At 68.2% G+C, this 57671-nt stretch carries 46 protein-coding genes and 1 pseudogene (1 of these 47 running past the window's edge); 14 read left to right on the top strand and 33 right to left on the bottom strand.

The window, feature by feature from the left end; all coding sequences use genetic code 11:
• Positions 1-275 precede the first annotated feature (275 nt).
• On the bottom strand, positions 276-1007 hold the full coding sequence (locus ASF71_RS05155) for a sugar phosphate isomerase/epimerase (protein WP_056296086.1): 732 nt from the start codon (positions 1005-1007) through the stop codon (positions 276-278).
• Positions 1008-1132: 125 nt separating this feature from the next.
• On the opposite strand from ASF71_RS05155, the gene ASF71_RS05160 reads away from it, so the two are divergent.
• Together ASF71_RS05160 and ASF71_RS05165 are read left to right on the top strand one after the other, a co-directional pair.
• Positions 1133-2182 (top strand): LacI family DNA-binding transcriptional regulator, encoded by a 1050-nt coding sequence (locus ASF71_RS05160; RefSeq protein ID WP_056296089.1) that lies wholly within the window; start codon positions 1133-1135, stop codon positions 2180-2182.
• A gap of 9 nt (positions 2183-2191) precedes the next feature.
• Positions 2192-3292, top strand: coding sequence for a Gfo/Idh/MocA family protein (locus ASF71_RS05165; RefSeq protein WP_056296092.1), 1101 nt, complete (start codon positions 2192-2194; stop codon positions 3290-3292).
• A gap of 9 nt (positions 3293-3301) precedes the next feature.
• Here the strand turns inward: ASF71_RS05165 and ASF71_RS05170 are convergent, their stop codons facing one another.
• The gene (locus ASF71_RS05170; protein WP_056296095.1) at positions 3302-3946 is read right to left on the bottom strand and encodes an SMI1/KNR4 family protein; all 645 of its coding nucleotides are present in this window, start codon (positions 3944-3946) and stop codon (positions 3302-3304) included.
• Positions 3947-3969: 23 nt separating this feature from the next.
• Positions 3970-5991, bottom strand: coding sequence for a bifunctional diguanylate cyclase/phosphodiesterase (locus ASF71_RS05175; RefSeq protein ID WP_056296097.1), 2022 nt, complete (start codon positions 5989-5991; stop codon positions 3970-3972).
• 175 nt (positions 5992-6166) lie between these two features.
• On the opposite strand from ASF71_RS05175, the gene uvrA reads away from it, so the two are divergent.
• Complete coding sequence (uvrA, locus tag ASF71_RS05180; RefSeq protein ID WP_056296101.1) at positions 6167-8677, top strand: excinuclease ABC subunit UvrA; 2511 nt, start codon at positions 6167-6169, stop codon at positions 8675-8677.
• Between the two features lie 45 nt (positions 8678-8722).
• Here uvrA and hpaI read toward each other — a convergent pair whose 3' ends face one another.
• The 7 genes from hpaI to hpaE all read right to left on the bottom strand — a co-directional run bounded on the left by hpaI (position 8723) and on the right by hpaE (position 15730).
• Positions 8723-9553: a 4-hydroxy-2-oxoheptanedioate aldolase gene (hpaI, locus tag ASF71_RS05185; RefSeq protein ID WP_056296104.1), complete on the bottom strand. Its 831-nt coding sequence runs from the start codon at positions 9551-9553 to the stop codon at positions 8723-8725.
• Positions 9550-10356: a 2-oxo-hept-4-ene-1,7-dioate hydratase gene (gene hpaH / locus ASF71_RS05190; RefSeq protein ID WP_056296109.1), complete on the bottom strand. Its 807-nt coding sequence runs from the start codon at positions 10354-10356 to the stop codon at positions 9550-9552. The genes hpaI and hpaH overlap by 4 nt, the downstream gene beginning before the upstream one ends.
• 13 nt (positions 10357-10369) lie before the next feature.
• Positions 10370-10756 (bottom strand): 5-carboxymethyl-2-hydroxymuconate Delta-isomerase, encoded by a 387-nt coding sequence (locus ASF71_RS05195; RefSeq protein ID WP_056296111.1) that lies wholly within the window; start codon positions 10754-10756, stop codon positions 10370-10372.
• 140 nt (positions 10757-10896) lie between these two features.
• Positions 10897-11682 carry a fumarylacetoacetate hydrolase family protein gene (locus tag ASF71_RS05200; protein ID WP_056296116.1) on the bottom strand — a complete coding sequence of 262 codons (786 nt, stop codon included), beginning with the start codon at positions 11680-11682 and terminating at the stop codon, positions 10897-10899.
• 57 nt (positions 11683-11739) lie between these two features.
• Positions 11740-12720, bottom strand: coding sequence for a 3,4-dihydroxyphenylacetate 2,3-dioxygenase (hpaD, locus tag ASF71_RS05205; RefSeq protein ID WP_056296121.1), 981 nt, complete (start codon positions 12718-12720; stop codon positions 11740-11742).
• On the bottom strand, positions 12720-14201 hold the full coding sequence (gene hpaB, locus ASF71_RS05210) for a 4-hydroxyphenylacetate 3-monooxygenase, oxygenase component (protein WP_056296124.1): 1482 nt from the start codon (positions 14199-14201) through the stop codon (positions 12720-12722). The genes hpaD and hpaB overlap by 1 nt, the downstream gene beginning before the upstream one ends.
• Before the next feature lie 2 nt (positions 14202-14203).
• A complete protein-coding gene (gene hpaE / locus ASF71_RS05215; protein WP_056296127.1) occupies positions 14204-15730 on the bottom strand; it encodes a 5-carboxymethyl-2-hydroxymuconate semialdehyde dehydrogenase in 1527 nt (508 codons plus the stop codon).
• Between the two features lie 171 nt (positions 15731-15901).
• On the opposite strand from hpaE, the gene ASF71_RS05220 reads away from it, so the two are divergent.
• Complete coding sequence (locus ASF71_RS05220; protein ID WP_056296130.1) at positions 15902-17116, top strand: CdaR family transcriptional regulator; 1215 nt, start codon at positions 15902-15904, stop codon at positions 17114-17116.
• Between the two features lie 486 nt (positions 17117-17602).
• Here ASF71_RS05220 and ASF71_RS05225 read toward each other — a convergent pair whose 3' ends face one another.
• Positions 17603-18988: a replication initiator protein A gene (locus tag ASF71_RS05225; RefSeq protein WP_056296133.1), complete on the bottom strand. Its 1386-nt coding sequence runs from the start codon at positions 18986-18988 to the stop codon at positions 17603-17605.
• 79 nt (positions 18989-19067) lie between these two features.
• Positions 19068-19691, bottom strand: a complete 624-nt coding sequence (locus ASF71_RS05230; protein ID WP_235514142.1) for a DUF1684 domain-containing protein — start codon at positions 19689-19691, stop codon at positions 19068-19070.
• A gap of 136 nt (positions 19692-19827) precedes the next feature.
• Between ASF71_RS05230 and ASF71_RS25645 the strand changes: the two genes are divergently transcribed.
• From ASF71_RS25645 to ASF71_RS22330, 3 genes are all read left to right on the top strand, one after another.
• On the top strand, positions 19828-21276 hold the full coding sequence (locus ASF71_RS25645; RefSeq protein ID WP_369814957.1) for an AIM24 family protein: 1449 nt from the start codon (positions 19828-19830) through the stop codon (positions 21274-21276).
• 130 nt (positions 21277-21406) lie between these two features.
• Positions 21407-22681, top strand: coding sequence for a thiolase family protein (locus ASF71_RS05240; RefSeq protein ID WP_056296139.1), 1275 nt, complete (start codon positions 21407-21409; stop codon positions 22679-22681).
• The gene (locus ASF71_RS22330; protein WP_082505567.1) at positions 22678-24030 is read left to right on the top strand and encodes a 3-oxoacid CoA-transferase; all 1353 of its coding nucleotides are present in this window, start codon (positions 22678-22680) and stop codon (positions 24028-24030) included. The genes ASF71_RS05240 and ASF71_RS22330 overlap by 4 nt, the downstream gene beginning before the upstream one ends.
• 62 nt (positions 24031-24092) lie before the next feature.
• On the opposite strand, the gene ASF71_RS05255 is transcribed toward ASF71_RS22330, so the two are convergent.
• Positions 24093-25787 (bottom strand): glycoside hydrolase family 26 protein, encoded by a 1695-nt coding sequence (locus ASF71_RS05255; RefSeq protein ID WP_056296144.1) that lies wholly within the window; start codon positions 25785-25787, stop codon positions 24093-24095.
• A 387-nt stretch (positions 25788-26174) separates the two neighbouring features.
• Here ASF71_RS05255 and ASF71_RS05260 point away from each other — a divergent pair, with 387 nt between their 5' ends.
• The 3 genes from ASF71_RS05260 (at position 26175) to ASF71_RS05270 (ending at position 28918) form a co-directional block, all read left to right on the top strand.
• A complete protein-coding gene (locus ASF71_RS05260) occupies positions 26175-26966 on the top strand; it encodes a family 16 glycosylhydrolase (RefSeq protein WP_056296147.1) in 792 nt (263 codons plus the stop codon).
• 62 nt (positions 26967-27028) lie between these two features.
• The gene (locus ASF71_RS05265; protein ID WP_056296150.1) at positions 27029-28057 is read left to right on the top strand and encodes a LacI family DNA-binding transcriptional regulator; all 1029 of its coding nucleotides are present in this window, start codon (positions 27029-27031) and stop codon (positions 28055-28057) included.
• 111 nt (positions 28058-28168) lie between these two features.
• A complete protein-coding gene (locus tag ASF71_RS05270) occupies positions 28169-28918 on the top strand; it encodes a DeoR/GlpR family DNA-binding transcription regulator (RefSeq protein ID WP_056296153.1) in 750 nt (249 codons plus the stop codon).
• Positions 28919-28971: 53 nt separating this feature from the next.
• Here the strand turns inward: ASF71_RS05270 and ASF71_RS05275 are convergent, their stop codons facing one another.
• The 20 genes and pseudogenes from ASF71_RS05275 to ASF71_RS05365 all read right to left on the bottom strand — a co-directional run bounded on the left by ASF71_RS05275 (position 28972) and on the right by ASF71_RS05365 (position 52343).
• Complete coding sequence (locus tag ASF71_RS05275) at positions 28972-29943, bottom strand: ABC transporter permease (RefSeq protein WP_056296156.1); 972 nt, start codon at positions 29941-29943, stop codon at positions 28972-28974.
• Positions 29918-31414 (bottom strand): sugar ABC transporter ATP-binding protein, encoded by a 1497-nt coding sequence (locus ASF71_RS05280; RefSeq protein ID WP_235514143.1) that lies wholly within the window; start codon positions 31412-31414, stop codon positions 29918-29920. The genes ASF71_RS05275 and ASF71_RS05280 overlap by 26 nt, the downstream gene beginning before the upstream one ends.
• Positions 31415-31490: 76 nt before the next feature.
• Positions 31491-32489: a substrate-binding domain-containing protein gene (locus tag ASF71_RS05285; protein ID WP_056296159.1), complete on the bottom strand. Its 999-nt coding sequence runs from the start codon at positions 32487-32489 to the stop codon at positions 31491-31493.
• Between the two features lie 64 nt (positions 32490-32553).
• A complete protein-coding gene (locus ASF71_RS05290; RefSeq protein ID WP_056296162.1) occupies positions 32554-33432 on the bottom strand; it encodes a PfkB family carbohydrate kinase in 879 nt (292 codons plus the stop codon).
• Complete coding sequence (locus ASF71_RS05295; protein ID WP_056296164.1) at positions 33425-34390, bottom strand: sugar phosphate isomerase/epimerase family protein; 966 nt, start codon at positions 34388-34390, stop codon at positions 33425-33427. Before ASF71_RS05295 ends, ASF71_RS05290 begins: the two co-directional genes overlap by 8 nt.
• 329 nt (positions 34391-34719) lie before the next feature.
• Positions 34720-36114, bottom strand: a complete 1395-nt coding sequence (locus ASF71_RS05300; RefSeq protein WP_235514144.1) for an MFS transporter — start codon at positions 36112-36114, stop codon at positions 34720-34722.
• 208 nt (positions 36115-36322) lie between these two features.
• Entirely contained in the window at positions 36323-38092 is a 1770-nt protein-coding gene (locus ASF71_RS25650) for an ATP-binding protein (protein ID WP_369814959.1), read from the bottom strand.
• Positions 38087-38872, bottom strand: a pseudogene (locus ASF71_RS25520) (GAF domain-containing protein); the annotation flags it as partial. The gene ASF71_RS25650 and the pseudogene ASF71_RS25520, both read right to left, overlap by 6 nt.
• Before the next feature lie 335 nt (positions 38873-39207).
• On the bottom strand, positions 39208-40071 hold the full coding sequence (locus tag ASF71_RS05310; protein ID WP_056296170.1) for a ParB/RepB/Spo0J family partition protein: 864 nt from the start codon (positions 40069-40071) through the stop codon (positions 39208-39210).
• Entirely contained in the window at positions 40068-40829 is a 762-nt protein-coding gene (locus tag ASF71_RS05315; protein WP_056296173.1) for a ParA family protein, read from the bottom strand. Before ASF71_RS05315 ends, ASF71_RS05310 begins: the two co-directional genes overlap by 4 nt.
• A gap of 284 nt (positions 40830-41113) precedes the next feature.
• A complete protein-coding gene (locus ASF71_RS05320; protein WP_056296176.1) occupies positions 41114-42616 on the bottom strand; it encodes a sensor domain-containing diguanylate cyclase in 1503 nt (500 codons plus the stop codon).
• Positions 42617-42762: 146 nt separating this feature from the next.
• Positions 42763-43632: an ABC transporter permease gene (locus ASF71_RS05325; protein WP_056296179.1), complete on the bottom strand. Its 870-nt coding sequence runs from the start codon at positions 43630-43632 to the stop codon at positions 42763-42765.
• A complete protein-coding gene (locus ASF71_RS05330) occupies positions 43629-44657 on the bottom strand; it encodes an ABC transporter permease (protein ID WP_369814960.1) in 1029 nt (342 codons plus the stop codon). Before ASF71_RS05330 ends, ASF71_RS05325 begins: the two co-directional genes overlap by 4 nt.
• A gap of 43 nt (positions 44658-44700) precedes the next feature.
• Complete coding sequence (locus ASF71_RS05335) at positions 44701-46317, bottom strand: ABC transporter substrate-binding protein (RefSeq protein ID WP_200939661.1); 1617 nt, start codon at positions 46315-46317, stop codon at positions 44701-44703.
• A 59-nt stretch (positions 46318-46376) separates the two neighbouring features.
• Entirely contained in the window at positions 46377-46775 is a 399-nt protein-coding gene (locus ASF71_RS05340; protein WP_056296184.1) for a cupin domain-containing protein, read from the bottom strand.
• A gap of 34 nt (positions 46776-46809) precedes the next feature.
• Positions 46810-47346, bottom strand: coding sequence for a helix-turn-helix domain-containing protein (locus tag ASF71_RS05345; protein WP_056296186.1), 537 nt, complete (start codon positions 47344-47346; stop codon positions 46810-46812).
• Positions 47347-47707: 361 nt separating this feature from the next.
• Positions 47708-48703 carry an ABC transporter permease gene (locus ASF71_RS05350; RefSeq protein ID WP_082505571.1) on the bottom strand — a complete coding sequence of 332 codons (996 nt, stop codon included), beginning with the start codon at positions 48701-48703 and terminating at the stop codon, positions 47708-47710.
• Positions 48700-49674, bottom strand: coding sequence for an ABC transporter permease (locus tag ASF71_RS05355; protein WP_056296189.1), 975 nt, complete (start codon positions 49672-49674; stop codon positions 48700-48702). Before ASF71_RS05355 ends, ASF71_RS05350 begins: the two co-directional genes overlap by 4 nt.
• On the bottom strand, positions 49655-51235 hold the full coding sequence (locus ASF71_RS05360) for a sugar ABC transporter ATP-binding protein (protein ID WP_056296192.1): 1581 nt from the start codon (positions 51233-51235) through the stop codon (positions 49655-49657). The genes ASF71_RS05355 and ASF71_RS05360 overlap by 20 nt, the downstream gene beginning before the upstream one ends.
• A gap of 139 nt (positions 51236-51374) precedes the next feature.
• Positions 51375-52343: an ABC transporter substrate-binding protein gene (locus ASF71_RS05365; RefSeq protein WP_056296195.1), complete on the bottom strand. Its 969-nt coding sequence runs from the start codon at positions 52341-52343 to the stop codon at positions 51375-51377.
• Between the two features lie 546 nt (positions 52344-52889).
• On the opposite strand from ASF71_RS05365, the gene araB reads away from it, so the two are divergent.
• The 4 genes from araB to ASF71_RS05385 form a co-directional block, all read left to right on the top strand.
• Positions 52890-54617, top strand: a complete 1728-nt coding sequence (araB, locus tag ASF71_RS05370; protein WP_056296197.1) for a ribulokinase — start codon at positions 52890-52892, stop codon at positions 54615-54617.
• Complete coding sequence (locus ASF71_RS05375; RefSeq protein ID WP_056296201.1) at positions 54614-55321, top strand: L-ribulose-5-phosphate 4-epimerase; 708 nt, start codon at positions 54614-54616, stop codon at positions 55319-55321. The genes araB and ASF71_RS05375 overlap by 4 nt, the downstream gene beginning before the upstream one ends.
• On the top strand, positions 55318-56841 hold the full coding sequence (gene araA, locus ASF71_RS05380; protein WP_200939662.1) for an L-arabinose isomerase: 1524 nt from the start codon (positions 55318-55320) through the stop codon (positions 56839-56841). Before ASF71_RS05375 ends, araA begins: the two co-directional genes overlap by 4 nt.
• Positions 56842-56977: 136 nt before the next feature.
• Positions 56978-57671: the 5' portion of a LacI family DNA-binding transcriptional regulator gene (locus ASF71_RS05385; RefSeq protein ID WP_082505573.1), read on the top strand. 344 nt of this gene lie beyond the right edge of the window; the window shows 694 of its 1038 coding nt (coding positions 1-694); its start codon is at positions 56978-56980; the stop codon falls past the right edge of the window.

Below are 57671 nucleotides of genomic sequence, written 5' to 3' on the forward strand. Positions count from 1 at the left end.
GTATCTCAACCGCTTGCTGCACTTCTTCACGAAAAACGCAGAATTTCTCGGCCAGCACGGCTATTCATTGTCCTACGCGAGGTGCAACTTCTGAGTGTGCGCCAAGTGCGCCGCCTGATCCTGAAGCCTCCGGAGGGCCAGTCGCCGTCATCCATGGAGCTACCTTAAAAGGGGTTCGGGATGACAGGCAACAACTGACGTGACCCGACCTTCATCCGGTTCACGGAGAAAGCTCAGCCGGACCGGCAGCCAAGGAGGCCCCGGACCGGCCAAGCTCAGACTCCGGTGCTGGACAGGTAGGCCAGACTCCGCAGAAGGGTGTCGAGAGTGCCTCCCTGGTCCTGCTCGTAGTAGGCCTGGGTGCCCTCCGGCACGGCCGCCAGCACGGCGCGCAGCGGCACCTCACCCTCGCCCAGAGCCACCGTCTGCCAGCCCGCACCGTCGCGCCGCACGTCTTTGAGGTGCACGAGCGGCAGCCGGTCGGCGTAACGCCGGAGATAGGTCACCGGGTCGTGACCGCCCGCATGAATCCAGGCGACGTCAAGTTCGGCCTGGACCGTCGGGGCAGCCTCTAGCAGGAGGTCGAGCACTGGTCGCCCACCAAAGACCTGGGTCAGCTCATGGTCGTGGTTGTGGTAGCTGAGGGTCAGGCCGTGGGGAAGCAGCGCCTGAGCAATGCGTTCTAGGCGAGCGGCCAGGTCCAGCCACTCGGCCTCGGTCTCGGCACGGTGGTAAGGGTAGACAGCGTGACGCACGCCCACCGTCCTAAGAAACTCGACCTGGGTCTCCAGGTCTTCCTCAAAAGGCTCCAATGACAGGTGAGCACTTGGCGCCTCCAGGCCGCGCTCGTCCAGCGCCGAGCGCAGAGCCGGGGCCGACAGACCGCCGTAGTCGCGGGCCAGTTCCACATGCCGCACCCCCGCCTGCGAGAGCGCGTCAAGCGTGCCGAAAAAGTCCTGCGCCACCTGTTCCCGGAGTGTATAGAGCTGAATCCCAGTGTCCTGCATAGGCCGGCCTCCCTGACCGCGACGGCGCGCGGCACTGTATTTGACTTGAGGTATATACCGGTATAATTTACCGGTACAACAAGTCCGTTGACAACCCCTGTTCCCTCGCCGGAGGTTTTGCCGCCATGACGCCCAGCCCGAAATCCGAGTCTGCCGAGACTACGCTCGCTGATGTGGCGCAGGTGGCGCGGGTGTCGAAGATGACGGTCTCCAACGTATTGAACGGCAAGACCAACGTGAAGGCCAGTACCCGGCAGCGTGTCCTGAGCGCCGTTGAGGCGACCGGCTACCGGGCCAATCCGGTGGCACGGGCCCTGGCGGGGCAGCGTCACCGCCTACTGAGCTTGGTGGCGCGGCGCAGCAACTTGCCCTACGTCACCGAGGTCATCCGGGGGGCGAGCGAGGCGGCCGAGGAACTCGACTACGACCTAGTTGTGCTCATGGTCGGCCAGCACCAGACATCCGACCTGTCGCTGTTCCTGCGGCTGTCGCAGGGCACGGCCTTTCTCCATGCCGACGCCGTGGGCCTGGGGGTACCGGCCGGCGACCTGCCGCCCTACTGCGTCAGCGTGGACGGCTCCACGCACGACTCGCTCACGGTGGACAACCCCGGCGGCAGCCGAGCCGCCACACGCCACCTGCTGGAACTCGGACACACCCGAATCGCCTTCGTGAGTGGCTTGCAGACAGTTCCCCAGGATGCGCCGGGCCGGCGCAGCGACGCGGCCGAGCGTCTGCGCGGGTATCAGGAGGCCCTACATGCGGCGGGCGTGAGGGTCCCGGAGGCGTACCTCCAGCACGGTGACTACAGCCCCGGGAGCGGCGCACAGGCGGCCCGGATGCTACTGGCCCTGCCCGATCCACCCACGGCCATCTTCGCGGCAGGCGACGCGATGGCGGTCGCGGTCATCCACGCGGCGCAGGACCTGGGCTGGCGCGTGCCCGAGGACCTTTCGGTAGTCGGGTTCGACGACCTGCCCTTCTTCCGGGGGGTCCGGCCCGCCCTCACGACCGTGCGGCAGCCGCTCGACGCCCTCGGACAGGCGGCGGTGCGGCGGCTCGTCCGGCTGGCCCAGGGAGAGGAGGCGCCGCTGCCCCCCCCACTCGCTACAGCGCTGGTCGTGCGCGAGTCCAGCGCGCCGCCTGCCCCCCACCGCCCCTTCCAGACCCTCTAAGGAGCTTCCATGCACCGTATCGGCATCATCGGCACCGGCGACATCAGCGCCGCCTACCTTCAGATCGCGCGCGATCTCCGGCTGTTCGAGGTGGCCGGGATCGCCGACCTCGACACGGCCCGTGCGGAGGCCAGAGGCACCGAATTCGGCGTCCCGGCGCTGCGGCCCGACAACCTGCTGGCCCTGCCAGACCTCGCGGCGGTGGTCAATCTGACCCCGCCCGCCGCACACGCCGCCGTGAGCCTCCAGATTCTGGGCTCCGGACACCATGTCTACAGCGAAAAACCCCTGGCCGTCCGGCTGGAGGACGGCGCCGAGATCCTGCGGGAGGCCGCGCGGCGAGGACTGCGGGTGGGCTGTGCGCCCGACACCTTTTTAGGGGCAGGCCACCAGACGGCGCGTGAACTGGTGGACGCCGGAGCCATCGGCCGGCCGGTCGCCGCCACGGCCTTCATGATGAGCGGCGGCCCCGAGGGCTGGCACCCCAATCCCCACTTCTTCTACCAGCCGGGGGCCGGTCCGCTGTTCGACATGGGACCGTACTACCTGACGGCCCTGGTGAATCTGCTGGGGCCGGTGCGGCAGGTCGGTGGACAGGCCACCCGCGCCGTGACCGAGCGCGTGGCCGGGCACGAGAGCCGCCGGGGCGAACGCATCCCGGTCCAGACCTCCACGCACGTCACGGCGCAGCTGGGGTTCGGGGGAGACGTGGCCGCCACCTTCATCGCCAGTTTCGACGCGCCGGGCAGCGATCTGCCGCGCATGGAGCTCTATGGCACGGAAGGCACGCTCAGTCTGCCCGACCCCAACACCTTCGGCGGCCCCCTGCGTCTCAAGCGCCGGGGCGAGACGGCGTGGGAGGAAATCACGCTGACCCGGCCTTTTCAGGAGAACGCACGCGGCGCCGGGCTGGCCGACCTGCTGGACGCCGCCGCGCAGGGCCGGCCGCACCGCGCCAGCGGCGACCTCGCCTATCACGTGCTGGAGACCATGTACCGTACGCTGGAATCCGCCGAGGCGGGCCGCACCCTGAGTATCGAGAGTGCCCCCGCTCGACCCGCCCCACTGGAGACGCGGCCGACCTGGCTTGAAGAGGCCGCCGGGCGCTGACCCTGGCGCTCAGGGCCGGGGTTGCCGCGCCAGCCAGGTCGCGTAGTCGTCCTCAGTGTATTCCGGGTGATCCGGGGCCAGGAGGTTGCGCGCCGTGAGCCACTCGGAGGCGACGTACCAGCCGGAGTCCAACCGCGCGAGGACGTCTTCCAGGTAGGCCATGAAACTGGCGTGACGGCGCGGCCGGTCGGTCGTCTCATGGTCGAAGTCGAGTACCTGCCCGGCCACGCCCCCCGCGGGCGGCCGGGCGTCGAGAACCAGACCGTTGCCGCCGCCGTCGCTGTTCAGGCTCCACCAGCCCGCGTCCCACCACACCTGCCGGACGCCGTCCACGACGACCTCCGGACCAGTCGTCTGCTCGGCCAGCAGCTCCCGGCGCATCCGGGTGTCCTCCCACGCAGCCGCCAGAGTCAGAAAGTCCTCGGTGCCCGGCCAGAAGACGGCGCCGTCGTGCCGCAGCAGCGAGGCGCGGAAATCGGCCGGAAAGGAAAAGCCGAACGTCGTCTCCGCCGCTGCGACCGCCGCCTCAGACAGGCCAGGCCGCAGGATGTGGCCGAGGGTGGCCCCGGGCGTGTCACGCGCCACTACCGGCAGAAGATGGGTACTCAACCAGGCTTCGAGACGGGTCCAGACGGAGTCGAGAGAGTCGGGCATGGCCGGAGTATGCCGGACCCGGTTCAGGCGCGGGGCCGCAGCAGACCCGTCATGGTCTCGGCCGGGGCAGGTCGGCCCAGCAGGTAACCCTGACCCAGCGGGCAGGCCAGGTCCCGCCACAGGTCGTGCTGGGGCGCCGTCTCGATCCCTTCGGCGACCACCTCCAGCCCCAGATGGGCCGCGAGCTGGAGGAGGGCACCAATGACTGCCGTCTGTTTGCCACAGTCCTCCAGATCACGCACGAACGGGCGGCCGAGCTTGATCCGGTCCACCGGGAGGTCCCGCAACGCACCCGGCGCCAGGTGACCGGCACCGAAGTCGGCGAGGGCCACCGTGACCCCCCGGCTGCGGAGAGCCCCCAGCTGACGCCGCACCGAAAGCCTATTGCCGGCCAGCGTGTCCGCGGTCACTTCCAGCTCCAGGCTGGCCGGATCGAGCCCGGTGCGTTCCAGGACATTGGCGACCAGGGCCGGCAGGGTGCCCGCACGGAACTGCAACGCCGAGAGATTCACGGCCACTCTCAGGGGCGTGCCGGCGTCGGCCCAGGCCCTGGCCTGACGGCAGGCCTGTTCCAGCCCCCACTGCCCCAGCGCATCGATCAGGCCGGTCTCCTCGGCCAGCGGCACGAACTCGGCCGGCGACACGGCGCCCCACGGCGAATCTTCCCAGCGCAGCAACGCCTCGCACGACCGCAGTTCACCGGTCTGGAGGGCCACGACCGGCTGATAGACCAGCGACAGTTCGCCTCGTTCCAGGGCGCTACGCAGCGCCTCGCCCATCTTCACGCGGCGTTCCCGGCGCAGCGCCATCGCCCCGTCGAAGGCGGCGACGCCGCCAGGACCGGTCGACCTAGCGGCTGAGAGTGCCAGGTCGGCGTACTGTAGGAGCGTGTCCTCGTCGTGGGCGTCGTCGGGATAGAAACTCAGTCCAGCGCTCACCCCGACCTGCACCCGGGTGTCGCCCTGCGAAAAGACCTCGCCCAGCTCGGCGCACAGGTGACCGGCGAAGGCCAGCGCCTCTTCCCGGTTCTCCACGCCTCCCAGGCACACCGCGAACTCGTCGCCGCCGAAGCGCGCCGCGCTCGCTCCAGGCGGCAGTAGGTCGCGCAGGCGTCCAGTGATCGCCCGCAAAACTTCGTCGCCGGCGAGGTGGCCCCACATCCCGTTGACGTTCCTGAACTGGTCGAGGTCCAGCAGCAGCACTGCCACCCGGTCCCGCTGCCAGAAGCTGGCGTACATGGCTTCGGTCAGCGCCTGCTTGAAGCGGTGGCGGTTGGGCAGGCCAGTCAGCTCGTCGTGGTTGGCCCGGTAGGCGAGCTGTTCCTGGGCGCCGCGCTCCTGCGTGATTTCCAGAAAGGAATACACGCTCAGGTCCTGGTCCATCGGCTGCACGCTGCTCAGGAACCACCGCAGCTTGCCCTCGACGTGCCAGCCCAGCACCTGCCCCGACGAGGCCTGTCGGCGCTGGGCCAGGGCTCCGGGCCGGCGCTCGGGGTCCAGCAGCTCGCCCCGGCTGCCGAAGATCTCGGTCGCGTCCCCGTGAAGCAGCGCCCCCGGCAGCTCGTCGGCCCGCCGCCGGAGCAGCCGCGCGGCGCCGGCATTGGCCGCCACGACCGCGCCGCCGCTGTCGAGCAGGACCACGCCTCCGGGCAGGGCATCGACGACCCTCTGGTACAGCGTCTCGCGCTCGCGTAGGCCCTCGAACACCTCGTCCTGGCGCCGCTGAACCTGCCGGGCCTGCTCGGCGAGCCGGCGCCTGAGGAGAAGGGCGAACAATGCCCCCGAGACCAACAACGCAGCGGGCACCACCCACGGCTCCAGGGGCGAGCCGGTCGGCGGGGCTCCGACCAGGGGAGCAGCGCGGCCCGTGGCCACCGCGCCCATTCCGGCCCAGGCCAGGGCCGCGTAGACCCAGGACTGCGCCCATAGGAGACGGCGCCGCTTCAGCGAGCGGCCGGCGGCAGGCAGGAGCGCGGAGAACGCCAGACCGGCGATCAGGACGGACAGACCAACAAACGGGAGAAAGTCGAAATGGTGGATGGGCACGTCCTCGGAAGGTCGAGAGGGAAGGCGGAAGGCACCCGACTGTAGGACCAGTCTTCTGTCCCGTTTCTTAAGGCCGGCGTCCTTAACCTGCCGGCTTCCCCGGCCCACCGACCGGATTTCAGGCAACCTTGGGACTCTTCGACCAGGCGCAGAGGGCTGACCATACTGCGGGGTCATGACGGATCATTCAGGGTTTTCCGGCTTCGTGCGGGTACGCGGAGCGCGCGAGCACAACCTCAAGGACGTGTCGGTGGAGGTGCCGCGTGACGCACTGGTGGTCTTCACCGGGGTGTCGGGGTCCGGCAAGTCGTCGCTGGCCTTCGGGACGCTGTACGCCGAGGCGCAGCGCCGGTACCTCGAATCGGTGTCGCCCTACGCGCGCCGGCTCTTTCATCAGGTCGGCGCGCCGGACGTGGACGCCATTGAGGGCCTGCCTCCGGCCGTCGCTCTACAACAACAGCGCGGCGCGCCGACCGCCCGCTCGTCGGTGGGCAGCGTGACCACCCTGTCGAACCTCGTACGGATGCTGTACTCACGCGCCGGGGACTACCCGGAGGGCCAGGGCACCGTGTACGCCGAGGGTTTTTCGCCCAACACACCCGAGGGCGCCTGCCCCGAGTGTCACGGCCTGGGGCGGGTCTACGAGGTCACGGAGGCCTCGATGGTTCCCGACCCTGCGTTGACCATCCGCGAGCGGGCGGTCGCCGCGTGGCCGCAGGCCTGGGGGGGGCAGAACCAGCGCGACATCCTGGTGTCGCTGGGCATAGACGTGGACGTGCCCTGGCGCGATCTGCCCCAGGGCACCCGCGACTGGATCCTCTTCAGCGACGAGCAGCCGGTGGTGCCGGTGTACCCCGGCCTCACGCCCGAGGCGACCCGGCGGGCCGCGTCGCCCGACTATATGGGCACCTTCAGCAGCGCGCGGCGCCACGTCCTGCATACATTCGCCACGACCGAGAGCGCGAGCATGAAAAAGCGCGTGCAGGCCTACATGATCGAAACCGTGTGCCCGGTGTGCCACGGCAAGCGGCTGCGGCCGGAGGCGCTGGCGGTCACGTTTGCCGGCTACGACATCACCGACTTCTCGCGCCTGCCGCTGACACAGGTCGCCGAACTGCTGCGCCCGGTGGCCGAGGGCCGTGAGGACGGCCACGACCGGCGCCTGCGCGAACGGCCCGAGGTGGCGGTCGCCGCGCAGCGCCTCGCCGCCGACCTGGGAGCGCGACTGGGCGTGCTGCTGCGCCTGGGGCTGGGCTACCTGCACTTCGAGCGCACCACCCCCAGCCTCTCGCCGGGCGAGTTGCAGCGCCTGCGCCTCGCCACGCAGCTGTATTCCAACCTGTTCGGGGTGGTGTACGTCCTCGACGAGCCGTCCGCCGGACTGCACCCCGCCGATACCGAGGCCCTGCTCGCAGCGCTGGACGGCCTGAAGGCGGCGGGCAACTCGCTGTTCGTGGTCGAGCATGACCTGGACGTGGTACGCCGCGCCGACTGGCTGGTGGATGTGGGGCCGGGGGCAGGCGAGGGCGGCGGCGAGATCCTGTACAGCGGGCCGCCCGAGGGCCTGCGGAACGTAGAGACCTCCCAGACTGCCGCCTACCTCTTCCGGGAGACGCGGGCCGAGGCGCACGAGCCACGCGCGCCCTCCGGCTGGCTGGAGTTGAGCGGCGTGACGCGCCACAACCTCCAGGACCTGAGCGTGCGCTTTCCACTCGGGGTGCTGACCTGCGTGACCGGCGTGTCGGGGTCAGGCAAGTCCACCCTGGTCACGCAGGTGCTGGCGCAGACACTCGCGGCCCACGTTGGCCACGGCGCGGCGCCCGGGCCGGAAGACACGGAGGAGGACGGCGACGACGTGCCGGCCGCCACCGCGCGCCTGGGCGGCGACGTGGACACTCTCTCGCGGCTCGTACGGGTGGACCAGAAACCCATCGGGCGCACGCCACGCAGCAACATGGCGACGTACACAGGGCTGTTCGACCATGTGCGCCGGCTCTTCGCGGCGGCCCCTCTGGCGAAGGAGCGCGGGTACAGCGCGGGCCGCTTTTCCTTCAACGTCAAGGGCGGGCGCTGCGAGCACTGCCAGGGCGAGGGCTGGGTGATGGTCGAACTGCTGTTCCTGCCGAGCGTATACGCGCCGTGCCCGGTATGCCGCGGCGCGCGCTACAACGCCCAGACGCTGGATGTCAAGGTACGGGGCCAGACCATCGCGGACGTGCTGGGCATGACGGTGGACGACGCCCACACCTTTTTCGGGGACGAGCGCCCCATCTTCCAGGCGCTCGACACGCTGCGCGAGGTGGGCCTGGGCTACCTGCGGCTGGGGCAGCCGGCCACCGAGCTCTCGGGCGGCGAGGCGCAGCGCATCAAGCTGGCGACCGAGTTGCAACGCGCGGCGCGCGGACACGCCGTCTACATCCTCGACGAGCCGACGACCGGCCTGCATCCCGCCGATGTCGAGCGCCTGACCCGGCAGCTCGCGCGGCTGGTGGAAGCGGGCCACACCGTGATCGCCGTCGAACACGATCTCCAAGTCGTGACGGCCAGCGACTGGGTGCTCGACATCGGCCCCGGTGCGGGCGAGGAAGGCGGCCGCGTGGTCGCGCAGGGGACCCCCGTCGAGGTTGCTCGCGTGCCGGGAAGCCGCACGGCCCCATATCTGGCCCGGGCGCTCAGACTGGGCTGAGCGGGGACTAGGGGGCGGAAGATACACAACCTCCCCTTCTCCGGGTCAGTACACGTCGCCTTCCCGGCGCGGCGTCTCTGGACCCGGCGCGGTGTCCCCGGCCCGGCGGCCCCGCCCGAAGCGGCCCGCGAGCGCCGAGGCCGCCCCGGCGAGCAGGTTGGTGTCTACCCCTACGGCGACGAAGGTGCAACCCGCATCCAGGGCCGCGCGGGCCTGCGCCTCGCCGCTCTGGAGAATGCCCGCGGCCTTGCCCGACGCGCGGATGCGGCGCACGGCGTCCGCGATGGCCGCCTGCACCTCAGGGTGCCCCGGCTGCCCCAGATGATCCAGGCTCGCGCTCAGGTCGGCTGGGCCAATGAACAGGCCCTCCACGCCCTCGACCGCTGCGATCTCGTCCAGGTTCGCCAGCCCCGCTCGGCTCTCGATCTGCACGAGCAGGCAGATCTGGTCGTCGGCCCGCGTGAGGTAGTCCGGCACCGCATTCCAGCGCGAGGCGCGGGCCAGGGCGCTGCCCACTCCCCGCACGCCGCGCGGCGGGTAGCGGGTGGCGGCGACCAGGGCGCGGGCCTGCTCGGCCGTCTCGACCATCGGAATCAGCAGGGTCTGCACGCCCAGGTCGAGGTACTGCTTGATGAGCCAGGGCTCACCCACCACCGGCCGCACGACCGGCGCGACCGGGTAGGCGGCCAGTGACTGCAAGATCGCCAAGGTACTGCGCACATCGTTGGGGGCGTGCTCGCCGTCCACGAGGAGCCAGTCGAAGCCCGCCCCCGCGCAGATCTCGGCGCAATAGGGGTCGGCCAGTCCCAGCCACAGCCCGATCTGGGCCTCCTGGCGGGCCAGCGCGGCCTTGAAGGGGTTGGTCAGACTGGTCATGGGCCGAACCGGAAAGCCACGCCGCCCAGCGGGCCGTAATCGGCGTGAAAGGTGTCGCCCGGGCGCGCATCCACCGGCCGCGTGAACGACCCCGCCAGGATGACCTGCCCGGCCTTCAGGGTGACCCCGTGCGGGTGCAGTTTGTTGGCGAGCCACGCCACGCCGTTCGCCGGGTGGTTCAGGACGCCCGCCGCCACGCCGGTCTCCTCGATCACGCCCCCTCGGTACAGCAGCGCGCCCACCCAGCGCAGGTCGACGTCATGCGGGCGAACGGGGCGGCCGCCCAGCACGATACCCGCGTTCGCCGCGTTGTCGCTGATGGTGTCGAAGACCTTGCGGGTCGCGCCCGTGTCGCGGTCGAGGCGCTCGATGCGCGCGTCAATGATCTCGATGGCGGGGACCACGTAGGCGGTCGCCGCCAGCACGTCGAACACGGTGCAGCCGGGGCCGCTCAGGTCGCGCTCCAGCAGGAAGGCCAGTTCGACCTCGACTTTGGGCGTCAGAAAGCGCGAGGCCGGAATCTCGGTGCCCTCGGCAAAGACCATGCTCCCCAACAGCACACCGTAGTCGGGTTCGGAGATGTTCGACGAGAGCTGCATGGCACGCGAGGTCAGCCCGATCTTGTGGCCGTACACCGCCTCGCCGCGCGCGAGCTTGAGGTCCATCCAGGCGCGCTGCACAGCGTAGGCGTCGTCGATGGTCATATCCGGGAACTCGCGCGAGAACTGCCGCAGCGGCGTGCGGGTGCGCTCGGCCTCGTCGAGCCGGGCAGCGGCGTCCTGCAATTGAGGATCAGTCAGCATGGGTCTCCGGGAGTCAGCGCCTGAAGCGCGCGTGGATGTTGTTGTGTTTCCAGGTGCCCGCCTCGCTGAATTCCTGCATCTCCAGCGAGAGCGCCAGAAAGCGCCGGGCAAACGTTTCGGCAAAGTGGGCCTTCAACACCCCGAACAGTTCGTCGCCGACTGCCTGCCGGACCTCCGCACTGCGCCCCGCCCCGATCTTGAGGGTCAGGTGCACGAAGGCGTCGTCCGCCTCTCCGTCGGCCACGCGGTACTCCTCCAGCCGCAGGGCGCGCGTGCGGACGCCCCCCACCGGGAACACGTCCGGGCGCGCGATGAGCACGCTGTGCAGGGCTTCGAGCAGTTCGGGAATTCGGGCGTCGTCGCCCAGGTTGGCGGTGTACTCGGCGGTCAGGTGGGGCATCGGGCTCCAGGCTAGAACATCTGCCAAACAGATGCCGTGTCGGCGTCGTTTTGGCCGAACGAAGTGAACGAAGTCGAAGAGAGCATCCTGCCCGGAGGCATCTGGAGAACAGCGCCCCAGATGCCTCCGGGCAGGATGCTCTACTGCCGGGCGCCCTCCTGGGCGATCAGCGGCTCGGCGCTCTCGTCTTCCAGGGCGACTGGGTTTTCCAGCGCGCCCAGGCCGTCAATTTCCAGGCGCATCACGTCGCCGGGCCCCACATGGCTGACCCCTTTGGGCGTGCCGGTCAGGATGATGTCCCCGGCCTGCAACGTCATAAAACGCGACATGAACTCGATCAGCTCCGGCCCCTTGAGGATCATGTCGCGGGTGTTGCCTTCCTGGCGCAATTCACCGTTCACGAAGGCACGCAGCCCGAGATCGTAGGGGTCGGGCACCTCGTCGGGCGTCACCAGATACGGCCCCAGCGGCCCGAAGGTGTCCCAGCCCTTGGCACGCATGGGCGGGCGGTAGTAGTTGCTCACGTAGTCGCGGACTACGAGGTCGTTGGCGATGGTGTAGCCGCCGATGTAGTCCTCGGCGTCCTTTGCCTTCACGCGCCGGGCATCGCGCCCGATCACGATGCCGAGTTCGACCTCGTAGTGCATGAACTGCGCGCCGCGCGGGTACTCGACGGTGCCCCGGTGCGGCAGGAGGCTGGTGTTCGGCTTCAGGAACATCACCGGTTCCTCGGGCTGCTTGAAGCCCAGTTCGGCCACATGGTCGGCGTAGTTCAGCGCGAGCGCGATGACCTTGCCGGGCGTGACCGGCAGCAGGAACTGCACCTCGTCTGGGTGGTGGCCCTCGCCGGCCGCGTCGATCAGGACGTCCCCCTGAAGGGTGCCGCTGTGCTGGCGGCCTCGGGAAAAAAAGCGTGCGGTTTTCATGGTGGGCCTTTGGGTGAGGTGGGAGGTGGAAACGGAACGGCAGGGCGAACGCCGGACTCAGATCACGTGGACCGGCAGCCCCTGTAATTCGCCTTCTTTCGGCTCGGTCCAGCCACCGCCGTAGGCTTCGAGCAGCGAGCCTTCCTCGAACCAGCTCCGGGGCGTCCTGGCGCCCCACAGTGTCTGGCGGCGCGGGTCGTCGAGCGCCCAGCGGATCGGCTCGAAGTCGGGGTCCACGGTCAGGTAGTCGCTCGTGTACAGCTCGATGCGGTGGCCGTCCGGGTCACGGATATACAGGAAAAACGCATTGGAGACGCCGTGGCGCCCCGGCCCGCGCTCGATGGCCTCAGGCATCCGCGCGCCCGCCAGGATGTCGCAGGTCCGGATGATGCTCTGCATATCGGGCATCCAGTAGGCGAAGTGGTGCAGCCTCGGCCCCGTGCCGTTTGTGAGGGCGAGGTCGTGGACGCTGCCCCGGCGCTGGATCCAGGCGGCCCACACGCGGCCCTGCTCGTCCTCGGTGAACTCGCTGAGCCGGAAGCCCAGCTCGTCCATGTACCAGCGCATCACGCCCTCCACCTCAGGCGTCATCACGTTGATGTGGTCAATGCGCTGCAATCCCGCCCCCCGGTGCAGGTGGTAGTCCTGCAGGTGCCAGGGGTGCTTGACCGACTCGGCGTAGAAGGCCACCGGCACGCCGTAGGGGTCCTGAAAGCGCAGCAGCCGGGGCCGGTCATGCTCGGTTTCCCAGCGCCAGGGTAGCCCCTGGGCGTCCAGGAAACTTGCGGCGGCCTCTAGGTCCCCCGGGGTACCCACGCGGTAGGCAAGGTGCTTCACGCCCGCCTCGGGGGCAAGTTCGAGCTTCAGGGTCCACTCGCGGTCCTCGTTCGCGCGCAGGTACAGGGCGCCGGGCGTCTCGTGGACGATATTCAGGCCCAGCAGCTCGACGTAGAAGTGCCGCGAGCGTTCCAGGTCCGTCACGTAGAACACGCCGTGCGCGATGCGGATAACGTTGGGGCGGTCGGCGGGACTGCCCATCAGTCGGCCGCCACGGGCTGAGGCCGGTTCAGGAACTGCCGGATACGCTCGACATAGGGCCGCTTGTCGTAGGCGTCGTACAGCGCGCTCGACATGCGGATAGGGTCGCCGAAGAAGTGCTTCTCGTAGAGGTTCTGGCGCGCGCCGAAGCTGCTCAGGGTCAGGTCCCAGGCCAGTCGGAAGAGCTTGAGTCGCTCCTCGGCGCTGGCGTTCGTCGCCTGGAGGTGCTTCTCGATGAAGGCCCCCAGCGGGCCCTCGCGGTCGGCCTTGCCCGGCATCATGATGATGCCCGAGGCGCCCAGCAGCTGGATGATCTCGTTCAGGCGCGGGTAGATCGCCGGGTAGTAGTTGCGTGCGGCGTCCAGCGGCCCGCGCGCCGGGGTCATCACGCCGTAGGCGTTGAGTTCGGCGCCCTCCACGGCCGCCACCTCCAGCGCCTTCATGATCTCCAGCGTCACGATGATCTCGCTGACCTTGGCCTGCACGTGCTGGAACTGGCCGCTGCCCACCGTCTCCACGATGCCCTGCGCGACGCCCAGGAAGGCCTCGGTCTTGGCGACCTTCTGATTCACGACCTGGTAGGCCATATGCAGCACGGCGTCGGTCTTGGCGTAGGCCTGGTTGGCGAGGGTCATATCGTACATCAGGAACACACGTTCCCAGGGCACCAGAACGTCGTCGAAGATCACGAAGGCGTCCTGCTCGTCGAAGCGGCTCGACAGCGGATGGTCCTCGACGTCGCGCCCCAGGTCGAAGGGTTCACGGCACTGGAAGTACAGGCCCGGCGTGTCGGTCGGCAGCCCGAAGCCCACCGCGTAGCGGCTGCGGTCGCCGTTTTCCTTGAGGACCGTGGACGGGAAGATCAGGATCTCGTCGGCGATGGGCAAGGTGGCGAGCATCCGCGCGCCGCGCACGATCACGCCCGCCTCCGTCTCCTCGACGATGCCCATGGCGATATAGGGGTCGGGCAGTTCGCTGGCCTGCTTGCTCCGGTTCACCTGCGGGTTGGTCAGGGCGTGGGTCAGGCACAGGTCGTTGTCGCGCACGTACTCGAAGTAGCGGCGCATGTTCGCGGCAAAGTCGCGCCCGCTTCCCGGCTCGCCGCTGGCCTCGCCCGCGCCGAAGTAGGCGCTCGCCATCCCGGCGGCCATGACGTTGGTGTTCATGTAGTCGGGCGCGCGCCCCAGGGTACCCAGCGAGTAGTTCGCGCGGACCCGGTGCGCCTCGCCGATGCGGCGCAGGTCGGCCTTGGTGCGCGGCACCATGAACGCGGCCGGGTGACGCTCTCCTCCCTCCTCGAAGGTCAGCAGGTCGCGCCAGCGCGGGTCGTGCTGCAGGTCATACAGACCCGCCAGCGAGGCCGCGATGTTGCGGGTGGCCGGGTGGGTGGTGGGGTCTTCCACGCGCGCGCCGTCCACGTACAGGTTGGGGGCGTGCTGGCGCAGACGATCCAGAAATTGTGCTCCGGTACGGGCGGCCATGGTCAGTCCTCCTTTCGGGGCGTCGCGCCCAGCCGGGCGGCGCGGTGACCGTCCAGATTGATGGCGACGTTTTTCGTCTCCATGTAGAAGTCGAAGGAATAGTCGCCGCCGTCACGCCCGATCCCGCTGGCCTTCATGCCGCCGAAGGGCGAGGGCAGGTGCCGCACGTTCTCCGAATTCACCCAGATCATGCCGGCGTCCAGACCCGCCGCGAAGGTGTGCGCGCGCGTCAGGTCGTTCGTCCAGAGGTAGGCGGCCAGCCCGTAGGGCACGTCGTTGGCAATGTACAGCGCCTGCGCCTCGTCGTCGAAGGGCAGCACGGTGAGCACCGGGCCGAAGATCTCCTCCTGCGCCACCCGCATGTCGGTGCGCGCGCCCGTGATGAGTGTGGGACGCACATAGTTGCCCACCTCCCCGATGCGCTCGCCACCGACCGCGACCACCGCGCCGTCCTCACGCGCAATGTCGAAATACGAGCACACCTTCTCGAACTGCCTGGGGTGGATGAGCGGCCCGACCTCGGTCGCTGGGTCGAGCGGATCGCCGACGCGGATGTTTGCGACCCGTTCGGTCAGCCCGGCCACGAAGGCGTCGTGGATTCCGCGCTCAACCAGCAGACGGCTCGACGACGTGCAGCGCTGCCCGTTGAGGCTGTAGAGCATGAAGATCACAGCGTCGAGCGCCCGGTCCAGGTCGGCGTCCGCGAACACCACGACCGGATTCTTGCCGCCGAGTTCCAGGTGCACGCGCTTGAGGGTATCGGCGCCCTGCTTCTGGATCAGGCTGCCAGTGCGGCTCTCGCCAATGAAGGCGATGGCCTTGATGTGCGGGTGCTCGGTCAACGCCTTGCCCGCCGTCTCGCCGTAGCCGTGCACGAGGTTCACGACACCCGCCGGCAACCCCGCCTCATGCATGATCTCGGCCAGCACGGTCGCCGTCACCGGACTCCACTCGGCGGGCTTATGGACCACCGTGCAGCCGGCTGCCAGCGCCGGGGCGATCTTCCAGGAGCTCAGCATGAAGGGCGTGTTCCAGGGCGTGATGACACCGACCGGCCCAACCGGCTGCCGGACGGTGTAGTTGAGAAATCCTGGGGCCGGCAGGCTCAGGCCGTCCTGCGCGCCCTCGGCCCGGTCGGCGAAGAAGCGGAAGTTCTCAGCTGCGCGCACCGCCGCCGACTTCATGAAGCGGATGGGCTGACCGGTGTCGAGGCTCTCCAGAATGGCGATTTCTTCGGCCCGCGCCTCGATGAGTTCGGCGACACGGTACAGAAGCCTGCGCCGCGCCTTGCCATCCAGGGCGCGCCACGCCGGAAAGGCGGCCCAGGCGGCCTGCGCCGCGCGGTCGATGTCACGCGCGTCGCCGCTGGCCGCGCGGGTGAGGGGGCTGTTGTCGGAAGGCGTCTGGACCTCGAAGGTCTCGCCTTCGGCAGCGTCGACCCACTCGCCACCGATGAAATGACGCAGGGGCCGCTGCGCGAGGGAGCGCCGCAGGGCCTCGTGGGCCGGTACGGATAGGGATGCGGTCATGGAACCTCCGGAAAAGAAGCTGCTGTCGGAGCGGTGTGAACCGGCCCGGAACGAGTTGTGTGACCCTTCCAAGGTACGCGGACGGTTGGAGCAGGACAAGGCCTGAATCCACAGACTTCACGCCCGCCGTTGTCGAAATCCACAATGGCCCGGCGACGCTACAGTCCGGTCATGGTCCGAACGAGTGCCCTGAGGCGCGAACTGGGGCTGCCCGCCTCTCGGCCGGGCGACCCCGACCCCGAGTTGCCGACCCTGGCCGACGCCCTGACTATGGCAGCACCGCTGCCGCCCGCCCGCGTGCGCCGGGCCTACCTGCGCCTGCTGGCCACAGAACTCCGGCCGCAGTTCCCCGCCCTGAACCTCCTGCTCGACGACCTACGGAGCGTGACTGGCCGCGCGCACCCCGAACGCGCCCTGGTGCAGTGGCTCGCCTCGGTCACGGGGGGCCGGGCCACCGTCCACTCGAGCTGGGGCGACGTGGTCGCGCAGCAAGGCACACCAGGACCGGCCCAAGCCGAGCACCCCCTGGTCTACGAGGGCCGCCCGGTGGGGCGCCTGACCCTGGAAGCCGCGCCAGAGTGGCTCGCGCTCGTCCCCCTGATCGCCGAGCAGGCGCGGCTGGCCCGGCTCCAGTCGGCCGCTGCGGGCGCGGCGCGGCGGCGGGTGGGCGAACGGCAATTCGAGGCCCTGCTCGCCGGAGACCTGAGTGGCGCGCCCGAGGGCGGCCCCTGCGTGGTGGCCGCCCTGCGGCTGCAAGACCCCATGCCGCGGACCGGCAGCTCCCACGAACGCCATATTCAGCAACTCGACTTGCTGTGTGCGGTGGGCGAGGGCCATTTACAGGGGCGGCACCTGGCCTGCCTGACCACTGTACGGGGCGACAAGGCCCTGTGGCTGTGGCAGGGCCAAGATCCCGCCCAGGAAGCCGCGAGGCTGCACAGCGGCCTTCTGAGCGCCACGGAGGCCCTGTTCTCGCTGGGGGTCAGCGCACCGCAACCAGGATACGCGTCAGTCCGTACAGCGCTGGGACAGGCCCTTCAGGCTCTACACGAAGTCAGGACCCCACGCGGCCTCCTGACCTTTGAGCGTCTGGACCCCTTTCAGACGCTGCTGGAGAGCGCCGCTCTCCAGACGCTGTCCACCCAAGTCCTCGGCCGGCTGCGAGCAGTTGATGACGGAAAACTCGAAGAGACCCTGCGCGAGTACCTGCGGCGACCAGGGTCACTGGCAGCGTTGGCTGAGGCCCTGAACATCCATGTCAACACCCTACGCCACCGCCTGCACCGGACCGAGGAGGTGCTCGGCGGCCACCTGAGCGACCCGGCCTTCATCGCCCGCCTATACCTGGCCCTTCAGGCCAGGGAGGACACGGTGGGGAACGAGTAGCACGGTCCGGCCAGATTTTTTTGCCCTGATTTGATGACTTCTTCTATGAATGATGTTTTAAAAGAAGTGATGATAAAAGATCATCATCAGAGGGGAAATCGGGCAGCGTCCAGGACGGTGTTTTTCGAGATAATCACTCAGAAACTACGGGAAACGAAGCTGCGAATCACTCAGAAACTACGGGAAACGAAGCTGCGAATCACTCAGAAACTACGGGAAACGAAGCTGCGAAGCTGCGAATCACTCAGAAACTACGGGAACAGGGGGCCAAAACCCCTCAGAAACTACGGGCTATTTTTCTGAGGGGTTCTACGGAATCACTCAGAAACTGCGGGCGAAATCGGCCTGTTTTCGGCCTCTTCCCTCAGAAACTACGGGAAGGGGTTTTTGCGCCGAAAAAGAGCGTCCCAGACGGCTTGAAAAAAGATTCCCCTCAGAAACTACGGGCGGTCTCTCTGGTCTCTTCCCTCAGAAACTACGGGTTGATTAGAAGTGCAGTCGTAGGTCTGTGACGGCTTCCAGAATAGTAGGGAGGCCACCGGCCAGAGCGCGGCGGAAGGTTCGGACCACTTCACGGCCGTCGAGCTTTCCGGAAAGTACCGCCTCACCCAGCGCCGCGCGGTCGGCCACCGGAAAGTGCTTGATGACCCCGATGACCCCAAGCTGCCGCAAGGTCCAGTCGAGCAGTTCCTGCCCTTGGAGGCTAGCAGCCCGGCCATCCTCTGGCGGGGCGGGCTCGGCCGTCTCCGGCGTGCGCGAACCCGCTGCGCGGCGAGTCGGCCGAGCGTGTTCACTCTGGGTCCGGGCAGGCTCCATGAAGTCCTCAGGGCGCTGGATCATGGTAACGAGCAGGCCGCCGGGATTGCGGATGGACGTGACCCGCACGTAGCTGTCGAAGTGCCGCACGGCTGCCTCCACCCGGTCGGGAAAGACGGTCGAAAGCCGCAGCGCGACGCCCTTTTTCACGCCGCGCGCCTGTAGGAGGGCTGCGAGTTCGGGGTGCTCGCCCTCGGGGGCGGGGCCGAATACGTACCGGACCTCCTTGTCCTTGCCCCGGCCGGTGATCTCCACCGAGTCCACGTAGCCCTTGGCGCGCAGTTCCTCGTGTGCGGGCTTGAGGGTCCGCACGACGTTGTCGGGCCGGTCGGTCATCAGGCCCAGGCGGCTGGCCCAGCCCATCAGGGGCGCGCTGACCTCGCGGGCCAGGCCGTCGGCCGTGCTGTCGTCGAAGTGCAGCGCGTCGAGCTGGCGGTACAGGGCGCGCACGAGCGGCTGGCTGAGGTTGCGGTAGAACTCCAGGTCCAGCGGTTTGATGTAACCCGCACGTAGGCTCTCCATGACCGGTGGGGCGAGCTGCACCGTGACCACACTCGTGCCGCGCACGCCGTTTCTGGACTTGGTGTACGAGAGGTAGCTGACCTGCGCGAAGGACTGCGTCGTCCACTGGTGCGAGCCGCGCTGGAACCAGCCCTCGTCGATGGTGTAGGACGCCTTGTTCAGCCGCAGGACGCTCTCTTCGAGCGCGCGGTAATACTGCGCGGTGTCCGGAAAGCCCGAGGCCTTGAGCAGCGCGTAGGCCGTGACACTGAAGGGACCGTCGGGCAGGCCCGCCTCGAAGCAGAGGTTCACGAGCCCCACCATGAAATCGTTGTCCAGGCCGTGCGGCACGACCAGACCGTCGGGGACGGTACAGGTGATCACGACCGGGCGGCCGTCGGGCGTGAGAATCTGTTTCTGCCAGCGCTGCTGGTTGGCTGGTACGGTCTTCTGACCGCTCACAAGGGCCAATCGGGCCAGGTTCAGTTCGTCGAAGCCGCTGTTTTCCGGCGCTGCCGGGAGAGAGACAGTGCGGCGGGCCGGGCGTTCGGACATGACGCCATTGTACCGGTGGCCCCTCAGAAACTACGGGAAAAAGCCTCTGACCGCGCGGAGTCTGCGTGCCGGTGGACACCTAAGCCATGCGCTCGCCTGTCCGCACGGGAAAGTTCAGGACATTCTGGGGCGGCGCCAGCGGACAGCTCCAGCGGAAGTCGTAGAAGCAGGACGGGTGGTAGGCAAAATTGAAGTCCAGCACGAGTTCGCCTGCAGAGGTGCTGCCCAGATCGGCCCCCTTGACGGTGTCGAGGAGGTAGCGGCCGCCGCCGTAGCTTTCCTGGCCGCTCGTGGCGTCCCGAAAGGGCACGAAGACCCCGCCACCATACACGTCGATCCAGTACAGGTCGAGGCTGTGCGCGCCGAATTCGGCCCGGCCGAAGCACACGAGCGGGAGGTCCTGGCCGGTCGAGGAGGCCACCAGCAGGCGTTCCTCGGGCAGGCGGCGCACGTGCGCCGCGAAGACCAGGGCCGGGTCGTAGACCCAGACGGGCAGGCCCGTGAACGCTCCCCGCGCCTCGGCCGGCAGCGGAGACTGTGGATGGGTCCGGAACAGTTCACTGCGCTGCTCGGCCCACCAGCGGTGCGCCCCAACCGGGTCCTGTGACCGGCGCCGACGCACCTCGGCGTACATCTCGGTCACCCGTCGGCGCCAGTCCAGCAGGTCCAGCCAGGTCGGGGCCGTCGTCTCGGAAGCACTCACCGGTTCACCATAGAGCAGCCGTCCGGGGTGCGGCGGGGCGCTCTGTAGCGCGGGACATCCTCTAGACTGGGGCGAAGCTCATCCCGTCGCCCGGCCGCCCTGTCGCGTCGGCCCCGTTCCCCCTGCGAGGTTTCCCTTGACACACCTTCAACCCGGCGAGAAACGCAAACTGTCCGATCTCTCGGCTGGCCCGCGCCTGCGTGTTCAGATCACGCACGACCTGCCCCAGGGCGACGTGAGCGTCTTCGGTCTGGACGGCGAGCGCAAGCTCCGCGACGACCGGTATTTCGTCTTCTACAACCAGCTCCAGAGTCCGGGGCGTGAGGTGTCGTTGCAGCTCGGCGACGGGCGCGCCACCTTCGACCTCGACCTCTCGGCGCTGCCGGCGGGTATCGAGCGTCTGGTCTTCGTGATCTCGCACGACCAGCAGCCCCTGAGCCGCCTGGGCCAGTTGCGCCTGAGCGTGCAGGATGCCCAGGGCACCGAGCGCGCCGCCGTGCTCCTGGTGGGCACCCAGTTCACAGGCGAGCGCGCCCTGATGATCGCTGAGCTGTACCGCCATTCCGGCGAGTGGCGGCTGACGAGCGTGGCGCAGGGCTTTCAGGGCGGGCTCGACTCGCTGCTGGAATATTTCGGCGGTCAGGTGGCCGGCCCACAGACGCCGGCTGCGCCCGCTGCCCCGTCACCAGTTCCTGCGGCAGCCCCCATGCCGGCGACTCCGGCCTATGTGCCGCCCGCCGCGCCGGCCTGGAGTGCCCCGGCGGCTCCCCCCCAGGCTCCGGCCTATGCGCCTCCCTCCGGGTATGGGTCGGCCTCGGAGCCGTCGGGCGTCTCGCCGACGTCGGGCCTGGGCACGAGTCTGTCGGACTTCCTGCGGACGAGCGCCGAGCAGGACCGGCCCGGCGACGTGTTCGAGCTGGAGTCCAGCAAGATGCTGGAGGTCAAGGTCAACGGCCGGGTCTGGAGCAAGCTCGGCGCGATGGTGGCCTACCGGGGCCGCCTCGACTTTCAGCGGGCCAGCACCCTCAGCGACCTGATGGGCGGGATGAGGCAGGGGGGCGGCATGATGGGATCGCTGATCGGCGCCGCCATGCGCATGGGCAGCGGCGAGATGGGACCGCTCGTGAGCATCCAGGGTCAGGGGGTGTGCTACCTCGCCGACCAGGGCAAGGAGATCTCGATCATCCGTCTTCAGGGCGACACCCTGAATGTCAACGGCAAGGACCTGCTGGCCTTCGAGGACACCGTGACCCACGAGATCACCATGCAGCGCTCGGTGGCGGGCATGGTGTCGGGCGGCATGTTCAGCGTGCAGGTGCGGGGTCACGGCATGGTCGCCATCCTGAGCCACGGCCAGCCGCTGACGCTGCAGGTCACGCCGCAGGAACCGGTCTTCACGGACCCCAACGCGACCATCGCCTGGAGCGAGAATCTGCGCCCCGACCTGCGCGTCAACCAAGACCTGCGCTCGATGTTCGGGCGTGGGGGCGGCGAGACCCTCCAGATGGCCTTTCAGGGCAGCGGGTTCGTGGTCGTGCAGCCTTACGAGGAAGCCGCCGCGATGGAGCATCTGCCCAGTCACTGAGCCTCCTCTCCCCTGCCCCCTGTCGCCGGGCAGGGGCAGGCCGCGGGGTGTCCATGCGGGACAGGAAAGGGAGAAGGCGCAGCGTGGCCCCCGCGTCAGGCTCTATGCTCGGTGTCTCAGGATCCCTTCTATGACCCAGACCCGACTGCAAGACCGTGACGTGGTGATCGTCGCCGCCGTCCGCACGCCCATCGGTACCATCCGGGGCGCCCTCTCGACCGTCCGGCCCGACGACCTCGCCGCGCTCGTCCTGCGCGAAGCGGTGGCCCGCAGCGGCGTGCACCCCGGCGACATCGAGGAGGTCATTCTCGGCTGCGCCAACCAGGCAGGCGAGGACAACCGCAACGTGGCGCGGATGGCCCTGCTGCTCGCGGGGCTGCCCGATACGGCCGCGGGCCTCACCGTCAACCGGCTGTGCGCTTCAGGCCTCTCGGCGGTGAACACGGCAGCCCGCGCCATTCGCAACGGCGACGGCGACGTGTACGTGGCGGGCGGCGTCGAGAGCATGACCCGCGCGCCGCTCTCGATGCCCAAACAGGCGCAGGCCTTCGGCAATGGTAACGTCCTCGCCTACGACACGACACTGGGCTGGCGCTATCCCAACCCGGCGATGGAGGCCCTCTTTCCGCTGGAGGCGATGGGCGAGACGGCCGAGAACATCGTCGAGCGCAGCCGCGCCGGGGCCTACATGGGCGGAGAGATCACCCGTGAGGACCAGGACGCCTTCGCGCTCGAATCCCAGCGCCGGGCCGTGGCTGCCATCAATGCCGGGCGGTTCGCAGACGAGATCGTACCCGTGCCGGTGAAGGGCCGCAGAGGCACGGTCCTCTTTGAGACCGACGAACACCCGCGTATGACGCAGGCGGAAGCGGGCTACACCCTCGCCACCGACGCGGCGACCCTGGCCGGTCTACGGCCCGCCTTCCGTCCGGGCGGCACGGTCACAGCCGGCAACGCCAGTGGCCTGAACGACGGCGCGGCCGCCCTGGTCCTGACGAGCGTGGCGAAGGCCCGCGAACTGGGCCTGAAGCCGTTGGCGCGCTGGGTGGGCGGCGCGGCGGCGGGCGTCGAGCCGCGCGTGATGGGCTTGGGGCCGGTCCCCGCCATCCGTAAGCTGATGGAGCGCACGGGCCGGAGCCTGGGCGACATCGACCGCGTCGAGATCAACGAGGCCTTCGCGGCGCAGGCCATCGCCTGTATGCGTGAGCTCGGCATCGCGCACGGGCGGCTGAATATGGACGGCGGCGCCATCGCCCTGGGGCACCCGCTGGGCATGAGTGGCGCGCGGCTCGTCACGACCCTGGCCCACGCCCTCGGCCGCGGCGAGATCGCCTCGGGCGTCGCCGCCCTGTGCGTGGGCGTCGGTCAGGGTGAGGCGGCGCTGCTTGAACGGGTGGAGGCGTGAGGCACCCCCCCCTCATCACCGCGCAGGGGGCCGCCGCTCTGGTGAAGTCCGGCGACACCCTGCTCGTCGGGGGGTTCGGCATGACCGGCAACCCGGTGAACCTTGTCCACGCGCTAGCCGAAACGGATACAGGGAACTTGACCTACGTCGCCAACAACGTCTCCGAACCGGGCCTGAGCGGCGGGCGACTGCTACGCAACCGCCAGATCACCCGCGCGGTGGGCAGCTACTTCACCAGCAACCGCGAGGCCGTGCAGGCCAGTCAGGAAGGCTGGCTGGAGGTCACGCTGCTGCCGCAGGGCACCCTGGCCGAGGCCATCCGTGCCGGGGGGGCCGGCCTGGGCGGCTTCTACACCCCGACCGCCGCCGGAACCTTGATCGCCGAGGGGGCCGATACCCGCCTACTGAACGGCCAAGAGATGGTGTTCGTGCCGGCCGTTCGGGGCGACGTAGCCTTCGTGCGGGCGTGGCGGGCCGACCGGGCGGGAAATTTGCAGTACCGCCTGACCGAGCAGAACTTCAACCGCGCGATGGCGACGGCTGCGAAGGTCGTGGTAGCCGAGGTCGAGGAGATCGTTGAGGTGGGTGAACTGGCCCCCGAGCACGTCCATACACCAGGGCTGTACGTGGACTATCTCGTGCAGGCTCCCCTGACCCTGGCCAACCTGGGCAGCAGCGCGGACGTGAAGGGCGGCGCCCGGCGCGTGGACGAGGCGCGGATGAACATGGCCCGCCGCGCCCTGCGTGAACTGCGGGCGGGCGACGTGGTGAACCTGGGCATCGGAATTCCTACACTGGTCGCCGACCTCATCACACCTGAGATGAGCATCAACCTCCATACCGAAAACGGCATGCTGGGCGTCGGTCCGGCCCCAGAGGACGGCGGGGCGATGAGCTATCCGGTGAACGCCGGCAAGATTCCGGTAACGGCTCTGCCCGGCGCGAGCTACTTCGACAGCGCCGAGTCCTTCGGGATGATCCGGGGCGGGCACGTGGACGTAGCGGTCATGGGAGGCTTGCAGGTGGACGCGGCGGGCAACCTCGCCAACTGGGCGGTGCCGGGCAAACCATTGCTGGGGGTGGGCGGCGCGATGGACCTCGCGGGGGGGGCGCGGCGCCTGATCGTGACGATGACCCACACCGAGGAGGGCGGCGCGCCCAAGATAGTGGAGAGCTGCACGCTGCCGCTGACCGCGCGGGGCGTGGTGGACATGGTCATCACCGACCGGGCGGTGTTCGAGTTCCGTGAGGGCCGCCTGACGCTGACCGGCCTGATGCCGGGGGCCACCCTGGAGGACGTGCGTGCCTCGACCGGGGCCACCTTCGACATACAGCTCGATCAGCCGTAAAACTTCGCCCGGCCCCGGATGACGGGGCCGGGCGAACAGCGGTCAACCCCTCCGCCCGCGGGTCAAGGCAGCAGAGCCAGATTGTCCAGTTCGACGCGGCCGGAGACGGGCACCTGGTCGACCACGAGTTGCACGGCCACCAGACGCTTCATGACTTCGCCGGTCGCCACCTTGGTGGGCGCCCAGTCCGGTTGAGCGAACCGGCTGATCGGCACGTCCAGCGACGTGCTGCCGGCCGGTAGCGTCACGTAGACCTGAGGATTGCTGCCGTCAGCGATGCCCAGACTGCGCTCGCCGATCAGTTCCAGCCGCACCTGCGTGGCGCCGGTTCCGGACAGGTCCAGATGCAGGGTGCCATAGGCGCTCTGGTCACTGCCGACCGTGTCAGTGCCGCTCCGGGGGTTGAGTTCCACCGTCATGACCACTCCGGCGTACTGGTTGGGCGCAGTGATGGCGTAATCGAAGGCGGCGTACTGGCTGCGGCCGCCGCTGGCCGGCACGACCAGCGGCGCGGCCTCCGACCCGGCGGCCTGGTTGCTGAAGCTGCTGGGATGCGCGGCGTCCTGCTGGTAGCCGCTCAGGTAGACCCGGCCGCCGTTCTGGCTCGTCGGCCGCCCGTCCGTCAGGGTCTCGAAGGTGGCCAGCGGGCGGGCAGTGGAGGGTAGGGGCGTGGGCCCTGTTCCAGTCTGTCCCCCTCCGGTCTGCCCCCCCTTGGTCTGGGCGGGCACCTGGGCCATCGCCGCGCCGCTGCTGCGGATGTTCTTGCCCCGCAGGCCCACGATGAACCGCTCCTGGCTCGCCAGGGTGGAATTGATACGCCAGTCCTCTTCTTTCTGGATATCGAACCAGGTGAAGGCCCGGACCTTCGGGAAGCTCTTGGGCAGCGTCTGGAACAGGTCGTCGATCCAGGCCGGTTTGTTACCGCCGACATCCGCCGACGCGAATTCCGCGAGCATGATGGGCTTGCTGGGCGCGATCTGCTGCGCCTTGGCGTAGGCCGCCCCGAACAGGTCAGTGACGCTGCGCCAGTTGCCCCAGCTCGGATTGGTGCCCCAGTTGTACCCGTCGATGCCTATCCAGTCGACATAGGCGTCGCCGGGATAGGCGGCCGAGGGCGCGTTCCAGGCGTCACCCGGTACGTCGTCGTTGTTGTAGGTCCAGATCCACTGCACGTTGGTCGCGCCCGCCGCCTGGAACAGGTCATGGACATGGCGGTAGGCCTGGACGTACTTCTGCGGGTCGTTGGCGTTCTGGCCGGTGGCCCAGGGATACCAGTTGCCGTTGAACTCGTGGCCGAAGCGCAGCAGCAGCGGCTTCTGGGTAGCGGCCGCCGCCTTCGCCCAGCGGGTGATGTAGGCGTCGTACTGCCCCGACACGATGGTCCCCAGACGGATCTGCCCCGGATCGTCGAGCGAGAGGCTCGCCTTCCAGGGTTCCCAGGTGATGTGCGGCAACACGCCCTGCCCCTGGAGCGCCTGCACGTCCTGGGTGGGGAAGGGCACCTCGTCGCCCCACTGCTCGAACCACATCACGCTGGCGGGCGTGCGGCGCAGCTCGGAGGCGACGGTTTCGGGGACAGTGCGGTGCGCGGCGGTCTCGCGGAAGATGCCGAAGAACAGCCCGTCCGTGTTCGTCTCCGTGTCGGTCAGGACCGGCAGGGAACTCGTTGGGGTGTTGGAGGTAGGAACGCGGGTGATGGTGTTGCACGCACTGAGCAGCAGGGCGCAGGTCACGAGGGCAGGCCGAAGGTACGTCATCGGAACTCCTTGAAAGCAGGCAGAGAGGCGGCACAGCGGTAGGGGCTGGGCTGAGGACTGGACGGCAAGGTCCGAAATTCGGTGTAGAGCCACCCTAACAGGAGCACAGGAGTCCGTCAAGAAACCCTTTTCACAGCTCGAGATCTTGCTCTTCGTGCTATCGAATCTTCTCCAAATCTGGCTAGAACCCACCTTTTAGCCTAGTCATCCATTCGCTTGGACATGATTTTTGGAGGACTTGAAGAAAAGCTTTTCTCGGAGTACGATCCGGGTCAGTCCACAATTTTAGACGTGCAGAACGGTCTGCACCGTAGCCCCGGTTTTATGGCCTGGACATCCAGGCTGTGCCGGCCCCGTGCCCACCGCTCCCAGACCAGGAGGAACTTCATGCGCCTTCCCGTTTTTGCCGCCGTTCTGCTGCCCAGCCTGTTGCTCGCCGGGTGCGGCCACCCTTCCCCTCTGCCGGACCCTGCGCCGGCGCAGTTCGCTCCGCAGGCTGTCTCCGGCTCGTTCGGCCGGTGGGGTCAGACCTGGACCGCCTCGAGCTGGAAGAACGGCGATCCGCTGTTCGGCTGCACCTTCTCGCCCAACAACATCACCCTGGGGGGCGGTTCGGATCAGGCGGTCTACGGCTACCTGAACTCGGGTACCTGTAGCGAGGTCAAGAGCAACCGCTGGAAGACGCAGGGCAGTTCGTTCGGCGGTGACTTGTACGTGCCGGCTGTCGCGGGCACCACCACGACCCTGTTCACATATATGAACAACGGCACCCTCTGGAACGAGATCGACGCCGAATTCGTGCCCGCCAGGAGCGCGCTGCACCCGGCCCTGATCTTCCGCAATGGAGGCAGCCGCTATGTCTTCGAGGCCTGGCGGCCCGCGACGAGCAACGCCTGGCACCACGTCGAGGTGAAGTGGCAGGGCGGCAGCATCCAGTGGTATCTCGACGGCCAGCTCAGCTTCACGATGTACAAGAACAGCTCGCTGGGCCTGGGCGCGACTGTTGTGACCGCGCCTAGCGGCAGCGCGAGTATGCAGGTGCCGGCCGCCGCCTGGCCCACGCAGTCCCAGCAGCTCATCGCGAATTTCTGGCGCGGCAGCAACACGGCCGACGCCTCCGGGTTCCTGGGCACCTACGGCGGCGGCACCGGGACCGCCATCTGGAACAACCTCTTCTGAAGTCTGGAGTTTTGACGCGGCAGCGGCGGCCCCTCTCCGGTGGATGCTCTAGAGTGGACCGGGTGAAGAAGTCAGGAACGACCATCACCGAGGTGGCGCGGGTGGCTGGCGTTTCGGTCAGCACGGTGTCGCGGACCATCAACGGCACGGCCTTCGTGGCCGAGGAGAAGCGCGAGGCGGTCAACCGGGCCCTGCAGGAGCTGGGGTTTCAGCCGAACTACCTGGCCCGGAGCCTCATCACCGGCCGCAGCATGACCATCGGCGTGATCGCCGAGGAGATCGTCAGTCCCTACTACGCCGACGTTATCCGGGGCTTCGAGCACGGGCTGTTCGGTACCCCGTACCAGCCGGTCCTCCAGAGCGGTCACTGGTCGCAGCAGCGCGAGACCGACGCCATCGAGACGCTGATCTACCGCAAGGTGGACGCCCTGGTCCTGCTGGGCAGTACGCTGCCGGATCCGGCGCTGCGTGACATCGCCGAGCGGGTCCCCTTGGCGGTCTTCGGCCGGCATGTGCCTGGGCTGGAAGCCCGTTGCCTGACGCTCGATCAGTATGGGGGGGCCTACCTCGCCACGCGCCACCTGATCGAGCTCGGGCACCGCGACATCGCGCACGTGCGCGGTCCCGACGGACAGCAGGACGCCGAGGAGAGGCTGCGCGGGTACCAGGCGGCCCTGCGCGACAATGACCTCCCCTTCGAATCTGACCTTGTCGTGCAGGGCGATTTTCTGGAGCTGACGGCCTATCAGGCCACGCTGCACCTGCTGGAGCACCGCCGCCCTTTCACCGCTATCTTTGCGGCCAACGACCAGATGGCGGTCGGGGCGCGGCTGGCCCTGTACCGTAAGGGGCTGCGTGTCCCCGACGACGTCTCCCTGGTGGGATTCGACGACCTGCCGGGCAGCGCCTTCACGACCCCCCCCCTGACGACAGTTCAGCAGCCGACCTACCAGATCGGCCGGGCGCTGGCCGAGTCCATGCTGGGTCTGGTGCAGGGGCAGACGCCGACCCTGCCGGAGTTCGGGCTGACCCTCAGTGTCCGCGAGTCCACCCGGCCGCTGCGCCGGACCGCTACGAGAAGAAGATCCTGAGCCGGACCCCGGAGGGCGGCCAGACGAGACCTCGCAGGCGCTAGAGGCTCAAGGGGGTCATGCAAGCATTTTCACCGCCGACCTGATTGAATTGGCCTATATTCTGCGCATATGCTCCCATTCGAGCGGCACACGCGCATCCTTGAGCTGATGGACACCCACGAAAGCCTGCTGACCCAGGAACTCGCACAGAAGGTCGGGGCCTCCGAGGCCACCATCCGGCGCGACCTCCAGCAGCTGTCCGAGCGGGGCCTGCTCGCCAGAACCCACGGCGGCGCGGTCCGCGTCCAGCGGAGCATCGCGCACGAACTGGCCTTCGCGACCAAGTCCGTGAGGATGCAGGCCGAGAAGGTTGCCATCGCCGAGTACATGTCCGCGCAGATTCGCGACGGCTCTACCCTGATCTTCGACGCGGGAACGACCATTCTGGAGGTCGCCAAACGGCTGGCCGGCCGGCCGCTGACGGCCATCGCGCTCGATCTGCCGGCGGCGCAGGCCCTCGCGGTCGGGGCCACCGAGGTCCTGCTGCTGGGCGGCCGGGTCCGCAGCGACAGCTTCAGCATCACCGGCCCCTGGACCGAGGACCAGCTCCGGGACCTGCGGGCCGACGTATTCCTCATGGGGGCGCACGCCGTGGACGAGCGCGGCATATCAAACGCCGTGATTGAGGAGGCGACCGTCAAACGTCTTGCGGCGCAGGTGAGCCAGCAGACGGTCCTGCTGGCCGACCATACCAAGTTCGGCTGGCGGGCGATGACCCAGGTCTGCTCCCTTCAAACCGTGCACCAGATCGTCACCGACCGGGACAGCCGCCGTCTGCCCTGGCTCCGGGACGCTGGGCCGGCGCTCACCCTGGTCTGAATCTAAGGAAAGGGCGGCCCCTGCAGGCCGCCCTTCTCCTTTTTCCACGTGACTCAGCGCCCGCGCGTGTACCGGTCGATGACCATCGCCCCGATGATGATGACCCCCGTGGCGAGGAGCTGGTAGAAGGCCTGCACGCCCATCAGGGTCAGGACGTTCTGAAGCATGCTCAGGAGCAGCGCGCCGAGCAGGGCGCCCACCACGTTGCCCTTGCCGCCCGACAGGCTCGTGCCGCCGACCACCGCCGCCGCGATGGCGCTCAGTTCCCAGCCGCTGCCCAGGATCGGTTCGGCCGCGCCGAGCTGCGCGATGAGGACCAGCGCCGCGAAGGCCGCCAGCACGCCGGAAATCACGTAGGTCAGCGTGATGTACCGGTTCGTGTTGATCCCGCTCAGGCGTACGGCCTCGGCGTTGCCCCCCAGTGCCAGGATGTACTGGCCGGTCCGGGTGAACTTCAAGAAGACCGTGAAGGCCACGACGAGCAGGAGGGCCGCTATGAGCGGAATGGGCAGGCCCACCACCGTGCCCCCCAGCGCCCGCTTGAAGCCGTCGGGCAGCGACAGGATGGGTTGCCCGCCCGTGTAGGACAGCGCCAGTCCCCGGTAGAAGGTCATGGTGCCCAGCGTGACGATGAAGGGCGCGAGCTGCACGCGTGTGACGAGCAGGCCGTTGACCAGTCCCGCGACCGCGCCGACCGCCAGCGCGATGAGGACCGTGAGCAGAACGGGCGTGCCGCGCTGCATGAGGTCGGCGCCGATCACGGCGGCCAGGGCGGCTGTGGACCCGACGCTCAGGTCGATGCCGCCCGTGATGATGACGTAGGTCAGGCCAATGGCGACGATGGTGTTGATCGCCGCGCTCAGGCCGATGCCGTTGATGGCGTTGTCGACCGAAAAAAACGAGGGCACCAGAAAGCTGAACACCACCGCGCCGAGCAGCAGGATGGCGAGGATGCCCGCCTCGCGCAGACGTTCGACGAGGACGGCGCGGTTGACGCCCTTAGGCGACGGCTGGATCTTTTGCATGGGTGTGGACTCCAGTGGCAAGGGCCAGGATGCGTTCCTCGCTGGCGTCTGCGCGGGCAAGCTCACCGGCGAGGCGGCCTTCACGCATCACGAGAATTCGGTCGCTCAGCCGCAGGACCTCGGGCAGTTCGGACGACACCATGAGCACCGCGACCCCTGACCGGGCCAGGTCGTCGATCAGGGCGTAGATGTCCGCCTTGCTCGCCACGTCGATACCGCGTGTGGGTTCGTCGATCAGCAGCAGGTCGCATCCCGCCGAAAGCCAGCGTCCCAGGATGACCTTCTGCTGGTTGCCCCCGGACAGGCGGCGGATGATCTGGTGGGGGTTGGCGGGCCGGATGCCGAGCTGCTGGATCTGCGGCTCGACCGCCCGCAGCATGTCCCGCTCCCCGACCCCGACCTTGCCCTTGGCCCAGCTCGTGAGCATCATGTTCACGCTGACCCGCGCGTCGGGCACAATGCCCTGGTGGCGGCGGTCCTCGGCGATGAAGCCCACGCCCCGGCCCATCATGTCGGCGGGCGTGCGCCTGGACATGAGCACGCCTTCCAGTCGCACCTCTCCGCCTGTCGAGGGGTCCGCACCGTAGATGGCCCGCAAGACCTCGGTGCGGCCCGCGCCGATCAATCCCGCGAGCGTGACGACCTCTCCGGCGCGTACCTGAAGGGACACCTCCCGAAAAACGTTGCTGCTCAGGCCCCGGACGTCCAGACGCACGGCGCCGGGCGTGCGCTCGGGCGGCGCCGTCTGGGCGACGAGTTCGCGGCCCACCATCATGGTCACGAGCTGATCCTGGGTCACGTCGCGCTGCCGGACTGTGCCGATGTAGCGGCCATCGCGCAGCACCGTCACGCGGTCGGCGAGTTCCTCGATCTCATCGAAGTGATGGCTGACGTAGATGATGCCCACGCCGCGCGCCGTGAGGTCGCGGACCACGCGGTAGAGCTGCCCGATCTCGTGGGTGGTGAGGCTGGAAGTCGGCTCGTCCATGATGATGATGCGGGCCTGGCGCGCCACGGCGCGGGCGATCTCCACCATCTGCTGCTGCGCGATGGTCAGGCGCTTGACGGGCGTCGCGGGGTGAACGTTCAGGCCGACCTGCTCCAGAAAGGGCCGCACCCGCGCCTGCATACGGCCGTAGTTCAGCAGTTCCCGGCCCTCGTTGCCCAGCAGCACGTTCTGCGCGACGCTCAGTTCCGGGATGAGGGCCAGTTCCTGGTGGATCATGGCGATGCCCTGGGCCTGCGCGTCCTTGGGACTGCCGAGAACCACCGGAGTGCCCGCGACGCTGAGGGTCCCGCTGTCGGGGCGGTACATCCCGAACAGGGTCTTGAGCAGGGTGCTTTTGCCCGCGCCGTTTTCGCCCAGCAGCGCGTGAACCTCGCCGGCCAGCAGCGAGAAGTGCACGTCGTGCAGGACCTGAACGCCGCTGAACGACTTGTTGATGTGTTGTGCGGACAGCAGTTCCGTCACGTCGGTCTCCTGAAAAGCGTGTGATGGCAGCGGCGGGGCCGGCGTGGCCCCGGCCAGCCGGCCCCGGCCCGAACCCTTATTTCTTGAACTGCTCGTACTTGGCGATGCTGTCCTTCATGACCAGGGCCTGCGGCGTGGCGATCACCTTGGGCAGTTTCTGGCCGGCCAGCAGGCGCACGGCGACCTCGACGGCCACCTCGCCGGTCAGGACGGGAAAGGAATCGACCGTTCCGGTCAGCTCGCCCTTCTTGATACTGTCGTAGGCGGCGTTGATGCCGTCTGTCCCGAAGACCAGCGTCTTGCCCAGGCGGCCCGAAGCCTTGACCGCCTCGACGACGCCCAGGGCCATCGTGTCGTTGTTGCAGTAGAAGGCGGTCAGGTCGGGATAGCGCCGCAGCAGGTCGCGGGCGGTCGAGAAGGCCTTCTGACGGTCCCAGTCGGCGGGCACGCTGGCGACAATCTTCAGGGCGGGGTTTTTGGCGAGGGTCGTTTTGAAACCCAGGGTGCGCTGCTTGGCGGCGTATACGCCCGCCTGGCCCTCGATCACGGCGACCTGCCCACCCTTGGGGAAGGTCTTGAGCAGGTAGTTCGCCACGCTCACGCCGTTGTCGTACTGGATGTTGCCGACGAAGTGCTGGGCCGTGGGTGCCACCGCGTCGTTCACGTTGATGACCAGGCTGGTCTTGTCGGCGCGCACGATGCCTGGCAGCAGGTTCACGTCGCTCTGGGGCGAGATGAGCAGGGCCTTGTAGCCCTTGCCGATCATGGTGTTCATCATGCTGAGCTGGCCGATCTGGTCACTCTCGTTGCTGGGGGCCTGGGCGTCCACCTTCACGCCGTACCTGGCCGCGCCCTTCAGGTAGCCCGTGCGCAGCAGCTGCCAGTATTCGTTGGACAGTGCCTTCATGACTCCGCCGACCTGAACGCCCGAGGTGGGTTTGGGCACAGCGCCGAACTGCTTGACGAGCTGGTCGGAGGCCACGCGGCTCTTTTCGGTATCGGGCGAAAAGGTCTGGGCGGCGGCGGCGCCGGCGAGCAGAACGGTCAGGATGGGCAGCAGTTTCTGGGTCTTCATGGTGGGTCTCCTCAGTGGAACGGGCGAAGGGGTCAGAGAAACGGTGGCGGCTGGCCGGCGTGGTTCAGGCCGGCGAAGACAGAAGGTGTTTGTGTAGCTGCTGGACGAATTGAGCTGCCGAGGCGACCGCGTGTTCCAGGGCCTGGGTCAGCCCCTCACCGCAGGCCAGACGCGCCGCAAGGACGCCGACGAAGTGGTCGCCTGCTCCGTGGGTTGAGCGCGCCTCAACGCGGGGCGCCGGGAGGTCGAGGGTGAGTTCTCCCTGTTCGTACAGCAGAACCCCACCTGCGCCCAGGGTCACGACAACGCTGGAATGGCCCGAGTCCAGGTGGGTGGGCCGCGTCTGGGGGTCGGTGCCTGTCCAGGCCTGCGCCTCCACAGCATTCACGACCACGTGGTCGGCCAGGGGAACCAGGTCGCGGTGACTGTCCAGCCACGGCGCGGCGTTCAGGAGGGTCGGCACGCCCGCAGTGCGCGCCGCCGTTAGCACCTCGCGCAGAACCCCGGCGGAGGTCTCCCATTGACAGACGAGCAGGTCGGGCGCGGTCCGCAGCGCCTCCAGCACAGCCCCGGCGCTCAGGTCGGCGTTGGCTCCGGGCGATACGACACCCACGTTCTCCCCAGCCGCGTCGAGCAGGGCCACGCTGCTGCCGGTCGGCAGGAGGGCGCTCCACTCCAGTGCGGCCGTGACACCCTGAGTCTCCAGATACTGTTGGGCTTGGCGCCCGTCGTTGTCCTGGCCCAGGCAGGCGACCAGAATGGACCCCACCTGACTGGTGCCCGCTGCGGCCAATGCCTGATTGGCGGCCTTGCCCCCGAGCTGGCTCCAGCCCTCCTGCGCGATGACCGTCTCGCCGGGCGCCGGCAGGGCGGCGAGGCGCAGCATCCGGTCCAGATGGACGCTGCCGACAAACGTCACCTGCGGCCGCGCTGTCTCAGGCATGAACCCGTTCCGGAAACAGCAGGCGGTCGATGACCCGCGTCACGTTGAAGGCGTCATGGCCGTGACCGAGGTCCGGGTCGGTCGCCAGCTCACGCGCGACCTGTAGCAGGCGCTCGGTGATGCGGATGTTCCACTCGCATTCGCGTACCGGGTCTTCGCGCATAGGAAAAGTGTCGAAGTAGATGGTCCCCGGATATCTACTGCGTTCGAGCAGCATGAGCAGTTCGAGCGTCGTGATGAGACTGGTCGTGCCGACCATCAGGCCGTCGTCCTGGCGGCCGTACCCGTCGTTGAGATGCACGCCGAACAGTTTGTCGTGCCGCAGTGCCAGGGCGGCGGCTTTCGGTGCGTGTTCGTTCGCCATCTGCGCGTGGCAGTAGTCCAGGACGACGCCCAGATTGTCGGCGCCGACCTCGTTGACCACCAGCAGTGCCTCGCCCATGTTGCCAATGAACGAATACTTGCGGGGCTCCCAGGGCTTGTATTCGAGCCCGACGCGCATTCCCGGGTTGTGGGCGGCCACCTGCGCGAATCCGTCCACGGTGTGCGCGAACATGCGCTCGTAGCTGTCCTGGAAGGGGTAGTCGAAGCCGTCGAAGCCTGGCCAGATGATGACGTGGTTACCGCCGAGCTCGGCGCAGGCGTCCAGTGCCTGACAGCTCAGGTCGGTGGCCGCCCGGCGCACGGTGGCGTCGGGGTGAGTGAATCCGCCGTCCCCGAAGGTGTCTGCGGGGTAGCGGACATTCAGGCTGTCGACGCCCAGCCCCAGCGCCTCGATGGTCTGCTTGGTTTCGCGCAGGTTGGAGAGCGAGAAGTGTTCGGGAAAGTTGAGGCTCAGCGAACTGAGGCCCTGAATGCGCGCTGCGCGCTTCAGAAGCTCGGGGGTACGGATGGGTCCAGGCGAGAAATACAGCTCGGGGCGCGCCTTGAGAGAGTTGAGGCGGGTGGCGTACAGCATGGCACCTCCTGAATGGCTCTGTTGCTCATTCATGCGTGTTTGTGAATATGTACCGTCACTATAGGTGGGTCATCAAGAGCATGTCAAGCGAATATGATTGTTCGATCAGAAACATGCATAAATTGAGTATTGCTGGAGCGACCGTGAGGTTTGGGTTGTGCCGCCAACGCAGAGTCTGTCCTTCTGAACCAGGAAGGCCAGTCTGCCTGCCCTCGGTTACATAGGGAAGCCGACCGGACTGGAACCAGCGTCCGGTTAGCGAGATGTGCTTGGAATACGTTGCCAGACGGGCTCAGATACCGCTGGTCATGAGCAGAATGCGGCCGGGATCAGGAACTGCGCTCAGACGCGGCGCGGCGTGCGGCCAGTTCCCGGCGCATGGCCCGGAGTCTCTCGCCGCGCAGGGGATAGAACCACAGCAGCACGAAGGCCAGCGCCGCGCCGACCAGCGGCGGAACACTCATGAACAGCCGAAACCCCTGCGCGACCGTCTCGGGCTGCGCGGCGAGGCTGGGGTCGTACCCGTAGCGGTGCGAGACCCAGCCGAACAGGACGGCGGTCACCCCTCCACTCAGGGTGATGATCAGACCCGAAAGACCGTAGTACGCGCCCTCCTGCCGCTGTCCGCTGCGGAGCTCGGCCTCGTCGATCACGTCGGCCATGATCACGTCGCCCATCAGGATCATGCCCGAAAGGCCTGCGCCGAACAGCACAGTAGTAAGCACGGCTCCTGCCACGCTGCCCACCCAGAGCAGGGGCACAACCGCCAGCCCGCTGACCGCGAAGGCCGCGAGCAGGGTGGTCCGGGCTCCGTAGGGCTGTGCCACGAAGCGGTGCCAGGGCCACAGACAGAGGCCCGCCGTCACGAAGGCTGTCGCCAACAGCAGTGAGGTGACGGCGCCGCCTGGCTCGTCCAGGCTGTACTTGACATAAAAGCCCATGCCGCTGGCGAGTACCCCGGTCGCCAGAAAGCGCATGGTCTGGGCCGCCACCACCGTCAGAAAGCTCCGGTTGGTGAAGGTGAGGCGCAGCAGGGCCAACAGTGGCATCAACGGCGCGGCGTTGGCCTGCGGGCGCTCGAACAGTGGGCGCAGGTTGCCGTAGACCAGGGCAGCACACAGGAGGGCCAGCCCGGCGCCTACTGCGCCCCAGCCCAGGCGCGCGGCGAGCAGGGGCGGGAACGCCAGTCCCAATAGCAGACCGACCACCTGCACCGCGTTCATGCGTACGGCCACATCGCTGCGTTCGGCAAAACTGCGGAACATCTCGGGCAGCAGGCCCAGGTAGGCGGTGCCCAGCATGGTGCTGGCAGTCTCCCAGAGCAGCCACGTTGCGGCGAAGTAGAGCAGAAGCTCTGCCGGCCGTTCGCCCGAAAATGGCGCGTTGAACATGAGGGCCAGCCCCAGCATGGCGGGCAGCGTCGCCAGCCACAGGTAGGGTAAGCGGCGGCCCCAGCGGCTGCGTGTGCGGTCGGACAGGTGGCCGATGAGCGGGTTGTCGACGGCGTTGTAGACCGCGAACGCCGACATCAGCGCCGCGAACTTTACCGGGTCCAGCCGCAGGTGATCGACATAGTAGAGCAGCAAAAAACTCGACAGCTGCGCCGGAATGACCAGCCCGAGATTCAGCAGGGCATATCGCCAGCGCACGGCCGAGGAGGTCGGCGCTTCAGATTCCGGCCGGGTGGCTGGGGGGGCGGTCAGAGAGGTCGCGCCGTTGTCCACACCTTCAACGTAGAGCAGACGCCGTGATCTAGCTACATGATATGAGGTCCGGGTGGCTTGCCAGGTCTGGGAAGCCCGAGTACCTACCCAGACCTGGCCGGCTGATGACACGGCTGCCCTGGCCCAGGTGTAGCGCGTCGAGCCTACTCTATGCGGATCGGGGGAACGCTGGACTCCCCGATTCGGCCACGTGCCTGGGAGCCGTCGCCTATCGGGGCAGCGTGAAGGCGAACGTGGCGCCCCCATCCACCTCTCCGCTGGCCCAGACCTCCCCACCGTGCCTCAGCACGATCCGGCGCACGGTCGCCAGGCCCACCCCCGTTCCGGCGAACTGCTGCTGGGTATGCAGGCGCTGAAACGCCCCGAAGAGTTTGTTGGCATACCGGGGATCGAATCCGGCGCCCGTGTCCTGCACGAAGATGGCCCATTCCTGGGGGCGTTCCTCGGCCCAGATGCGGATGGTCAGGGGCCGGTCCGCGAGCGCGAACTTGACCGCGTTGCTCAGGAGATTGGTCAGGACCTGTTGCAGGGTGGCTGCGTCCGCCTGTACCGTCGGCAGCGGGCCGATCTGCCATTCAACCCTCTGGTCCGGGAATTCAAGAAGGACGTCCTGCTGCGCCTGGCTCACCAGGGCTGGCAGCGGGACCGGCCCCACCTGCAACTCGACGCGGCCAGCACGGGACAGCACCAGCATGGCGTCAATCATGGCCGTCATGCGGTCGGCGGCGCCCGACACGATCCCCAGGTGGTGCACGACCTTGTCCTCCTGCCGGCGTGCATACGCCTTGAGGGCCATCTCCGTAAAACCCTTGACATGCCGCACGGGTGTCCGCAGGTCGTGGGAGGCGCTATACGCGAAGGCCTCAAGTTCGGCGTTCGAATTCTGAAGCTCGGCATTCGTCCGGGCCACAGCCTCGATGCTCTGGGCACGTTCCAGGACCAGTCCCAGACTATAGATGGCCGTTTCCAGCACGGCCCTGTCCATGGGGGTCCAGGTCCGTTGGTCGAATAGGCCGATGGCCAGCATGCCGATCGGCTGGTCATGCATCCTCACCTGAAAGGCTGTCGCTGCCTGAACATGCCGGATCATCTCGGCCGGTGTGTCCGCGCCCTGGGCATAGTTGTCCTGATAGTTGGGCACGCCGGTCAGCCAGGTACTGTGCAGAGCGGGCGCCTCCAGCGGCAGACCGTGGGCGTCCACGAACGCCTGGAGTGCCGGGTCACCGATGTCGCCCACCTGGGATTTCAGCTGCCAGCGGTCGTCACCCACCTCCCAATACAGGGCGTACCCGGGGGTCAGGAGCGAGAGCATGATCTCCTGCGCGCGGCGCACCAGGGCGTAGCGGTTGGTCTCCCCGGCCAGGTCACGCGACATCACAGCGAACGCCGAGAGGGCCAGGCTACGGCGCTCGGCCTCGTCGCGCTGCACCTGCACCTGCCGGGCCGAAGAAATTCGGTCGTACAGCAGAGAAAAGCTGCGGCCCAGCGCACGGATGATGGACCGTTGGGCCTCGGTCCACTGCGCGGCCGTCTGAAGCCCTACGGTCAGGATGGCCCGCACCTCTCCATCCTGCACGGTGGGCCAGATGGCCGCCGCCTGGTAGCTTCCGCTGTGGGCGATGCCCTGCTCCTCCTCTGTCAAGTCATCGACGAATACGGGCTGAAGCGTTTCGAGCATCCGTGCAGAGATTGGCGCGTTCAGCGGCAGGCCCCGCTGCAGGGTGGTCAGGAGCTCCGGGGAGACGTCGGGGGTCCAGCTGCGCGGCTGCCAGACCGGACCCTCGCGCTCGTAGAACAGAGCCGTGACCCCCGGAATCACGGCGCGGAGCGTGTCGAGAACCAGTCGGCCGAGTTCATCCATGTCTTGGGTCTGGCTAGCATTTTCCGTGAAGGTCACGAATGTCTGGAGGGCCGCCGTACGCTCCGCGATCACCTGTTCCAGCCGCGCGCTCTCGCTCCGCAGGGCCTGTTCCTGCATCTGGAACGGCCTGAGGTCGAGGGCGTAGCCCATGACCTGCCGCTCGTCGAAGGAAGCGAGGGTCGCCTCGACCGGGACACGCTCTCCCCTAGCGTTGACAAGTTCCTTGTGGTAACTGATCGCCTCCCCCTGCGCGAGAGCCTGCCCAAACAGCTTCTCTTCTACGGCGTTGTACTCCGGGGGAGTGATAGCCTGCCAGTCAAGCTCGCCGGCTTCGAAGGCCGCGCGTGTCTGCCCGGTCAGGCGCAGCCAGGCGTCGTTGACCTGGCTGAGCTGGCCGTCCAGCGAACCGACCGCCATGGCGACCGGGCTGATGGCAACCATCCGCCGGAACAGGGCCTCGCTGGCCTGAAGCCGGCCGAACAGTTCGCAGCGGTCCAGTGCCAGCGCCGTATGGGCGGCCAAAGTGGACAGGAAATGACGCTCCTCAGGCGTGAAGGTATGCGGCTGCTTGAAATCCAGAATCAGGACCCCCAGGGCACGCTCACCCAGCAGCAGAGGCACGACGGCCGTTGCGGTGGCGGCGATCCCGCCTGTTTCTTTCTCGAAGAACGGGTAGGCCGCCCGGAGATCGCCTGCATTTTCGAACAACAGAGTCCGGCATCCGGTCACCGCTTCCCCAGTGGGGGTGGCCGGAATCAGGGGACCGCTGCGCCATAGCGGCTGCTCTTCCTGTCCCTGCGTCGCGCAGACCTCAAGGCGATGGGTCTCTGGGTTCAGCAGAAGAATCACCCCGGCCAGTGCGTCCAGGGCCGTCACGGCCGGCGCGAGGGCAGCCGAGAGAACGTCTGGCTGGGTCTACGCGGCGGCCAGGGTCGCCGTGAGACGTTGGAGAAGGGCGCTTTGCGGCGCAGTGACCGCAAAAGACTCAGTCATGTTCAGGAGTATAGGTGGCCTGTTCGGCGTACCGGACCGCTGGGCTTCATCTTTTGGCTATGCCCGCCGGGTCCAAGGAGACTCCACCTTTCCTACCGGTAAGGGGTAGTCTTACCGGTAAGACCGATCGCCTGAAATCAGTCTCGGGCTTTGCCGGTCCGCTGCTGGACCTTCGTAGCGTCCTGAATACCCGTAACCCACCGCACCTGGTTCGACCCTCCGTGGGGCTTCCCCACGACTCAATTCTTCAGAACTTCTGGCATCCGCGCGAGCCACCGGTCCACAGCCCGCCGGTCGTCCGCGCCGAGCGAGGCGAGAAAGCGCCGGCTGGACAATTTGCGGGCTACGTCGCCAGCGGCAGAGGTCTCCGGGCGTTGGCCGAGACGCAGGACCTCGGCCTGAAGTTCGGAACGCGACGCCCCCCCCCCAGCCAATGCGATCAGGGCTGCGTGATGCTCCTCGGGCGCCCCGACGATCACTGAGGCGAGGGTAAGGCGCAGGCCGGAGCGCAGTGCTCCAACCACGGCAGGCGGCCAGGCCAGGACCCTAAGCTTGTTCTTGGCGAACGAGGACCACGTCTCCCCCAGCGGCGCGAACAGCGCGTCGAGCGCTGCCGCCTCGTCGCCGGGCGGCTCCTTCGTCAGCCGGACAAGCCGGGCCCGCGCCTCTTCGCGGCCGAGCCCCAGGGCCGCCGCTGCCAGGTCGAGCTTGCCGTCCACCTCGTCAATGAGATTGAGGTTCTCGCGCTGGAGATTTTCCAGCAGCGCCGCCACTCTGGCCTGCTGGTCGGTTAGGGTCCGGACGATTACGGGCACCTCGTCCAATCCGGCGAGCTGAGCGGCTCGCCAGCGCCGCTCGCCCGCCACGATCTCGTGGCCGCCCGGGACAGCGCGCACAAGTAGCGGTTGCAATACGCCCTCGCTGCGAATGCTCTGGGCCAGGGCTGCCAGCCCAGCCTCGTCGAAACTGCGCCGGGGCTGGCTCAGGCCGGGCCGCAGCTCGGCCACCCGCAGGGTCTGACCTGCTCCAGACGGCCGCAGGAGTGCGGCCGACTCGCCCAGCAACTCGCCCAGATCCGGACGGGTGGGACGGCTGCGGCTCATGCAGGGACCCCGAGGTCGAGGGCAGCGGTGACTGCACGGGTCATGGCCTGCACGTCGCGGTGAACCGGCGAACCGGGAGCATACAGCCCTACCGGTTGCCCGGCCGTACTGCTGTCCAGCCACGTCGCTCCGCGCAGCGGAACAGGTTCGGCGAGGACCGGCAGATGCCGCCGCAGTTCCGCCAGTACCTCGCGGTCGTGCGCGCGCCGGCCCTCGTACATGGTCGGGATGTACAGCGCGATCCGCAGTTCGGGCCGCAGGCGGTGGTACAGGGCCAACGCGCCCTGGAGGCCGGGCAGGGCGTCCAGACCTTTTTGGTTGGTCAGGACCGGCACGATGAGTGCGTCGGCCGCGAGGGCGCCCAGAGCCGCGAGCTGCCCGAGGCTGGGAGGGCTGTCGAGCAGGGCAACGTCATACTGGTCGCGCACGGCCAGCAGGGCCCGGCGCAGAGTCAGGACCGCCCCGATCTGGCCGCTGATCTGGGCTTCGGCCATAGACAGGCTGATGTGCGAAGGCACAAGGTCCAGTCCGTGGACCCGGCGGGGCTGGGGAAGTTCCAGGCCCTCGACGGCGACCGGGTAGACCGTGTCTTCCAGGTGCGCGTCCTGCACACCGAGCCAGTGCGTTAGGCTGGCCTGCGGGTCCAGATCGACGAGCAGAACGCGGCGCCCGGACTGCGCCAGCTCGTAGCCCACGTCACGTACGATGCTGGTTTTTCCGGCCCCACCGGCATGGTTGAACACCGTCGCTATCTGCATGGAACCACCATACCCTGCTCCCGGTCTTACCTGTAAGACTGGCCGGATTCTGCCCGCTTCTCTGTTGGTGGATCCGGGTCTGTCAGACGCGACGGGACAGCGGGCCTCATAGGCACCTCTTCGCCAACCTTCTCACGGCGTGTGGAGATCAGGGTGAAGGGGTAGCCTCTCTCCTCTCTGCCCTCGACGGACGCCTCCGCAAGTTTCTACGGGTGTGGAGGGTCAGGACTCGGAGACCCGTGTAACCCTGATCCCGACCTTCCTACGACCCTATACAGGCCTCGTCAGGCTTTGCGCCGGCGCTTCACGTCGTACATGCGGGTGTCGGCCAGGGTCAATAAACCGGACCAGTCCCCCTCGCCGGTGGTCGCGGTTCCCACACTGACCCCGAGCGGAAAGGAGAGGTCCTGGCTGACCGCCTGCCCGACCTGATCCGCCCAGTGCTGGAGCGTGTCACTGGAATAGACACCATGCAGGACAAGTACGAATTCGTCCCCTCCCAGGCGGTAGACCTGCCCCTGCGGAGCGAATTCTCCGGCCAGAGCACTGGCGAACAGCCGCAGCGCCCGGTCGCCCTCGGCGTGGCCAGCGCGGTCGTTCAGGGCTTTGAACCCGTCGAGGTCCATCAAGGCCAGGGTCAGGGGGACACCGGGTTCCAGCGCGCCCAGGGCCTCTTCCAGAGCGCGGCGGTTGCCCACGCCGGTCAGGGCGTCCTGCCGCGAGGCCAGCGTGGCGGCCTCCAGCGTTTCGTGCCGCCCGATGACCGAGCGAATGCTGCGGCCCGCCGCCTCCAGCAGTGCCCGGTCGCTCTCTCGCCAGGGGGACCGGCGCAGGGTCTCGCCTACCCGCAGGACGATCAGGGTAGCGGCGGCGCCCTCCCACTCCCCCAGGGGAATCCAGGCGCCCGCCTGCACACCCGACTGCACCGCGCCGGGCAGGGCGTCGGGGTGCTCGGAATAGCGGTCGACATACACGCTGTACCGGTGGGAGACGCTGGTGGCCGTCACGCTGCGCGGGCCCTGGGCAATGGTCTCGGCGAGGTGGTCCAGACTGGCTGGAAGCCCGGTGCGGCAGTGAACCAGGCGGACCTGCTTGCGGCCGTTCCGGATGCTCAGGAGACCGGTCCAGTCGGCAGAGATGGCCTGCCCCAGCAGTTCGGCCGCCTGAAGGGTGATGTCCTCCGGGGCGCCGCTCAGCTCTCCGAAGGCCGTGATGGCCTCCAGGGTCTGGGCGTGGGCCAGCTCCCGTTGCAACTCGGCCATATGCCTCGCCTGGGCATCCACCTGACGCCTGAGCTCCTCGGTATGGCGGCGCAGTTCCAGCTCGCTCATCGCCATGTCGGCTAGATCCTGGAGGACCCGCAGATCGGTTTCGCTCAGGGTCCGGGGGGTGAGGTCCACGACGCACAGGGTGCCGATGTGCAGGCCGCGCGGGGTACTCAGCGGGGCACCCGCGTACATGCGGCACCCGTCCTGCGTGGCGGGCAGGTCTTGGAATCGCCCGTCGAGCCTCAGGTCCGGGACCAGCAGCGGCGTGTCCTGCAGGATGGTCCAGGCACAGGGCGAGTCGGCCCGTGGCAGTTCATACTCCGGGATTCCGGTGGTGGCCTTGCCCCAGTGCCGTTCCTGATCGACGAAGTTGAGGACGGCGATCGGCACCTCCAGCAGCCGCGAGGCGAGGCGGGTGATTCGGTCGAAGGCTTCCTCGGCCGGCGTATCCAGGATGTCGTAGCGGGCCAGATCCAGGAGGCGAGCGGCTTCGTCGGAGGGCAGCGGGGCGGTCCTCATGCCCCTACCTTAACGCCGGTTCCTGTGTGAACTCCGGCGGTGGCCCGGTAGGGGAGACAGCCAGTCATCTGGCTCTTCAGAAGTTCGGAGGGGAACTGCGTAGCGTATATGCAGTTCCCCTCCGGCAGCAGCCTCTTCCTCCTCAGCTAGTGCTGCTGCCGGGGGTCGAACACGTCGCGTAGGCCGTCGCCGATGAGATTGAAGGCCAGCACGGTCAGCAGGATGGCGAGGGCGGGCGCGCTGGAGGCCAGCGGCGCCTGTGAGATGTAGTTGCGTGTCTCGGAAACCATCGCTCCCCACTCCGGCGTGGGCGGCTGTGCCCCAAAGCCGATGAAGCCCAGGCCGGCCGCGGTGAGGATCGCGCTGCCCACGTCGAAACTGCCCTGGACCAGCAGTGGCGTCAGGGTATTGGGCAGCAGGTGGCGCAGGGCGATGCGGCCCGGCGTGCCGCCCAGTGCCCGCGCCGCCTCGACGAACTCGCGCTCGCGCAGGGCCAGCACCTGGGCGCGCACCAGGCGGGCATAGGTCGGCCAGGACACGAGCGCCACCGCGATCATGACGTTGGTTAGGTTTGGTCCCAGGGCTGCCGAAATCGCCATCGCCAGGATCAGGCTGGGGAAGGCCAGAAAAACGTCGGTCACGCGCATGATGGCCTCGTCCCACCACCCGCCGCGCAGCCCGGCGATGAGACCGACGAGGGTGCCGCTCACCAGAGAGGCGAGCATGACGCCTACGCCAAGGCCCAGCGAGATGCGCGCGCCGCTCAGCACGCGGGCCAGCACGTCGCGGCCGAGCTGGTCGGTGCCCAGTGGGTGGGCCGTGCTGGGTCCGCTCAGGCGCGCGGCGAGGTCCTGGGTGGCGGCTCCGCCGGTCAGCAGCGGCCCGAACACGGCGCACACCACCAGGAAGGTGAGGAGGGCCAGACCCAGAACCGCGCCGTTGTTGCGCCGCAGCCGCCGCCACGCTGTGCTCCAGGCGGCGGCCTGAGCGCCGCTTTTCCACTTGACGGCCGTCACTGGTAGCTGATCCTCGGGTCAAAAAAGGCGTAGGCGAGATCCACGAGCAGATTGACGACCGAGTAGGCCAGTCCGGCGACGAGCGTAACGCCCATCACGGCCGGAAAGTCGAGGCTGATGGCCGAGGTCGTGGCGTAGCCGCCAATGCCCGGCCACGAAAAGATAGTCTCAGTGAGGACTGCGCCGGTCAGCAGGCCGCCGAACAGGCCGCCGAAGACCGTGAGCAGGGGCAGGGCCGCGTTGCGCAGGGCGTGCTTGGCGATCACGCGGCTGCGCTTCATGCCCTTGGCCCGCGCCGTGCGGATGTAGTCCTGCGACAGCACTTCCAGCAGGGCGCTGCGGGTCATGCGGGTCAGCAGCGCCGCCGAATAGGCGCCCAGCACCAGTCCCGGCAGGATCATGTGCCGCAGGGCGTCTACGAACACCTCGCGGTCGCCGGCCAGCAGGGCGTCCACCGTCACCAGCCCGGTGTGTACGGGCGGCGGCAGGCTGTACGAGTCCAGGCGGCCCGGCCCCGGCAACCAGCCGAGTTTTTCGTGAAAGAGGGTCAGGGCCAGGATCGCCAGCCAGTACACCGGCGTGGCCCCACCCAGCAGCGAGAAGATGCGTGCCGTGAGGTCCGGCCAGCGCCCGTGCCACAGCGCTGCGACGATCCCCAGCGGTAGCCCGATAAGAAGCGCGAAGACCACCGCCACCAGTGTGATCTCCAGGGTCGCCGGAAAGAATTGGCGCAGGTCGGCGGTGATGCTGTTCTGGGTGCGCAGCGAGGTACCCAGGTCGCCCTGCAGCAGCCCCTTCATGTACAGGCTGTACTGCACGGGCAGCGGCTGGTCGAGGCCGTAGCGGCTGCGGAATTCTGCGAGCTGTTCCTCACGGGCGTTGTTGCCCATGACGGCGGCGGCCGGGTCGGCGGGCAGCGTGTGCGAGATCAGAAAGGCCGTGAGCGTGACGCCCCACAGCACGAAGATCATCAGGCCCAAGCGTTTCAGGATATAGACGAGCAGACGGCCACCTCCAGACGGAATCGGCCGGCAGGGGAGACTCGCGCCCCCTGTCCGGCCGAAAACTTCACTTCTTGCTGACGCGCTCGAACTGCACGTTGCCGTTGGCGTCGCGCACGAAACCGGTGATGCTCTTGCCCGTCACGACCGGCTTGTTGGGCTGGTACAGCACCGCGTAGGGGCCGTCGTCGACCATCAGCTTGGTGAGCTGGGCGTAGAGGTTGAGCCGCTTGGCCTGGTTGGTCTCGGTCGCCGCCGCCTGCGCGAGCTGGCTGGCCTGGGGGTTGTTCCAGGCGTTGCGCCACGCCAGCGACTTGGCGCCGTAGTCGCTCAGGGGCGTGCCGTTGCCGTCGGCGTCGGGGTAGTCCGGCCCCCAGTACATCAGGATCATGCTGGTCTTCTGGGCGCGGTAGGCGGTGAGCAGTTCGGAGGTCACGCTCTGGCGGATGTTGACCTTGATGCCCACCTTGGCGAGGTCCGACTGGAGCTTGGCGGCGAGGTCCTGGCAGGGCACGCCGCCGGGGCAGGCGCCGGTGCCGATCTGCATGTCCACGGAGAACCCGTCCGGTTTGCCGGCGGCGCGCAGCAGGGCCTTGGCCTTGGCAGGGTCGTAGGGGTAGCTGATCTGCGGGTTGGACCCCGCCATGCCCAGCGGGATGATGGTCTGGGTCTTGCGCGCCAGCCCCTGCAGCAGGCTCTTGATGATGCCGTCCTGGTCGATGGCGTAACGCACTGCCTGCCGGACGCGCGGGTCTTCAAAGGCCGAGCCCTTGGCCGAGTTCATGCCCAGGTACGCCAGAGTGAAGGTATCGGTCTTGAGCGCCTTGAGGTTGGCGTTCGTCTGCGCGGCCTTGAAGGCGTCGGGGGTGTAATCCCAGGCCACGTCGATCTCGCCCGAATTGAGCGCGGTCTGCTGCGCGGCCGATTCCTGCATGTAGCGCAGGATCACGCGTTTGATGGTGGGCGAACGCCGGAAGGCGTTGGGATTGGCGTCCAGAGCGATCTGCGCACTCTGGTCCCAGCGGTTGAGCTTGAAGGGGCCGCTGCCCGCCGAGTGGTTTTTGAGCCACGCGCTGCCGTAATCCCCGTTCTGAACATGCGCCTTCGCCTCGGTGCTGTCCACGATGCCCCCCACGTTGAAGGTGAGCAGCGCCAGGACGATGTTGGGGTTGGCGGTCTTGGGAATCTCCATCACGACCGTTTTGGCGTCGGGGGCCGTCACGGAGCCGGCCTTCAGGTTGGCTACGTCGGTGAGCAGGAAGCTCGACGGCGTCTTGAGGGTGATCACCCGTTCGAGCGAGTACACCACGTCGGCCGCCGTCACGGGGCGCCCGGTGCTGAACTTGGCGTCGCGCAGCTTGAAGGTGATGCGCGAACCCGTGCTCGTGGGCGTCACGGTCCAACTGCTCGCCAGTCGGGGGCGCAGGGTCTTGAGGTTGTTGCCCTCGTAGGCCACGAGCGTGTCGTAAATGTTGCCCAGGATCAGCGTTCCCGAGAATTCGTAGGCCACGCCGGGGTCGAGCGTAATGAGGTCGCTGAAGTCGCCGCCGACCACCAGCGTGTTCTGGCGCTGCGCTCCGGCGAGCCCTGCGCCCAGCAGCGCCGTGCACATCAGAGTTCTGGTCAGCAGGGTCCGGGACAGTAGCGTCCGGTTCAACTGGGGAAAAGCCGAGGTCAGGGTCATGGGATCTCCTTCGGAACAAGGGCGGTTCAGGGCAAGGGAGTCTGCGGGGACGTTCAGGGTCAGGGGAGAGACCCTGCGGCCATCTGGGCCGCCTCGGCGGGGTAGGCGGCTTTCAGGTCCGCGAAGTCCTGGGGTCTCCCGACCCACCACCACAGCACCTCGGCGTCCTCCACGGCGCGCGTGACGTGACCCTCGCCGGCTGGGATGAGCATGAAGGTACCGGGGCCGGCGAGATGGACCTGACCGCCGATCTCGATCTCGACCTGCCCGCTCAGGACATACGAATATTCGTCGGCGGGGTGCGTGGACTCGCCCGCCAGGGGGACCTGCTGCCCGCGCCGCATCCGCGCGGTGCCGACCAGCGTGCTGCCCGCGCTGTTCTCCGCATTGGCCAGATGCTCGAACACGAGCCCGATGGGACCTGCCTGGGTGCCGAAACCGACTTGCCGTGTGTGCATGGTCACCTCGCGCCTTCTCGGAGCCGCGCTTCATTCAGAACAGGGTGGGGGTACCGACCCAGAGCAGCACGGTGTCGCGGCCGCCCCGGTTTTCCCAGAGATGGGGAGTGGTGGACTGGTAGTGCACGCTGTCGCCGGGATGCAGGTCGAACTCGCGGTCCTCGATTCCCAGGTGCAGGCTGCCCTCCAGCACGTAGAAGAATTCCTCGCCGGCATGGGTGGTCATCTCCGAGACCATGCCGGGCGCGAGGCGGGTCAGCAGGACCTCGAGGGCGCGGTCGGGCACGCGGCCGGTCAGGGAGGCGAACTGCTTACGCGCGTCACCGACCGAGAAGTAGAGCTGTTCTCCGGCCCGCTGTACGGCCCCTTCCGGGACGGGCGGGGCCACGAAATACGGCGTCGAGACCTGAAGCGCCCCGGCGATCCGCGTCAGGGAGGTCAGCGACGGCGAAGCCTTGTCGCGCTCGACCTGCGACAGGAACGGCTTGGAGAGATCGGCCGCGCGGGCGACTTCTTCGAGGGTCAGGCCCAGCAGCCGTCGGCGCGAGCGGATTTTGGCTCCTACACTCATCGGCGGCTCCTGGAAACAGGTGGGGCGCAAGGTGGCCGGAAAGCCAGATACAGGAAAGCCCTCCAGCCGATTCGGGACGGATGAGGAGAGAGAAGAGAACACCAGTCGGCGCGGTCCGGGTCGGACGCCCGGAGCTGCCCAGGGAAGCAAAGAGAAATGAACTCCGAGAGGGAATCTTCGTAAGAGGACTGACGATGCGCGAAGTGGCGTTGTGTGGAACTGGGTTAAACGGTATCAAACAAAGTTTGATGCTACGAAAGTTATCTAGAGTGCTGCCGAACTACTCAGGCGCCCCGGTTGGGTGTAGTTGGGATACAGGAAACGGCCGGATCGTCAAGATCCGGCCGTTTCCTGTGCGCTCTCAGGGGGTTCGGCGCGCCGACCTCGCCTGAAGCAGCACGACCACGAGCAGGAAGACCCCGCGGATGACGTTCTGCCAGAACACGTCAATGCTGATGACACCCTTGCCGTTCTCGAAGTTCAGGATGTTGAACACCAGTCCCAGCAGTGTCACGCCCACCATCGTATTGAACAGCGAACCACGCCCGCCGCTCAGCAGGGTGCCGCCTACCACGACCCCGGCGATGGCGGTCAACTCCCAGCCCACGCCCTCGACCGGCTGCCCGGCCCCGAACTGCGCGGCCAGGATCACGCCCGCCAGCCCCGCGAGCAGGCCCGACAGGGCGTAGACACCTACCTTCACGGCGTCCACCTTCAGGCCCATCAGGCGGGCGGCGTCCTCGTTGTCGCCCACGCCCAGGGCGCTGCGGCCAAAGCGGGTGGAATTGAGCAGCACGCCGCCGAGCGCCAGGGCCACGAGCAGAAAGACCATCGGCATCGGTACGCCCAGCAGGTCCCCCTGGCCCAGAAAGGCGAAGGAACTGCCCGAATCCACCGAGACCGCCGCCTGCCCCGAGGCGAGCTGCGCGACTCCCCGTGCCCCCAGAAAGGTGCCGAGCGTGATGATGAACGGCTCGATCCTCAGCCGCGAGATCAGGACGCCGTTCAGGAGGCCGACGGCCAGCCCGCCCGCCAGCCCGGCGAGGAGCCCCGCCACGGCCCCGTGTGGACTGGCGAGCGCGGCCAGCACGCTGCTCATGGCTGCCACGCTGCCCACCGAGAGGTCGATGCCGCCCGTGACGATCACGAAGGTCATGCCGATGCCGATGAGCAGGAACATGGCGTTGTAACGGAAGAAACTGCTGGCGTTGTAGGCACTCAGGAAACCGTCGTAGCGTAGAGACGCGAACACCACGAGCAGCAGCAGTGCCCACAGCGCCCCCCGACCTTTCAGGAAGGCCAGGACGTTCGGGCGGGCCGCCGCCCGGGAGGAAGGAGAAGGCTGGACGGTGGTCATGCGCGCCTCCGGTACTGTAGGGCTACCGCCACGACGATCACGGCGGCCTTGACGATGAGGGCGACAGAATCCGGCACGCCCTTGACGAGCAGGGTGTAGCGCAGCAGCTGGATGAACAGTGCCCCCAGCAGCGTGCCGAGCATGGTCACGCGCCCTCCGTTCAGGGCCGTGCCGCCCACCGCCACGGCCGCGATGGCGTCGAGTTCCATGTTCTGACCGACCAGGTTGCTGTCCGAGCTGGAGTTGATGGCGATGACGATGAGGCCCGCCAGCCCCGCTAGCGTGCCCGACAGGGTGTAGACGAGCACCCGCGTTCGGTCCACCGGCACTCCGGCGAGCCGGGCAGCCTCAGGGTTGCCGCCGACCGCTACGACCTGGCGCCCGAACAGCGTGCGGCGCAGCACCCAGGCCGCGAGCAGCAGCAGCGCCAGCATGAGGTACACCTGCACCCCGATGCCCAGAAAGCGCGCGGTGCCCAGCGCCCCGAAACTCGGCTGCGTGAAGTTGACGAGGGCGCCGCCGCTGATGACCTGCGCGACGCCGCGCCCGGCGATGAACAGCACCAGGGTGGCGATGATGGGCTGCACGGCGAAGCGCGTGACGAGCAGGCCGTTGAAGGCCCCCAGCGCCGCCGTCGCCAGCACCGGCAGCACGAAGGCCAGCGCCGTGCCCAGCCCTGGCCCCAGCGCCGGGCTCAGGAACAGCAGCGGAGCGATGGCGCCGCTGATCGCCATGAGGGAGCCCACCGAGAGGTCAATGCCGCGCGTGGCGATCACGAAGGTCATGCCGATGCCGACGATCACGATGGTCGCCGTCTGGGTGAGGTTGATGTTCAGGGTGGCGAGGCTCAGGAAGTTGGGTGTGGTCGCCACGTTGAACAGGATCAGGGCCAGCAGCGCGATGAGGGCCGAAGACCGCTGGAGCGAGAAGGTGGGGCGTGGGCGGGCGCTCTCACGCAGGGTGGTGGTCATGGGTGCCTCCAGCGGGGCCGGTGTGCGGGCCGTGCGCCATCGCGGCGAGAAGCGCGTCCTCGCTCAGTTCGCTCTGGTCCAGGGTCGTCACCGACGCGCCGTCGCGCAGGACCGTGACGCGGTGGCAGCCCTCGAGCAGTTCCTCGGGGTCCGACGAGATCATCAGTACCCCCAGCCCGCCGGCCGCCAGTTCGCTGATGAGCTTCTGGATCTCGGCCTTGGCGCCCACGTCGATGCCGCGCGTCGGCTCGTCGAGAATCAGGAGGTCGGGTGAGGTGCATAGCCACCGGGCCAGCAGGACTTTTTGCTGGTTGCCGCCCGACAGCTCGCGGATGGGCTGATCGGGCGACGAGCAGCGGACCTTCAGGCGCCGGATGAACTCGTCCACGACCCGCGTCTGGGCGGCCTGGTCCACGACGCCCGCGCGGGTGAGCTGAGGCAGCAGCGCCAGCGTCAGGTTCTCGCGTACCGACCACTCGGGCACGATGCCGTCGTGCTTGCGGTCCTCGCCGCAGAACGCCAGGCCCGCCCGGATGGCCTGGGCGGGGGCCTTCCAGGCCACGCGGCGGCCCCCCAGGGTCACGTCGCCCGTCGCCGGCTCAGCCGCGAACAGGGCGCGCGCCGTCTCGCTGCGGCCCGACCCCAGCAGCCCGGTCAGCCCCATGACCTCGCCCCGGCGCACCGAGAGGTCCACGCCGCGCAGCGTGGGCGGGCGGCGCAGGCCCGAGACCTCCAGCAGCGTCTCGCCGGCCGACGCCGTGCGCTCGAACCCGGTCTGGCCCTCGCGGGCGAGTTCCTGTTCGCCGCGTCCGAGCATCACCGAGACGAGTTGCAGGCGGCTGAGCTCGGCAAGGGGCCCCTGGTGGACGGTGCGCCCGTCGCGCATCACTGTGATGTGGCTGCACGCGGCGTACAGCTCGTCGAGGCGGTGCGACACGAAGATCACGGCCACGCCGCGCGCCTGGAGGCCCCGGATCACGCCGAACAGCGTCTCGACCTCGCGGTCGTCGAGGCTGCTGGTGGGTTCGTCCATCACGACGAGCCGGGCATCGAGGGCCAGGGCGCGGGCGATGGCGACCATCTGTTGCAGGGCCAGGCTGTAGCTTTCCAGCGGCCTGGTCACGTCGAGGTCGATTCCCATGCTGCCCAGGACCTCGGCCGCGCGGCGCCGCATGGCGCGGTGGTCGATCAGTCCGAAGCGACGGGGCTCGTGTCCCAGCATCACGTTTTCCGCAACCGTCTGGAGCCGCACGAGATTCACTTCCTGGTAGATGGTGGCGATGCCCGCGCGCTGGGCCTGGAGGGTCGAGCCGAAGGCGACCTCCGTGCCCGCAAACTGCACGCTGCCGGCGTCGCGGCGATACACCCCGGTCAGGACCTTGAGGAGTGTGGACTTGCCCGCACCGTTCTGGCCGATGAGGGCATGGACCTCGCCGGGCATGACGCGCAGTTCCGCGCCGCGCAAGGCGTGGACCCCGGCGAAGGCCTTGTCGATCCCGCTCATGTGCAGCAGCGGAGGAGAAGAGGCGGGAGAGGGAGGGGCGGCGCTGGTCTGGGTCATGGAACGTCACCGTCTGTGCGCGTCGGCCGATCTCTAGGGGCCGGACGGAAGGAGACACCGGTCGAAGGCGGACCACCGAAAAGGGGCGGAGGAGGCCCGCAGACCCACCCGCCCCGCAGAAAGCCTCGGTGCCGGTTGCTCAGAAGGCGCTGTTGAGCATGGCCTTGGCGTTGCTGGCGTCGAAGAAGCGGTCGTCGTTGATAAGGCGCCCGGCGATCTTCTTGCCGGCCGCGTAATCTTTCAGGGTCTGGAAGGCCTTGACCCCGAAACGCGGGTTGCACTCGACCGTCGCGCCGAGCTTCCCGACGATGATGGCTTCGAGCGCCGACTTCTGGCCGTCGATACTCACCAGGGTGATGTCCTTGCCGGGCTTGCGGCCCGCAGCTTCCAGCGCCGTGATCGCGCCCAGGGCCATCTCGTCGTTGTGGGCGTAGACGGCTGTCGCCTCGGGGTGCGCCTGGATGAGCGCCTCCATCACCTTGCGGCCCTCGTCACGGGTGAAGTTCCCGGTCTGCGCGGCGATCACCTGGATGCCGGGAACCTTGGAGATCACGTCGTGGAAGCCCTTTTCGCGGTCGATGGCCGGGCTGCTGCCGGTCGAACCGAGCAGTTCGATGACCTTGGCCTTGCCGCCGGTCTTCTTGACGAGCCATTCGGCGGCGCGCTTGCCCTCGGCGTAGAAGTCCGAGCCGATGAAGGTCACGTAGTCGGTGCCCGCCTTGACCACCGAGTCGTCCACGTTCCGGTCGATGACGAACAGTGGAATGCCCGCGCGCTTGGCCTCCAGCACGACCGGGGTCAGGGGCTTTTCCTCACGCGGCGTCAGGAAGATGGCGTCCACGCGCTGAGCGATGCACGATCTCACGTCGCTGGCCTGCTTGGCGGCCGACCCGTTGGCGTTGGTGAAGATCAGGGTCCAGCCGAGCCGCTTGGCCTCGTCCTGCATGCTCTTGGTCTGGGCCAGGCGCCAGGGGTTGTCCATCTCCGACTGGTTGAAACACACGCGGTAGGTGGGCTTGACGGCCAGTTTGGGCAGCCCGCCGGTCTGGGCGGCGGCGACGGCGAGGGTCAGGGCGGCGGCGGACAGCAAAACGGTGCGGGTCTTCATGGTCTTCCTCCTGAATAGGGAAACTGCGTCGGAAAGGACAGCGCGGCAGACACCTGCGGAACCGCCGGGACACTTCGGAAACGTTGGGACTGGTCGTCCGACTATAGGGCTCGGCACAGGATGTGCCTCTGGTTTTGTGAACGATCACAGACTAAATCTCACTGGACTCGCCGTCAAGTCCCCCAGCTTTGGACAGGCGGAGGAAGGGCAGAGTCGGCATACCCGTCTTGGGAGGAGGGTTCCAGCCCCAGCCCCGACGCCGATAATTTCCCGCAAAGGTTGAACTGAGCGTAGAAAATCCAGCTGGAGGGGTCTTTCTCCAAGCGGGGGTTCAGTCCGCCGGCTGGGCCCGCCCCCTGCGACCAGCCCAGTGCCGCGCCGGGATGGAGAGTGCTCCCGGCTTGACAGGCACCGGAGAGAGCTCCTACGCTGTGACCGTTCACAAAAGCTTGAAACCAAATCGAAGACGAAGGACGTTCCGGGTCGGCGCACCGTCCCAGACGGTCCGGTGCGGCCACGCCGTGAGACAGGAGAAAGGAGATAGGCATGATCGAACCGACAGCTGGTCAAGCAGAGCAGTACACCGTGGGGGTGGATTTCGGCAGCCTGTCGGGCCGGGCCCTGCTCCTGCGGCTCAGCGACGGCGTGGAGGTCGCCAGCAGCGTGCTGGACTACCCGCACGGCGTCATGAGCCGTGAACTGCCCGGCGGCCCGGCGCTGCCGCCCGAGTGGGCCTTGCAACACCCGCAGGACTACCTCGACGTGCTGCGGCACACCGTTCCCGCCACGCTGCGGCAGGCGGGGGTGCGTCCCGAACAGGTCGTCGGGATCGGGATCGACTTCACGGCCTGCACCGTGCTGCCCACCCGCGCCGATGGCACGCCGCTGTGCTTTCTGCCCGGCTGGGAGGGGCGCCCGCACGCCTACGTGAAGCTCTGGAAGCATCACGCCGCGCAGCCGCAGGCCGACCGCCTCAACGCCGCCGCCCGTGAGCGCGGCGAGGGCTGGCTGACCCGCTACGGCGGCCTCCTGAGCAGCGAATGGGCGCTTGCCAAGGGGCTGCACCTGCTTGAGGAGGACCCAGAGGCCTACGCGGCCGCCGACCGCTTCATCGAGGCGGCCGACTGGGTGATCTGGCAATTGTCGGGCCGCGAGACGCGCAACGTCTGCACCGCCGGGTACAAGGCGGCGTACCAGGACGGAGCCTACCCGTCGCGCGAGTATTTCGCGTCGGTCAATCCGGCCTTTGCCGACTTTGCCGACAAGTTGCGTGGGCCGCTGGCCGCGCTGGGCGAGCGCGTGGGCGGCCTGAGCGCGGCGGGGGCCGAACTGACCGGCCTGCTGCCCGGCATCGCCGTCGCCGCTGCGAATGTAGACGCGCATGTCACCGCGCCCGCCGTCGGAGCGGTGAGGGCCGGGCAGCTCGTGGCCATCATGGGCACGAGCACCTGCCACGTCATGACCGGCGAGGGACTGCGCGACGTGCCCGGCATGTGCGGGGTGGTAGAGAGCGGCATCCTGCCCGGCCAGTACGGTTACGAGGCGGGCCAGAGCGGCGTGGGCGACATCTTCGCGTGGTTCGTGAACACGGCCGTGCCCGCCGCCACGAAACGTGACGCCGACGCGGCGGGACGGGACCTACACATGCATCTCAGTCTCCTGGCTGCCCGGCTGCGTCCCGGCGAGAGCGGCCTGCTGGCGCTCGACTGGCTGGGCGGCAACCGCAGCGTGCTCGTGGACGCCGACCTGACCGGCCTGATCATGGGGCTGCACCTGCACACCCGTCCCGAGGAGATCTACCGCGCGCTGCTGGAGGCCACGGCGTTCGGCACCCGCGTCATCGTGGAGAACTTCGCGGCGGCGGGGGTCCCCGTAACCGAGTTCATCGCGGCGGGGGGCCTCGTAAAAAACGCCTTCCTGATGCAGCTCTACGCTGACGTGCTTGACCTCCCGGTCAGCGTGGCCGACACTGCGCAGGCCCCGGCCCTGGGCAGCGCCATGCACGCGGCGGTGGCGGCGGGCGTCTACCCCGATATCGGGGCGGCGGCCGCACACCTCGCCCGCGTGAAGAAGGCGGCGTATACGCCGGACCCCGCCACCCGCGCCGCCTACGACGCCCTGTATGCCGAGTACGTGCGCCTGCATGACGCCTTCGGGCGCGCGAACGGGCCGCTGTTCTCCACCATGAAGACGCTCGGGCGGCTGCGGCGCGGCGCGGCGCCGGTCGGCGACGCTACCCCCGCCGAGGCGACCGACGCCGGGGTGCTGGCATGAGTTCCCTGCATCCCGAGCTGGCTCATCTGGCCGGTCTCCGCGCCGAACTGCACGCCCTGCACCTCGAACTGCCCCGGAACGGCCTGGTCACCTGGACGAGCGGCAACATCAGCGCCCGCGTGGACGGCGGAATGCTCATCAAGCCGTCGGGGATCACCTTCGACGATCTGCGTCCCGAACACCTCGTCCAGACTGATCTGGACGCGCAGGTTCTCTACGGCGACCTCAGTCCCAGCAGTGACACCGCCACCCACGCCTACATCTACCGCGAGCTGCCCGAGGTGGGCGGGATCGTGCACACGCACAGTCCCTACGCGACCGCCTGGGCCGCCAACGCGCGTGATATCCCGTGCTTCCTGACCGCGATGGCCGACGAGTTCGGCGGACCGATTCCCTGCGGCGGCTTCGCGCTCATCGGCGGCGAGGAGATCGGGCGCGAGGTGGTGCGGGTGCTGCGCGGGCACCGCAGCCCGGCGATCATCCTGCAGAACCACGGCGTGTTCACGGTCGGCAGGACGCCGCGCGCCGCGCTGAAAGCCGCCGTGATGTGCGAGGACGTGGCCCGTACCGCCTTCCTGGCGACCCAGTTGGGCCACCCACAGCCGCTGCACCCGGCTGACATCGACAAACTCTACGACCGCTACACCAATGTCTACGGCCAGAAAGCCGCCCCGGCACCCAAAGAAGGAGAAGTCGTCTCTTGACACACCCTGCCCCCACCCAACTGGCCACCCCCGCCCTCTGGTTCGTCTGCGGTTCGCAGCACCTCTACGGCCCCGAAACGCTCGAACAGGTGGCCCGCAACGCGCAGGAGGTCGGCGCGGGCCTGGACGCCAGCGGCGCGTCCCCGCTGCCCATCGTCTCCAAGGGCGTGCTGACCACTCCCGATGACATCCGGCGCCTGTGCCTGGAGGCCAACGCCGACCCCGAATGTGCGGGCCTGATCCTGTGGATGCACACCTTCAGCCCCGCCAAGATGTGGATCGGGGGCCTGAGCCAGCTGCGGAGGCCCTTCGTGCACCTGCACACCCAGTACGCCCGCGACCTGCCCTGGGACAGCATCGACATGGATTACATGAACCTGCACCAGGCCGCGCACGGCGACCGCGAGGCGGGCTTCCTGCATACCCGGCTGCGGCTGGAGCGCAAGGTCGTGGTAGGCCACTGGAGCGACCCCGAGGTGCAGGCCCGACTGGGCACGTGGGCACGGGCAGCCTGGGCCTGGAGCGACCTCCAGGGCGCGAAGTTCGTGCGTTTTGGCGACAACATGCGCCAGGTGGCCGTGACCGAAGGCGACAAGGTGGCTGCCGAGACCCGCTTCGGCTTCAGCGTGAACACGCACGGCGTGGGGGATCTCGTGGCCCGCGTGGACGCCGTGACGGACGCCGAGGTGGACGCCCTGATCCAGACCTATCTGGCCGAGTATGACGTGGCCGCCGAACTGCGCCCCGGCGGCGAGCGGCACGGGTCCCTGCGCGACGGCGCCCGCATCGAGGCCGGAATGCGCGCCTTCCTGCAAGAGGGCGGCTACAAGGGCTTTACCGACACCTTCGAGGACCTGCACGGCCTGAAGCAGCTTCCCGGCCTCGCCACCCAGCGCCTGATGGCTGAGGGTTACGGCTTCGGCGGCGAGGGCGACTGGAAGACGGCGGCCCTGGTCCGCGCCATGAAGGTGATGGCGCACGGCCTGGAGGGCGGCACGAGCTTCATGGAGGACTACACCTATCACCTGGAACCCGGCAGGCATCAGGTTCTGGGGTCGCACATGCTTGAAATCTGCCCCACCATCGCCGCCGAAAAGCCCAGGCTGGAAGTGCATCCGCTGGGCATCGGCGGCAAGGCCGACCCGGTGCGGCTGGTCTTCGACGGCGAGACGGGCGCGGCGATCAACGTGTCGCTCATTGACCTGGGCAGCCGTTTCCGCCTCATCGTGAACGAGGTGGATTCGGTGGAGCATCCCGACCTGCCCGAGTTGCCCGTGGCGCGCGTCGTGTGGGAGTGCCGCCCCGACTTCAAGACCGCCTGCGCCGCGTGGATCTATGCTGGGGGCGCCCACCACACCGGCTACTCCACGGCGCTGACCACCGAACACATCGAGGACTTCGCGGCGATGGCGAACGTGGAACTGGCCGTGATCGACGCAGACACCCGCCTGCGCCCCTTCCGCGAGGAACTGCGCCTGAACGACCTGTACTACGTCCTGTCCCAGGGACTCCGGGTGTGACCCGGCCCCCGGACGCGCTGTGAGGGCCGCGCGCCAGTCCGGTCCGCTGCCCCCCCCGGTGACACCGGAGCCGGCGCAGGCGACTGATACAGTGGCGGCATGGTCTGGTCAAGCTCCTCCCTACCGGCAGCGTTCCATGCGTAGGGACGAAGCGGCGGCCGTGACCATCCATGACGTCGCCCGGCAGTCCGGGGTGTCGTATCAGACCGTCTCGCGGGTCGTCAACAACCATCCCAGCGTGGCCGACACGACGCGCGCGCGGGTGCAGGAAGCCATCGCCCAGCTCGGCTACCGCCCCAGCCTGCTCGCCAAGAGCCTCTCGACGCGGCGCTCGATGCTGCTGGGCGTCGTGGCCTACGGCACCGAGCAGTACGGCCCGTCCCAGTTCGTCCAGAACGTGCAGCGCAGCGCCCGCACCCACAGCTACGAGGTGCTGCTCGTCACCCTGCGCGAATTCGAGGAGGCGGCCATGCTCGAGGCCGTCGCCCGGCTCGGCCAGTTCGGGGTGGACGGCCTGGTCCTGCTCGCGCCCCACCACGCGCACGGGGTCGTGCGCCGGCTGGGCACCCAGGTGCCGTTCATCGTGGTGGACGCCACCGAGGAAGTGGACGGCACCACCGTCAGCATCGACCAGGCGGGGGGCGCGGCCCTCGCCGTCGAGCACCTGATCGGGCTGGGCCACCGGGCCATCCTGCACATCAGCGGCCCGAAGGAGTGGAGCGACGCCGAACTGCGCTACCAGGGCTACGTGCAGACCATGGAGAGCCACGGCCTCGCGCCGCTGCCGCGCTTCGAGGGCGACTGGAGCCCGGCGAGCGGGTTTGCGGCGG

The sequence above is a fragment of the Deinococcus sp. Leaf326 genome (assembly GCF_001424185.1).
Classification (GTDB): Bacteria; Deinococcota; Deinococci; order Deinococcales; family Deinococcaceae; genus Deinococcus.

Excerpts from the sequence above, each read along its gene's own strand:
- ASF71_RS05365 (WP_056296195.1), bottom strand. The coding sequence starts at position 52,343 with ATGAAGACCCGCACCGTTTTGCTGTCCGCCGCCGCCCTGACCCTCGCC.
- ASF71_RS05165 (WP_056296092.1), top strand. The coding sequence starts at position 2,192 with ATGCACCGTATCGGCATCATCGGCACCGGCGACATCAGCGCCGCCTAC.
- ASF71_RS05225 (WP_056296133.1), bottom strand. The coding sequence starts at position 18,988 with ATGTCCGAACGCCCGGCCCGCCGCACTGTCTCTCTCCCGGCAGCGCCG.
- uvrA (WP_056296101.1), top strand. The coding sequence starts at position 6,167 with ATGACGGATCATTCAGGGTTTTCCGGCTTCGTGCGGGTACGCGGAGCG.
- hpaB (WP_056296124.1), bottom strand. The coding sequence starts at position 14,201 with ATGGCCGCCCGTACCGGAGCACAATTTCTGGATCGTCTGCGCCAGCAC.
- araB (WP_056296197.1), top strand. The coding sequence starts at position 52,890 with ATGATCGAACCGACAGCTGGTCAAGCAGAGCAGTACACCGTGGGGGTG.
- ASF71_RS05260 (WP_056296147.1), top strand. The coding sequence starts at position 26,175 with ATGCGCCTTCCCGTTTTTGCCGCCGTTCTGCTGCCCAGCCTGTTGCTC.
- ASF71_RS05310 (WP_056296170.1), bottom strand. The coding sequence starts at position 40,071 with ATGAGCCGCAGCCGTCCCACCCGTCCGGATCTGGGCGAGTTGCTGGGC.
- ASF71_RS05155 (WP_056296086.1), bottom strand. The coding sequence starts at position 1,007 with ATGCAGGACACTGGGATTCAGCTCTATACACTCCGGGAACAGGTGGCG.
- ASF71_RS05315 (WP_056296173.1), bottom strand. The coding sequence starts at position 40,829 with ATGCAGATAGCGACGGTGTTCAACCATGCCGGTGGGGCCGGAAAAACC.
- ASF71_RS05360 (WP_056296192.1), bottom strand. The coding sequence starts at position 51,235 with ATGACCCAGACCAGCGCCGCCCCTCCCTCTCCCGCCTCTTCTCCTCCG.
- ASF71_RS05200 (WP_056296116.1), bottom strand. The coding sequence starts at position 11,682 with ATGAAAACCGCACGCTTTTTTTCCCGAGGCCGCCAGCACAGCGGCACC.
- ASF71_RS05345 (WP_056296186.1), bottom strand. The coding sequence starts at position 47,346 with ATGAGTGTAGGAGCCAAAATCCGCTCGCGCCGACGGCTGCTGGGCCTG.
- ASF71_RS05290 (WP_056296162.1), bottom strand. The coding sequence starts at position 33,432 with ATGCCTGAGACAGCGCGGCCGCAGGTGACGTTTGTCGGCAGCGTCCAT.
- ASF71_RS05255 (WP_056296144.1), bottom strand. The coding sequence starts at position 25,787 with ATGACGTACCTTCGGCCTGCCCTCGTGACCTGCGCCCTGCTGCTCAGT.
- ASF71_RS05335 (WP_200939661.1), bottom strand. The coding sequence starts at position 46,317 with ATGACCCTGACCTCGGCTTTTCCCCAGTTGAACCGGACGCTACTGTCC.
- ASF71_RS05195 (WP_056296111.1), bottom strand. The coding sequence starts at position 10,756 with ATGCCCCACCTGACCGCCGAGTACACCGCCAACCTGGGCGACGACGCC.
- ASF71_RS05220 (WP_056296130.1), top strand. The coding sequence starts at position 15,902 with ATGGTCCGAACGAGTGCCCTGAGGCGCGAACTGGGGCTGCCCGCCTCT.
- ASF71_RS05275 (WP_056296156.1), bottom strand. The coding sequence starts at position 29,943 with ATGCAAAAGATCCAGCCGTCGCCTAAGGGCGTCAACCGCGCCGTCCTC.
- ASF71_RS05160 (WP_056296089.1), top strand. The coding sequence starts at position 1,133 with ATGACGCCCAGCCCGAAATCCGAGTCTGCCGAGACTACGCTCGCTGAT.
- ASF71_RS05320 (WP_056296176.1), bottom strand. The coding sequence starts at position 42,616 with ATGAGGACCGCCCCGCTGCCCTCCGACGAAGCCGCTCGCCTCCTGGAT.
- hpaH (WP_056296109.1), bottom strand. The coding sequence starts at position 10,356 with ATGCTGACTGATCCTCAATTGCAGGACGCCGCTGCCCGGCTCGACGAG.
- ASF71_RS05270 (WP_056296153.1), top strand. The coding sequence starts at position 28,169 with ATGCTCCCATTCGAGCGGCACACGCGCATCCTTGAGCTGATGGACACC.
- ASF71_RS25650 (WP_369814959.1), bottom strand. The coding sequence starts at position 38,092 with ATGCAGGAACAGGCCCTGCGGAGCGAGAGCGCGCGGCTGGAACAGGTG.
- ASF71_RS05355 (WP_056296189.1), bottom strand. The coding sequence starts at position 49,674 with ATGACCACCACCCTGCGTGAGAGCGCCCGCCCACGCCCCACCTTCTCG.
- ASF71_RS05295 (WP_056296164.1), bottom strand. The coding sequence starts at position 34,390 with ATGCTGTACGCCACCCGCCTCAACTCTCTCAAGGCGCGCCCCGAGCTG.
- hpaD (WP_056296121.1), bottom strand. The coding sequence starts at position 12,720 with ATGGGCAGTCCCGCCGACCGCCCCAACGTTATCCGCATCGCGCACGGC.
- hpaI (WP_056296104.1), bottom strand. The coding sequence starts at position 9,553 with ATGACCAGTCTGACCAACCCCTTCAAGGCCGCGCTGGCCCGCCAGGAG.
- hpaE (WP_056296127.1), bottom strand. The coding sequence starts at position 15,730 with ATGACCGCATCCCTATCCGTACCGGCCCACGAGGCCCTGCGGCGCTCC.
- ASF71_RS05240 (WP_056296139.1), top strand. The coding sequence starts at position 21,407 with ATGACCCAGACCCGACTGCAAGACCGTGACGTGGTGATCGTCGCCGCC.
- ASF71_RS05285 (WP_056296159.1), bottom strand. The coding sequence starts at position 32,489 with ATGAAGACCCAGAAACTGCTGCCCATCCTGACCGTTCTGCTCGCCGGC.
- ASF71_RS05350 (WP_082505571.1), bottom strand. The coding sequence starts at position 48,703 with ATGACCACCGTCCAGCCTTCTCCTTCCTCCCGGGCGGCGGCCCGCCCG.
- ASF71_RS05340 (WP_056296184.1), bottom strand. The coding sequence starts at position 46,775 with ATGCACACACGGCAAGTCGGTTTCGGCACCCAGGCAGGTCCCATCGGG.
- ASF71_RS05170 (WP_056296095.1), bottom strand. The coding sequence starts at position 3,946 with ATGCCCGACTCTCTCGACTCCGTCTGGACCCGTCTCGAAGCCTGGTTG.
- ASF71_RS05375 (WP_056296201.1), top strand. The coding sequence starts at position 54,614 with ATGAGTTCCCTGCATCCCGAGCTGGCTCATCTGGCCGGTCTCCGCGCC.